The 57671-nt window shown below is 52.3% G+C and carries 51 protein-coding genes, 2 tRNA genes and 1 pseudogene (1 of these 54 running past the window's edge); 19 read left to right on the top strand and 35 right to left on the bottom strand.

All coding sequences use genetic code 11. The annotated features are described in order from the left end of the window. Window positions 1-498: 498 nt before the first annotated feature. The 12 genes and pseudogenes from B5E43_RS01305 to rfbA form a co-directional block, all read right to left on the bottom strand. Window positions 499-789, bottom strand: a pseudogene (locus B5E43_RS01305) (transposase); the annotation flags it as partial. Window positions 790-1102: 313 nt separating this feature from the next. Further along, the gene (locus B5E43_RS01310; protein WP_158098926.1) at window positions 1103-1843 is read right to left on the bottom strand and encodes a rhamnan synthesis F family protein; all 741 of its coding nucleotides are present in this window, start codon (window positions 1841-1843) and stop codon (window positions 1103-1105) included. After that, window positions 1827-3653 (bottom strand): rhamnan synthesis F family protein, encoded by a 1827-nt coding sequence (locus B5E43_RS01315; RefSeq protein WP_087392961.1) that lies wholly within the window; start codon window positions 3651-3653, stop codon window positions 1827-1829. The genes B5E43_RS01310 and B5E43_RS01315 overlap by 17 nt, the downstream gene beginning before the upstream one ends. Before the next feature lie 19 nt (window positions 3654-3672). After that, entirely contained in the window at window positions 3673-4533 is an 861-nt protein-coding gene (gene rfbD, locus B5E43_RS01320; RefSeq protein WP_087392962.1) for a dTDP-4-dehydrorhamnose reductase, read from the bottom strand. Between the two features lies 1 nt (window position 4534). Next, window positions 4535-6217, bottom strand: a complete 1683-nt coding sequence (locus B5E43_RS01325; RefSeq protein WP_158098927.1) for a class I SAM-dependent methyltransferase — start codon at window positions 6215-6217, stop codon at window positions 4535-4537. 21 nt (window positions 6218-6238) lie between these two features. After that, entirely contained in the window at window positions 6239-6976 is a 738-nt protein-coding gene (locus tag B5E43_RS01330; protein WP_087392964.1) for an ABC transporter ATP-binding protein, read from the bottom strand. A 12-nt stretch (window positions 6977-6988) separates the two neighbouring features. Continuing rightward, on the bottom strand, window positions 6989-8434 hold the full coding sequence (locus B5E43_RS01335; protein WP_087392965.1) for an ABC transporter permease: 1446 nt from the start codon (window positions 8432-8434) through the stop codon (window positions 6989-6991). Further along, a complete protein-coding gene (rfbD, locus tag B5E43_RS01340; RefSeq protein WP_087392966.1) occupies window positions 8431-9294 on the bottom strand; it encodes a dTDP-4-dehydrorhamnose reductase in 864 nt (287 codons plus the stop codon). The genes B5E43_RS01335 and rfbD (B5E43_RS01340) overlap by 4 nt, the downstream gene beginning before the upstream one ends. A 9-nt stretch (window positions 9295-9303) precedes the next feature. Next, window positions 9304-10371, bottom strand: a complete 1068-nt coding sequence (locus tag B5E43_RS01345; RefSeq protein WP_087392967.1) for a glycosyltransferase — start codon at window positions 10369-10371, stop codon at window positions 9304-9306. Then, complete coding sequence (rfbB, locus tag B5E43_RS01350) at window positions 10262-11281, bottom strand: dTDP-glucose 4,6-dehydratase (RefSeq protein WP_087392968.1); 1020 nt, start codon at window positions 11279-11281, stop codon at window positions 10262-10264. The genes B5E43_RS01345 and rfbB overlap by 110 nt, the downstream gene beginning before the upstream one ends. Before the next feature lie 13 nt (window positions 11282-11294). Next, window positions 11295-11840, bottom strand: coding sequence for a dTDP-4-dehydrorhamnose 3,5-epimerase (gene rfbC, locus B5E43_RS01355; RefSeq protein ID WP_087392969.1), 546 nt, complete (start codon window positions 11838-11840; stop codon window positions 11295-11297). A 13-nt stretch (window positions 11841-11853) separates the two neighbouring features. Beyond that, window positions 11854-12732 (bottom strand): glucose-1-phosphate thymidylyltransferase RfbA, encoded by an 879-nt coding sequence (gene rfbA, locus B5E43_RS01360; protein WP_087392970.1) that lies wholly within the window; start codon window positions 12730-12732, stop codon window positions 11854-11856. Between the two features lie 532 nt (window positions 12733-13264). Between rfbA and B5E43_RS01365 the strand changes: the two genes are divergently transcribed. From B5E43_RS01365 to B5E43_RS01380, 4 genes are all read left to right on the top strand, one after another. Next, window positions 13265-13975, top strand: coding sequence for a hypothetical protein (locus tag B5E43_RS01365; protein ID WP_087392971.1), 711 nt, complete (start codon window positions 13265-13267; stop codon window positions 13973-13975). A gap of 14 nt (window positions 13976-13989) precedes the next feature. After that, complete coding sequence (locus tag B5E43_RS01370) at window positions 13990-15102, top strand: amidoligase family protein (RefSeq protein WP_087392972.1); 1113 nt, start codon at window positions 13990-13992, stop codon at window positions 15100-15102. A 3-nt stretch (window positions 15103-15105) separates the two neighbouring features. Next, the gene (locus B5E43_RS01375; protein WP_087392973.1) at window positions 15106-16050 is read left to right on the top strand and encodes a class II glutamine amidotransferase; all 945 of its coding nucleotides are present in this window, start codon (window positions 15106-15108) and stop codon (window positions 16048-16050) included. A gap of 125 nt (window positions 16051-16175) precedes the next feature. Next, a complete protein-coding gene (locus B5E43_RS01380) occupies window positions 16176-16739 on the top strand; it encodes a recombinase family protein (RefSeq protein ID WP_087392974.1) in 564 nt (187 codons plus the stop codon). 414 nt (window positions 16740-17153) lie between these two features. Here B5E43_RS01380 and B5E43_RS01385 read toward each other — a convergent pair whose 3' ends face one another. Then, window positions 17154-19349 carry a hypothetical protein gene (locus B5E43_RS01385; protein ID WP_143382913.1) on the bottom strand — a complete coding sequence of 732 codons (2196 nt, stop codon included), beginning with the start codon at window positions 19347-19349 and terminating at the stop codon, window positions 17154-17156. On the opposite strand from B5E43_RS01385, the gene B5E43_RS01390 reads away from it, so the two are divergent. From B5E43_RS01390 to B5E43_RS01400, 3 genes are all read left to right on the top strand, one after another. Continuing rightward, window positions 19326-20810 carry a hypothetical protein gene (locus B5E43_RS01390; RefSeq protein WP_087392976.1) on the top strand — a complete coding sequence of 495 codons (1485 nt, stop codon included), beginning with the start codon at window positions 19326-19328 and terminating at the stop codon, window positions 20808-20810. The two genes, B5E43_RS01385 and B5E43_RS01390, sit on opposite strands and share 24 nt — an antisense overlap. Before the next feature lie 121 nt (window positions 20811-20931). After that, window positions 20932-23178 (top strand): hypothetical protein, encoded by a 2247-nt coding sequence (locus B5E43_RS01395; RefSeq protein ID WP_143382914.1) that lies wholly within the window; start codon window positions 20932-20934, stop codon window positions 23176-23178. 129 nt (window positions 23179-23307) lie between these two features. Then, on the top strand, window positions 23308-23562 hold the full coding sequence (locus tag B5E43_RS01400) for a hypothetical protein (protein ID WP_087392978.1): 255 nt from the start codon (window positions 23308-23310) through the stop codon (window positions 23560-23562). A 171-nt stretch (window positions 23563-23733) separates the two neighbouring features. Here B5E43_RS01400 and B5E43_RS01405 read toward each other — a convergent pair whose 3' ends face one another. From B5E43_RS01405 to B5E43_RS01415, 3 genes are all read right to left on the bottom strand, one after another. Next, complete coding sequence (locus tag B5E43_RS01405; RefSeq protein ID WP_087392979.1) at window positions 23734-24798, bottom strand: ATP-binding protein; 1065 nt, start codon at window positions 24796-24798, stop codon at window positions 23734-23736. Further along, entirely contained in the window at window positions 24795-26267 is a 1473-nt protein-coding gene (locus B5E43_RS01410) for a cache domain-containing protein (protein ID WP_087392980.1), read from the bottom strand. Before B5E43_RS01410 ends, B5E43_RS01405 begins: the two co-directional genes overlap by 4 nt. A gap of 262 nt (window positions 26268-26529) precedes the next feature. Then, window positions 26530-26973 (bottom strand): S-layer homology domain-containing protein, encoded by a 444-nt coding sequence (locus B5E43_RS01415; protein WP_087392981.1) that lies wholly within the window; start codon window positions 26971-26973, stop codon window positions 26530-26532. A gap of 267 nt (window positions 26974-27240) precedes the next feature. Here B5E43_RS01415 and B5E43_RS01420 point away from each other — a divergent pair, with 267 nt between their 5' ends. Further along, window positions 27241-29442 carry a stage V sporulation T C-terminal domain-containing protein gene (locus tag B5E43_RS01420; RefSeq protein ID WP_087392982.1) on the top strand — a complete coding sequence of 734 codons (2202 nt, stop codon included), beginning with the start codon at window positions 27241-27243 and terminating at the stop codon, window positions 29440-29442. A gap of 17 nt (window positions 29443-29459) precedes the next feature. Here B5E43_RS01420 and B5E43_RS01425 read toward each other — a convergent pair whose 3' ends face one another. The 12 genes from B5E43_RS01425 to B5E43_RS01475 form a co-directional block, all read right to left on the bottom strand. After that, on the bottom strand, window positions 29460-29969 hold the full coding sequence (locus B5E43_RS01425; protein ID WP_087392983.1) for an ATP-binding protein: 510 nt from the start codon (window positions 29967-29969) through the stop codon (window positions 29460-29462). Between the two features lie 60 nt (window positions 29970-30029). Further along, window positions 30030-30980, bottom strand: a complete 951-nt coding sequence (locus B5E43_RS01430; RefSeq protein WP_087392984.1) for a dipeptidase — start codon at window positions 30978-30980, stop codon at window positions 30030-30032. Window positions 30981-31091: 111 nt separating this feature from the next. Beyond that, the gene (locus tag B5E43_RS01435; protein WP_087392985.1) at window positions 31092-33239 is read right to left on the bottom strand and encodes a Tex family protein; all 2148 of its coding nucleotides are present in this window, start codon (window positions 33237-33239) and stop codon (window positions 31092-31094) included. A 58-nt stretch (window positions 33240-33297) separates the two neighbouring features. Further along, entirely contained in the window at window positions 33298-33966 is a 669-nt protein-coding gene (locus B5E43_RS01440; protein ID WP_242964661.1) for a YoaK family protein, read from the bottom strand. A gap of 72 nt (window positions 33967-34038) precedes the next feature. Next, window positions 34039-35646 carry a phosphoenolpyruvate carboxykinase (ATP) gene (gene pckA, locus B5E43_RS01445; RefSeq protein ID WP_087392986.1) on the bottom strand — a complete coding sequence of 536 codons (1608 nt, stop codon included), beginning with the start codon at window positions 35644-35646 and terminating at the stop codon, window positions 34039-34041. 200 nt (window positions 35647-35846) lie between these two features. Then, a complete protein-coding gene (gene rsmA, locus B5E43_RS01450; protein ID WP_087392987.1) occupies window positions 35847-36710 on the bottom strand; it encodes a 16S rRNA (adenine(1518)-N(6)/adenine(1519)-N(6))-dimethyltransferase RsmA in 864 nt (287 codons plus the stop codon). Between the two features lie 184 nt (window positions 36711-36894). Continuing rightward, window positions 36895-38925 (bottom strand): HAMP domain-containing sensor histidine kinase, encoded by a 2031-nt coding sequence (locus B5E43_RS01455; protein WP_087392988.1) that lies wholly within the window; start codon window positions 38923-38925, stop codon window positions 36895-36897. Next, on the bottom strand, window positions 38925-39620 hold the full coding sequence (locus B5E43_RS01460; protein WP_087392989.1) for a response regulator transcription factor: 696 nt from the start codon (window positions 39618-39620) through the stop codon (window positions 38925-38927). Before B5E43_RS01460 ends, B5E43_RS01455 begins: the two co-directional genes overlap by 1 nt. Window positions 39621-39799: 179 nt before the next feature. Then, complete coding sequence (locus tag B5E43_RS15600; RefSeq protein WP_275532979.1) at window positions 39800-39922, bottom strand: hypothetical protein; 123 nt, start codon at window positions 39920-39922, stop codon at window positions 39800-39802. A gap of 118 nt (window positions 39923-40040) precedes the next feature. Further along, window positions 40041-40271 (bottom strand): hypothetical protein, encoded by a 231-nt coding sequence (locus B5E43_RS01465; protein WP_087392990.1) that lies wholly within the window; start codon window positions 40269-40271, stop codon window positions 40041-40043. 155 nt (window positions 40272-40426) lie between these two features. After that, window positions 40427-40518, bottom strand: a tRNA-Ser gene (locus B5E43_RS01470). A gap of 46 nt (window positions 40519-40564) precedes the next feature. Then, a tRNA-Ser gene (locus tag B5E43_RS01475) sits at window positions 40565-40651 on the bottom strand. Between the two features lie 400 nt (window positions 40652-41051). Between B5E43_RS01475 and B5E43_RS01480 the strand changes: the two genes are divergently transcribed. The 4 genes from B5E43_RS01480 (at window position 41052) to B5E43_RS01495 (ending at window position 45001) form a co-directional block, all read left to right on the top strand. Further along, entirely contained in the window at window positions 41052-41483 is a 432-nt protein-coding gene (locus B5E43_RS01480) for a DUF3887 domain-containing protein (protein WP_143382916.1), read from the top strand. 82 nt (window positions 41484-41565) lie between these two features. Continuing rightward, window positions 41566-44238, top strand: a complete 2673-nt coding sequence (gene alaS / locus B5E43_RS01485; RefSeq protein WP_087392992.1) for an alanine--tRNA ligase — start codon at window positions 41566-41568, stop codon at window positions 44236-44238. Between the two features lie 39 nt (window positions 44239-44277). After that, window positions 44278-44451 carry a DUF4250 domain-containing protein gene (locus tag B5E43_RS01490; protein WP_087392993.1) on the top strand — a complete coding sequence of 58 codons (174 nt, stop codon included), beginning with the start codon at window positions 44278-44280 and terminating at the stop codon, window positions 44449-44451. A gap of 211 nt (window positions 44452-44662) precedes the next feature. Next, a complete protein-coding gene (locus B5E43_RS01495) occupies window positions 44663-45001 on the top strand; it encodes a histidine triad nucleotide-binding protein (protein WP_087392994.1) in 339 nt (112 codons plus the stop codon). A 52-nt stretch (window positions 45002-45053) separates the two neighbouring features. Here B5E43_RS01495 and B5E43_RS01500 read toward each other — a convergent pair whose 3' ends face one another. Both B5E43_RS01500 and B5E43_RS01505 read right to left on the bottom strand, forming a co-directional pair. After that, window positions 45054-45425: a hypothetical protein gene (locus B5E43_RS01500; protein ID WP_087392995.1), complete on the bottom strand. Its 372-nt coding sequence runs from the start codon at window positions 45423-45425 to the stop codon at window positions 45054-45056. Then, window positions 45422-46120 (bottom strand): helix-turn-helix domain-containing protein, encoded by a 699-nt coding sequence (locus B5E43_RS01505; RefSeq protein WP_087392996.1) that lies wholly within the window; start codon window positions 46118-46120, stop codon window positions 45422-45424. The genes B5E43_RS01500 and B5E43_RS01505 overlap by 4 nt, the downstream gene beginning before the upstream one ends. Window positions 46121-46575: 455 nt before the next feature. Here B5E43_RS01505 and cysE point away from each other — a divergent pair, with 455 nt between their 5' ends. From cysE to B5E43_RS01525, 4 genes are all read left to right on the top strand, one after another. After that, complete coding sequence (gene cysE / locus B5E43_RS01510) at window positions 46576-47250, top strand: serine O-acetyltransferase (protein ID WP_087392997.1); 675 nt, start codon at window positions 46576-46578, stop codon at window positions 47248-47250. Window positions 47251-47292: 42 nt separating this feature from the next. After that, a complete protein-coding gene (gene cysS / locus B5E43_RS01515) occupies window positions 47293-48744 on the top strand; it encodes a cysteine--tRNA ligase (RefSeq protein WP_087392998.1) in 1452 nt (483 codons plus the stop codon). Between the two features lie 134 nt (window positions 48745-48878). Further along, window positions 48879-49415, top strand: a complete 537-nt coding sequence (gene rbr / locus B5E43_RS01520) for a rubrerythrin (RefSeq protein ID WP_087392999.1) — start codon at window positions 48879-48881, stop codon at window positions 49413-49415. Window positions 49416-49545: 130 nt separating this feature from the next. Further along, window positions 49546-50175, top strand: a complete 630-nt coding sequence (locus tag B5E43_RS01525; RefSeq protein ID WP_242964662.1) for a YitT family protein — start codon at window positions 49546-49548, stop codon at window positions 50173-50175. Window positions 50176-50262: 87 nt separating this feature from the next. Here the strand turns inward: B5E43_RS01525 and B5E43_RS01530 are convergent, their stop codons facing one another. The 3 genes from B5E43_RS01530 to B5E43_RS01540 form a co-directional block, all read right to left on the bottom strand. After that, window positions 50263-50985, bottom strand: coding sequence for an amino acid ABC transporter ATP-binding protein (locus tag B5E43_RS01530; protein ID WP_087393000.1), 723 nt, complete (start codon window positions 50983-50985; stop codon window positions 50263-50265). After that, window positions 50972-51706, bottom strand: a complete 735-nt coding sequence (locus B5E43_RS01535) for an amino acid ABC transporter permease (RefSeq protein ID WP_087393001.1) — start codon at window positions 51704-51706, stop codon at window positions 50972-50974. Before B5E43_RS01535 ends, B5E43_RS01530 begins: the two co-directional genes overlap by 14 nt. Before the next feature lie 69 nt (window positions 51707-51775). Beyond that, complete coding sequence (locus B5E43_RS01540) at window positions 51776-52657, bottom strand: transporter substrate-binding domain-containing protein (protein ID WP_087393002.1); 882 nt, start codon at window positions 52655-52657, stop codon at window positions 51776-51778. 382 nt (window positions 52658-53039) lie between these two features. Here B5E43_RS01540 and B5E43_RS01545 point away from each other — a divergent pair, with 382 nt between their 5' ends. From B5E43_RS01545 to B5E43_RS01555, 3 genes are all read left to right on the top strand, one after another. Next, window positions 53040-54887, top strand: a complete 1848-nt coding sequence (locus tag B5E43_RS01545; RefSeq protein ID WP_158098928.1) for an LTA synthase family protein — start codon at window positions 53040-53042, stop codon at window positions 54885-54887. Window positions 54888-55029: 142 nt separating this feature from the next. Continuing rightward, the gene (locus tag B5E43_RS01550) at window positions 55030-55587 is read left to right on the top strand and encodes a sigma-70 family RNA polymerase sigma factor (protein WP_087393004.1); all 558 of its coding nucleotides are present in this window, start codon (window positions 55030-55032) and stop codon (window positions 55585-55587) included. Further along, a complete protein-coding gene (locus B5E43_RS01555; RefSeq protein ID WP_087393005.1) occupies window positions 55584-57260 on the top strand; it encodes a hypothetical protein in 1677 nt (558 codons plus the stop codon). Before B5E43_RS01550 ends, B5E43_RS01555 begins: the two co-directional genes overlap by 4 nt. A 45-nt stretch (window positions 57261-57305) precedes the next feature. On the opposite strand, the gene spoVAE is transcribed toward B5E43_RS01555, so the two are convergent. Beyond that, window positions 57306-57662, bottom strand: coding sequence for a stage V sporulation protein AE (gene spoVAE, locus B5E43_RS01560; protein ID WP_087393006.1), 357 nt, complete (start codon window positions 57660-57662; stop codon window positions 57306-57308). A gap of 6 nt (window positions 57663-57668) precedes the next feature. After that, a protein-coding gene (gene spoVAD, locus B5E43_RS01565) for a stage V sporulation protein AD (RefSeq protein WP_087393007.1) crosses the window boundary here: on the bottom strand, window positions 57669-57671 show its 3' portion. The gene runs 1017 nt beyond the window's last position; only the last 3 of its 1020 coding nucleotides appear in the window; its start codon lies beyond the right edge, outside the window — the gene reads right to left on this strand; its stop codon occupies window positions 57669-57671.

The raw sequence follows: 57671 nt of genomic DNA on the forward strand, positions 1-57671 counted from the left end.
TGTTGGCACTTTCCAGTGTACAGGATTTAAAAGAGCATCGGTAGTGGCTTTATCTTTTCCGACTAGGTGTGGCTGCGAACTCCCGACACTTGAAGGTTAGTTTCGCCCGACCCGAATAACACCTTCCTCTGCCAGGAGAAATAGGTGGATACCGCTATCCCATTTTCCTGGCACCATTGGCCTACCGACAGCCCGCTGTTCCGGCACGCCTCCACACGCCGACTCCATTCCACCAACCGCTGTTGTTGATTGGCTCTCTGTAAACTTGCCGCCTTCTCCATGCCTGCACCTCACTATCTTGGAGTCTGAGATACTCTCTGGTACTACCTTGTACTACCATAGACTCTTATAGTTTGGCAGAGACATTTTACCCTGACAAGTCGCCGACTGTTTTTACGGTTACCCTTGAACAGTAACCGTCAAACCTCCGGGCGTATAAAAAAGGCCGCCACCTCAGCGGCCAGGCTTTGAGATGGCGGTCAGGGATTCCATTAGATTTTAGCTTCTGCATTCCTTCGGTGCATTCACAGGGAGGAAAAATTCCGGCCAATCCTCATCCTTTTGGCTCTGTTCAGGTGCATTGTGGAGAAGCCAAACCAGATAGCGGTAAGGATCCAGGTCGTTCTCCTTTGCGGTCTCAATCAGACTGTAAATCACAGCGCTGGACTGGGCCCCGGCCGGGGTATTGGAGAATAGCCAATTCTTCCTGCCCATCACAAAGGGCTTTATGCTGCGCTCTGCGCGGTTGTTGGACAGCTCCAGCCTCCCGTCCTCCAGGTACCGCACCAGATAAGGCCACTATTAGCTGATTGCAATTAGTAAGTGCCCATATAATCATTTCAATTATCGCGGGCACTATCACTCTGTGTTCATTTATTTGGAATTGCAATATATCTGTAAGTCCTTTTTCTCCTTCTATGAGTCCCCTATAAAGATACAAAATTGCATAGTCATCCCAAACCGGTGCATTTGCTCCCGCATGTAGAATTAAAGACAAGATTATAATGGCTGGGAGTGCTAATGCACACCAAATCCAAGTATTATTCGAAAGCTTCAATATTTTCATTTTTTCACCTTTTATGTTTGTCTATTAATCCGATTACTATGGTTGCGATAATCCCCCTATTTGGTAACCCTGTGCAGATACCATACACCCAAACACTCGCTCTAAACAATACGGAAGCCCATTCCAATCTCGTGGAAAATAGGGTGGGAACTCCTCTACCTGAAAATTTCTTCGTTTTAATGGTTTAAGAAGTTGGGGACGAATCACAAAAACGGAACCAGCAACATATTCCCAATCCCGCATAAGCATCTTACAGTCCAACATTAAAGACTCAACACGCGCAGGATCAATATCAACAGCTATTTCTTGGAACCCTCGAATTAATACTTCTTTGGCGCAAAACATTCCTATATGAGGATGGCGTTTTGCTAACATATTAATATACTTCACACGGTTTTCATTCCCTAAAATAGCATTGAACATATAAGTTCTCCAATTACTCCCACTAAGCAGAACCCCATTCTTGCTATACTCAATAGGAATATCCTTTTTAGTATGGAGCTTGAACAATAAATCATACTGGTCCAAATCAACTTCGTTTAGGAATTTCATAAATGGATAAATATCAAAACCTATATTCTCTGTGATAATTACCTGTGCATCAGGATACTTTTTTCGCAGCGTAGGCAGAAAGGGTTTATTTTCACGTGGCATTGTAATATATAAGTCGTAGGGAACCTCTCCCATATTATCTATATACTTAGAAATTTCATCAAACATTTCTGTATAATACAGATGTAAACACACAGCAATCATATCATTAAGATCCTTTTCCACCCAATTTATAGTAAATTTTTTTTGCAAAATTCCAAAGGCTTACTGGCGTTTTTTTCTTTAAATAAATTTTCAATGCGCCCCTAACACCAATTGCTTGTGGAACATAGATAATCTCATTGGTACTCGGAATAACTACAGGTTGATGTTGTAGGATATTGTTTTTGCGATACAAATAGTATAGGTCCGTTATATATACTTCTGCATCTTCTGATGGAATAACCCAACCGACTAAATATCCTGCATCTTGGGCAAAAAAAGGAATTGCTCTTTCCACGATGTGTATAATAGCTCCATCTAGTGGCATCGGTTCTTCAGGAAAATCTTCGTATTCCCATTCCATATGAAGTAATTTTTTCAAACATTCAGGCCTAAACCAGAACATTGCTCCCATCGGTGCAATAGGCGGTACTTCCGCGGCAATGGGAACATTTACTTTCGCTTTGCGCAAAAAAGAAACCGTTTTATCATAATTCGCTCCCCACTCTTGCCCTGCAAGCGTCATATAATTTCCATGGAGCAAATTAACGGGTTCTAAAATACCAAGGCGAGGATTTTTTTCAAACTCTGCAATGATGTTTCTGACATATTCCTTAGACTTTAACAAAGAGTCCAACACATGAAAGCCAAAGTCGAGTCCAATACAACCAGGTCTTAAGAAAGAGCTTTTCTTATCATGTGCAATACACACATAGTCATAATTATCAATATATTGGCTATCATGAACCAAGAACGCACTGTCAGCTCGGCCTCTTGCCTCCACAAGCTCAAATCTGGCATTTTTTAATTCCAAATTTTTAATTCTAGTTTCAACGGGGACTCTTAAATCTGCCCTGGAGGATGTAATGTATATGTCTGCACTCTCAGGCATACTTTGTAAATAATGAAAATTGATATCTAATAAATCCTCATAAAAAACATGGAAAAATATTGCTATTCTTTTTTTCCCCCAGACCTCAGTTGTGAGTTGATTCGATGGCAAAATATAGTTTAAGTGTAGTAAATTCTTAATGTCTGCATAATGTTGTGTTGCAAGGAGATCATCCAAAATATAGTCAGTATTGTATAACTGTTTTTCCTTAATGTAATCAAATGCTTTTTTAGAAGCATGTCCTCGGTGGTAGGACAGGAACCGTATATATTCAGTACAGAAAGCTTTTCTTTTAAGAATCGGACATCTCATTTCCATTATTAATTTATCTGGTGCTTCTATAGTGAGATCAATGTAATCCCTATTGTTAGGACAGTATACATCATAAGTGTATCCTCTATTTGCAAAGTACGCTGTAAATTTTGTCTCATGTTTTTCAATACATTCTTCTCTAGAAAATACTTCTGGTAAATTAGCCCAGTAATTGTCCCAGTCATTAGATAAAAATACCTTAGGAGTGAATACAATAAAATAGGATAAAATCCAGGTCCCTTCATATCCATTGGCATTCAGGGGCCACTCTGTGATTCCCCAAAAATCCACTTGCCTTTTTTCCATTATTGAAAACATTTCGTCAAATGGATAAATAGGGCCATAAGAAGAACAATTGGTTAATATGACCTCATCAAACTGATCAATACTTTGACCTAAGCTATCAATCGCTGCCTTATATGCCCAAAAATCTACACCTATGTTTTCACGTTCAAGCAACTCCACTTTAAGTTTACGAAGAATTTCTTTACCTTCCTCATTAACGCCGCCATTTGCAACTACAATTACTTTAGACGCAATGTTCTTCAGACCTTCCAAATAAACTCGGACATAGTCTCGTACAATACCATGTTGCTCCCAAAATACATATATTGCAGCCCTATTCTTCATCCTAAATCCCTCAATACAATCATTTAATCATATTTTTTATACGCCAGATACACTCATCCAGCGCATCAGAATAATGTCGGATAGATAAATTAAAATCTGATTTTACCTTCGACTTATCCAATACTGAATAAGATGGTCTTTTGGCTTTCTGTGGAAACTCACCGGTATGGATTGGCGTCACTTTGCAATTTAAATCAAATCCTCTTACGATCTGATGTGCTAAATCATACCACGAACATGAACCCTCGTTTGAAAGATGGTATATTTCCTTTGTTCCTTGTTGAATTTGTGGTAGTATATCAAGTACATGCTTTGCTAAATCACCTGCATATGTTGGTGAACCAATTTGATCGAATATGACACTTAGATCCTGTTTGGAACCTAATTGTTTTATTGTCTTCACGAAATCCCGACCAAATTCAGAAAAAAGCCATGCTGTACGAAATATAACGACAGAATTGCAAATTGAAAGCAGGTCCTTTTCACTTCTCTCTTTTGAACAACCGTAAACACTAAGACCAGAGGTTTGATCAATTTCAATGTAAGGTATACTCTGTTTTCCATTAAAAACATAATCACTGGAAAAGTGAATCAATGTTGCACCATACTCATTGGCCACTAGTGCCAAATTATGTGGAGCCAATTCATTTATTAAATATGAGTCCTGTGGATGCTCCTCCAAATATTCTGCATTACAATTTGCAGCACAGTTAATAATATATTTAATTGGATTTACTTCCATAAATTGACGGATATCTTCTATTTTAGTAATATCTAACTGCGAATGTGAACAGAATATTGCGTTCTCCTCTGGTAAAAATCTTCTAAACTCTTGTCCCAGCAAACCACTACTGCCTGTGATAAGAATTTGTTCTCTCATGCTATTTTTTCCTCCAGAACAACAAAAATTGGCTTAATTTCCATAGTCTACTGTTCTTTATTGCATTCAACTCAGTTAACACATTAGAAAGTTCATTTTTCAATAAGCTATAGTCACTTTGTAATAAATTTAAATGCGTCTCTAATTCCTGCTGATTTCGTTTGAGTTCTTCACATTCAACTGTCCTTGATGATAATATTTTCCGTAGGCCGTCTAAAGCTTGTTCTGCTTCTAGCTTTGCCATATTTACCGCTTGTAGCTGATCCTCTTTAATAGTCAAAGCATCCTGTACAATGTGTAGGTTCTTCTCTACATCCGCCTTTGCTCCATTTACTGCTCGTAACTGATCCTCTTTGATATTCAAAGCATTCTGAACAATTTTAAGGCTCTGTTCCACATCCGCCTTTGCTCCATTTACTGCTCGTAACTGATCCTCTTTGACAGTCAAAGCATTCTGAACAATTTTAAGGCTCTGTTCCACATCCGCCTTTGCTTCATTTACAGCTTGCAGCTGTATTTCTTTATCTGTTAAAGTAGTGATCCAACGATTATTCTGAGCTTGTAAAAACTCTTCTACAGATCTCCAACTTGTTGCCGCTAACAAAATCAATTCCACGGTAAGAGTAATTGTACATGCTTCTTGGTTTTGTATTAAAAACAATATCTGTGGATCCTCATTTACAAAAAAATAACTACATTCAAAACCTATTCCATTAGTTGCTGTGATTGGTAATAAATCTTTACCACAATGAGCACTAATATTTTTTACAATGCATTTCTTTGCTTCGATGGGATCATATCGGATTTGTTTACACCCTGCTGGCAGTGAAATGTGGTAAACATAGTGTTGATCTGTTAAAATGCCTTGGATATCTATGCGATTTTCTTCATTAAATCCGCTTCCATTATCATAATACAGTCTTGATGATATTTCATTAGATAATTGATATGTTATGGCATTTTCCAACTTAGAAACTGTCTTTACGTGCTCCTGAGTTAATCTACATACGAATTGATATATATTTTTAGTTGTATGTAGATCCAGTGCGTCTTCTAACGCTTTTTTGTTTCCGCTGGGTAAATAAAGTCCTTGCTCACTGGAAAAAAGAGGAACGAGTGTGCAGTCCTCCTCAGAAATATGATAACCAGCAGCTTCCACCATATCGTGCAAATTTTTTCTTGCAAACAAGTGGATATGTGTATTATCCAGTAAACCCAAGGGGGTATAGGTAAACTGATCACATAGCAAATTCATAATAATGTCGCCATGAGCAACATTAGGGACGGATAGAAGCACACTTCCATCAGGTTTAAGGAAATGACGCATTTTCTTTAAAACGGCTTCCGGATTACGTAGGTGCTCAAGTACGTCAGCATATAAGATATAATCAAATGACTGCGCGGCAAGATCAATCATCCAAGCATCGTCTTCTATATTTACACAATATCCCCCATCGGCATAAGCACTTGCCTCCTGAAATGCCTCCTGATCCAACTCCAAGACAACTACATAGCATCCAAGTACTTCTTTCATATAGCGTGTCATAATTCCGTAGGCACAACCACATTCCAATACACGTGTCCTTGGCTTTATCCATTGAAGCAATTTAGCATGAGAGGTTTCACCGCGATTGACAGTTTCCTGATCAATGAGTTTTCTGTAGTGATACTTTTCTTCGGACACTATGTTTTGCCCCTTCCTGGTTTACGGATTACAATAGTGGTCACATACTTCGTTGACATTTCCTATCATTTTCAGCGTGCCATGCTCCAACCAAATAGCTCTATCACATAGTTCACGAATTTGGTCCACGCTGTGAGATACTAATAAAACCGTTGTACCTCCACTCATAAGTTCTTGCATTCGCTTGCCACTCTTAATTTGAAACTCTGCGTCACCTACGCTCAAAATTTCATCTACAATTAAAATATCTGGTTCCACAACTGATGCAATGGAAAATGCCAATCTTGCCACCATGCCGGAAGAATAATTCCTCAATGGTACATCAATAAATTTTCCAAGCTCTGAAAATGAAACAATTTCATCAAATTTTCGCTTCAAAAACTCCTCACTATAGCCTAATACCGCACCGTTAAGAAAAATATTTTCTCTGCCATTTAGCTCAAAATCAAAGCCACTTCCCAGTTCTAGCATGGGAACAACATTACCATTGACAAATACATTTCCGGTAGTTGGCTTTAAAATGCCGGAAATTACCTTCAGTAATGTACTTTTTCCAGCTCCGTTCTTTCCCACAATACCAACCACTTCACCATGACAAATATCAAAGTTAATGTCTTGTAGTGCCCAGAAATCTTCATATTTTACTTTTTTCTGTAGCATTTGTACCACATATTCTTTTACACTTAAAATTTTATCGTATGTCATATGGAAACATACAGATAAATTTTCAGCGTGTATCACCGAATTTTCCTGCTTCATTTTCAGCCTCTCTTATAGGTATAATACAAACTTGTCTTGTGTACGTTTAAATATCAACAACCCCAAAAGCAAAGGAATCAAAGTTGCAAGGATACACAACAGATATGCTTTTGGCTCTGGCGATACACCATCTAAAAGAATAATACGGAAGACACGGATAATATGATAAAGTGGGTTCATCTTATACAATGTCATCCATTGGGGGGGGATTATCTCGTCCATATAAAAAATGGGAGTCAAATACATCCATAACATAGATACTACTCCCCATAAAAACTGAGTATCTCTAAAAAATACCATAGCTGATGCCAAAATCATCCCTATTCCAAGAGAAAACAGGAAAAGACATGCTATTCCAAATAATAACAACAAAAACTCTACCTTAAAAGGTACTTTTGTAATAACCATTACCACAAAAAGCGGTATAAATGCAAGAAAGAAATTGATCAATGAGGAAAGTGCCCTTGAAAATGGGTATATATATTTGGGAACATATACTTTTGTGATTAAAGCCGCATTGCCTGTAATAGACTGTAGACACATAGTTGTAGCTTCAGAAAAAAAGTTCCAGCAAATAAGACCTGATAATAAATATACGGGATAATTTTCTACACCAGAAACAAAAAGCGTCGAAAACACAAAATATAACACAAGCATAGTCAATAACGGATTTAAAAAGCTCCAGAAAATGCCCAAAACGCTTCTTTTGTATTTGGTTTTGAAATCTCGTGATACCAATGTTTTAATCAAAAATCTGTATCGATTAAACGCAGAGAGAAATACATCACCAAAGTAACGCCTACTCCTTTTTTCCTGATGCAAACAATACAAAAGATAACTTGCCAATACAAGTCCGAAAATCAAAACAATTTGCCAGTAATAGGTACCAAAACTATGCCAATCTCCACTGACAACTGACATGCACAGTATTCCATCCATAGGAGTACCATTAAATGTAAGTCTATCACTGTCTGCGATTTGAATGGGCATAGTGTACTTAGCAACAGGGTAGGAATCTCCATAGCAAAAAGTAACTGCATTCCCAGGTGTTCCTTTTTGGGATGTGACAGAGAGTGTGAGTGTTTGACCTTTTACATCGTCCACCGAATTGGAAAGAGTGATCAGCCAATCGCCGCCATTTTCAAGTTCATTTGTGGCTAATTGTGAAGTAGCAAGTACTGCTCCGGTTTCGTCTTTTACCTTAAATTCTAGAACATCATCATTCACTCGATCATAAGTGGCTCCCATGATAATTAATGCTTCCAGCGAGTCATTTTCTACCGTAAAATTTTGTTTTATTTCACTACCCCGAACAATTTCGCCGCAGGTTGATTTCAATGACACCATTTCTGAGTAATAGATTGAACGATGTAAACTATCACCAGCTATAAAATAAAATAATACGGCTATGATAATGTAACTAAGTATAGTAAATGTTGAAAAACGTTTAAGACTCATTGGTTTGGCTCCATATTATTTTGATATTCTGCAATAAATCTGGAAAGGGCATCTTTCCAATGGGGTAATTTAGCAAATCCGTTGGAAATAAGAGATTCTTTGCTTAATCTGGAATTTTTAGGCCTTTGAGCTGCTGTTTCATATTCTTCTGATACAATGGGATGAACTACCACCTCTTTTTTTAGTTGTAAAAAAATTTCCTTTGCAAATTCATACCAAGAACAATATCCTTCATTGGTTGCATGATAAATACCATATGCATTAGTTTCAATCATATCACAAAGCAACGGTGCTAAATCTCGGGTATAGGTAGGACTACCAATCTGATCTGACACAACAGATAGCTCATTTCTAGTTTCTGACAGTCGAATCATTGATTTCACAAAATTATTACCATTAATACCAAATGCCCAAGAAATACGAACAATAAAGTAATGATCTAGAATATCCTGTACGGCTTGCTCTCCGGCTAACTTACTTTTTCCATACACATTGATAGGATCGGGTTTGGAATCAACTTCATAAATCTCCTCTTCTCGCCCAGAAAACACATAGTCAGTGGACACATAAATCAGTTTGGCACCAAGGTTCTTTGCAGCTATAGCCAAATTTCTGGAACCTGTCTTATTCACTAAAAAGGCTTTCTCAGCGTTTGCCTCTGCCAAATCTACTGCTGTCCACGCGGCACAGTGAATAATTGCATCAGGACTAAAAGTTTCACAAACTGTCTGTACCACTGTCGAATCAGCAATATTCATCTGTGATGAGGTTGTTCCAAGATAAGTAATTCCTCTTTTTTTCAGTTCACAACATACATCGTGTCCAAGCTGTCCACCTGCACCTGTTACAAGTACCTTCATAGTCTTTCCTCACAATAAATTTTTTCGCTTTAATCCTATAATCCACATAAAAATTGGGTTAGGAAGCCAGGTTCCTACAAGTTCAAATAAAGACACTATTGGACCAAATCTTCTGTATCGTACTATATCCGCTATGCCGCCCTGATGATGCCAATTTTTTTCTCTGGCATTGGCCCAACGTAAACCGTCCTCAAGAGTTTGGCGAAATAATTCAGAACTCTTAAAATAAGTAGCAAGCCAGTGCAATCTTTTCTGAACAATTCTTATTCTGGCCTCAAGATAACTCTGTTTGTCTACAACGCCAGCCATATCTATAGTTTGGTTATTGCCATGAATCCGGTACTGAATAAGAGGTCTTTGCAGAGAAACAATAGCTCCACGCTCACTGCAAAAGATGGCCAGATATTGGTCATGAATATAGTATGGACAAAAAGGAATCGCTTCTTTTGCCATAGAAGCCCGTACAAGCATAGTACAACCTGTGACAAAATTAGAAAAAATCAAATGGGAGGACAGGTTTTCTCCAGATATAAATTTATGGTGGTGCCTGACCTTAGTAATACTATCCGCAACAGTGGTTCCTGCTCCATCTATCACATACATATCGGAGCATACTAGTAGTGCTCCTGTATGTTCTGCGTTTGCAAATAATATATCCAACTTTTCAGGTAACCAAACATCATCCTGATCGCAGTAGGCAAAGTACTTACCCGTGCCTTCCTGAGTTAGTAGTTGGAATGTTAAATTAGAACCAAGATTTTTTTGATTTCTGCGTATAATCACTGGAAAAGCAGAGATACAGTCCTGTACACAGGCCTGTATCTCCTCAAAAGATACTGTAGGAGAAGCATCATCTCTGACATATAGGCGTAGATTGGGGTACGTCTGTCTGTTCAACGAGAGGAGTTGTTCCTTTAGCCACTTTAAATTAGGTTCATAAACGGCCATTAGTATGGAAATAAGAGGCTTATCTATTCCTATACATTCGCTCATAGTAGTTCTGATATTCTCCATTAATAATGTTTTTCCACCAACCGTGGTTTTCCAGATACCAATGAACCGTTTTTTCAATTCCATCGGCAAATTTGGTCTCCGGTAGCCAACCAAGCTCCTGATGAATGAATGTGGGGTCAATGGCATAACGCATATCATGACCTTTGCGATCAGTCACATAGGTAATCAAGCTTTCTGTTTTCCCCAAAATCGCAAGAATCTTTTTTACAATATCGATATTCCGCATTTCATTGTGGCCGCCGATGTTATAAACCTGTCCTACTTTACCATGTTCCAAAATCAGGTCAATTGCCCTGCAATGGTCCTCTACATACAACCAATCCCGGACGTTGATACCCTCTCCGTAAACAGGTAAAGGCTTATCAGCCAAAGCGTTAGCAATCATAAGGGGAATTAACTTTTCTGGGAACTGATAGGGCCCATAGTTATTGGAGCAACGGCTGATTGTGATAGGCATACCATAAGTGCGCTGATAGGCGTTACACAACAAATCGGCAGAGGCCTTAGAAGCAGAATAGGGACTGGAGGTATGAAGTGGGGTCTGTTCAGTAAAGAACAGGTCAGGCCGGTCCAGTGGCAGATCCCCATATACTTCGTCGGTGGAGACTTGATGGTAACGCTGAATCCCATAGGTCCGACAGGCATCCAGCAAAACCTGAGTACCCATGACATTGGTTTCCAAAAATACGGACGGATTTTCAATGGAGCGGTCCACATGGCTTTCGGCAGCAAAATTGACGACTACATCAGGATGATGGGCTTCGAAGATCTCATAAATCCCTTTACGGTCCGCAATATCTGCCTTAATAAAGGTGAATTTCGGGTCATTTATCACCGAAGCCAAAGTTTCCAAGTTACCTGCATAGGTAAGCTTATCCACACAGATTAAATCATAGTCCGGATGAGACTCGCGCATATGAAATATGAAATTACTGCCGATAAAGCCGGCACCTCCGGTAATTAATACCTTCATTCCGTGTCACTCCTTAAAAATCAGTAATGGCATCCTTTAATAGAGGAGCTTCCGCATCCTTTTTGGACAATACAGGTTCCGTTACCCCCCAGTCAACAGCAAGTTCCGGATCATTCCAACGGATGCCGCCGTCGGCCTCCGGCGCATAATAGTTGTCCGCTTTATAGAGAAATTCTACGTGATCAGTCAATGTCACAAATCCATGGCCAAAGCCGCGGGGAATCAGAAGCTGCCGCTTGTTTTCTTCCGATAGTTCCACTGCTACCCATTGTTTATAGGTGGCACTGCGGGGGCGAAGGTCAACGGCAACATCTAAAACCGCCCCACGGGCACATCGTACCAACTTGGCCTGAGCCTTATCGCCGCGCTGAAAATGGATTCCGCGCAATGTGCCTTTTACCGTGGAAGAGGAGTGGTTATCCTGGACAAAGTCATAATATAGGCCGGCTTTTTCAAATTCACGCTTGGACCAACTTTCCATAAAAAATCCACGGTGATCACCGAAGACCTTGGGTTCGACAATGATAACGCCATCTAATTTTGTTTTAATAAATTCCATATCAATGAGCCTCTCAATAAATAATCTTATTATTTGCAACAGCCTTTAAATGAGTGCCGTAGGGGGACTTCCCATAGCGTTCCGCTGCCACAAGAAGAGTTTGATGGTCAATCCAGCCGTTTCGATAGGCGATTTCCTCTAATGCGGAAATCTTGGTGTCAGTCCTTGTTTCAATCACCCGAACAAACTCGGTTGCTTCAGCGAGAGAATCTACTGTTCCGGTATCTAGCCATGCATATCCACGGCCAAGAGTAATCACGTTTAATGAACCTTCCTCCAAATAAATACGGTTAAGATCAGTAATTTCTAGTTCATTGCGGTGAGAAGGCTTCAATGCTTTTGCACGTTGGCAAACCTTCTCGTCATAAAAATAGAGCCCTGTCACAGCATAGTTGGACTTCGGATTTTTGGGCTTTTCCTCCAGAGAAATTGCCCTACCAGATGCATCAAATTCCACAACCCCAAAACGCTCGGGATCATCCACGTAATACCCAAATACAGTGGCACCATGTTCTTGGCTGGCAGCTTGTTTTAAATGAGCAGTGAGGCCTGCGCCATAAAAAACATTGTCCCCCAATATCATTGCACATCGATCGCCGTCAATAAATTCTTCGCCTAGAATAAATGCTTGGGCTAAGCCGTCTGGGGAGGGTTGCACCTTATAAGAAAGATGAATTCCAAACTGGCTTCCGTCACCCAATAAACGCTCAAAATTGGGAAGATCATGAGGGGTGGAAATAATTAAAATATCCCGAATCCCTGCAAGCATTAGGGTGGAGATGGGATAATACACCATCGGCTTATCATAAATGGGAAGCAGCTGCTTTGAGGTGACCATCGTGAGGGGGTAAAGCCGAGTGCCGCTTCCACCGGCCAGAACGATTCCTTTCATTGAGATGTTTCCTCCCTTGTAAGTAAGTGGTATGTGGTAATAGTCTCTCATGAAGTCTTAGAATAGAAAAAGCAAAGTTTTAGAGGAATAAGACAAATAAAAGTTACCCAGCTACAACAAAAAACAAACTTCTCTAAAATTGAAGTATACCATAGAAAAAGTATAGGTGCAACACGAATTCTAGGCTATTATGGGAAAAGAAGTAAAAGTCAGGTGCAGTTTGCAATATACTTTATTAACATAATCAATGGTTGCTTTTTCTAAGAGAAATTGAAATGGAAAGCTGTTAAGAATAAGCCATCTGATTTGCTCCCCCTTCCAGCTATATATTATAACCATGAAGCTCATAGGAACGTTAAGTTCTCATGAGCTATTTCTATTTTAGGGAGGAATTCTCATGAATATATGTGGTTGGCTGGTTAATCTAGATGCGCGATCACTTTATAAAACTAAGAGTCTAATCTGTCATGGGGATCACAAAATACCGGGTTCGTTTTCTTGACCGCTGGTTGTATGTATTCGGAGGAAATTTATGACCCACAATTTTGCACACCTGCAAGCAGGTATTCGAGGGCTGGAAGTCTGCCCATCTCAAATTCTATTCCCTTGCCCGGTGCTGGATTACGGCCTCTGTTGGATGCGATCCCCCTGCGTCTGGGAGGAGAGTTTTCCAAGCCAAAGGGCCGCTGCCCAAAATGCGGAGGAGATCTTTCTGCCCATATACCAACAGGCGGAGGAATGGGTTCGGTGTTATACCGATGCAGACAATCTTGACAGCTGGTTTGACACTTTTCACCGTAGCCTGAACCGACATCTGGGAGAACTGCGGGATGCACTGACCCCTATGCGGACTCAGCAGACCGTCCCCGTTCTAAACCGTATAACCGCACTGCTTCTGCCGGATAAAGTGCTGGCAGAATTGGAAGCCGACCCATCGTTTCTGTACATGGCCCATACACTCAGCCACCCCAGCCATTATCTCAGACACGCAGAGTATTCCACCTACGACTCATCGGAAGGGGAGACTGGTATCATATGGCTTCTAGGAAAACTTCTGATTCGTCATGGCTATGACCTGCTGCCCGCCATCATCGCTTTGGAGGCAGATCTGCAGCAGAAGGCAAAGAACTATCAACGGATATGCGCTGGTCGGGCCGAGAATGCGATCCACAAACACATTATTGTGCCGCTGAACCTGCTGCTGCCCATGCTGTACCAAACACTGTCTACACAAGGAACTTGAAAGGAGATTTTAAGATGGAAAACACCTTTACCTGCCACATCTGTTGTCAGAAGTTCCCGGACGCCCAACGCCGGGAGTTTGACGGACAGGCCCTCTGTCCCAACTGTCTGGACCTGCTTACCGTACACTGTCATGAGTGCGGGAGACGCATCTGGACAGATGACAATGCTGGGAGTGACCAAATGCCTCTGTGTCAATCCTGCTATGAAAATTACTACACCAACTGCTGCCAGTGCGGAAACCTGATCCGGGAAAGCGAGACCTACTATGATGCTTCTGACGAATTTGATGAGCGCCCCTACTGCTCCAGCTGTTTTCACTCCCTGGGGCGGGATGGGCGTATCCATGACTATTACTTCAAGCCGGACCCCATCTTCTACGGAGAAGGGCCCAGGTACTTCGGAGTGGAGCTTGAAATTGACGGTGGAGGTGAGTCCACTGCCAATGCCAGGGCTCTTCTAAGTATAGCCAATCGGGATGGACGGTACGCTTACATCAAGCATGACGGTTCCTTGGAGGAAGGGCTGGAGATCGTTACCCATCCAATGAGTCTGGAATATCAGCAAAATCATATGCCGTGGGCAGAGCTGTGCCGGAAGGCGGTTGCCCTGAACTACCTCAGCCACAGAGCCGGCACCTGCGGCCTCCACGTTCATGTTAGCCGGGCGGCCTTTGGAAAAACAGAACGGGACCAGGATGGGCCTATTGCCCGGGTGCTGTACTTCTTCGAAAAGCACTGGGAAGAGCTGCTAAAATTCAGCCGTCGAACGCCCCGCCAGTTAGAACGCTGGGCGGCCCGATACGGCTATCGGGAACAGCCTCGGGAGATCCTGGACCATGTAAAGAAAGGAGATCACGCTGGTCGCTATACCTGCGTTAATTTGACGAACTGCGACACTGTGGAGTTTCGCATGTTCCGGGGGACCCTGAAAGTCAATACGATCTTTGCCACGTTGCAGCTGCTGGACCGCATCTGTGATGTGGCTCTTTCTTTGTCCGACGAGGATCTGAAGGGCCTGTCCTGGACTACCTTTGTGACCGGCTGTACCCAGCCAGAGCTCATTCAGTATTTGAAAGAACGCCGGCTTTACATCAATGAGCCGATATCGCAAGAGGAGGAGGTCTAATTTATGTGTTGTTTGTTCGGACTGATAGACTACAAGGGCACACTTACTGCCAGGCAAAGGAGCGAAGCCATTCATTCCCTGGCTACCGCCGCTGAGGCGAGAGGAACAGATGCCACCGGCATTGCCTATCGCTCCAGAGGGCGTATGCACGTGTACAAGCGTCCTCTGCCCGGGCACTGCCTACGCTTCCGTATCCCCCATGACACCCAAGTTATCATGGGGCACACCCGAATGGCGACTCAGGGCAGTGCCAAGAAAAACTATAACAACCATCCCTTCCAATCCAGGGCCGGAGGGAGGTCCTTTGCCCTGGCCCACAACGGGATGATCTACAACGACCTGGCCCTTCGCAAACAAGAGAGACTGCCTCGGACCAACATCCAGACGGACAGCTTCGTGGCCGTCCAACTGCTGGAGCGGGGCGGGGCTGTCACCAGCCGCGCGCTGAGGGACATGGCGGAGAAGCTGGAGGGGTCCTTTTCCTTCACCGTCCTGGATCATCAAGACAGCCTCTATTTTGTCCGGGGCAACAACCCCCTGAGCCTATGCCACTTTCCCGACCAGGGGCTGTATCTCTATGCCTCTACCCAGGAGATCCTGGACAAAGCCATTGAGGAGCTGCCCTTCCCGGTAAAAGACAGGGAGCCGGTGGGGCTGGTATGCGGCGAGATTTTGAAGGTGGACGCCCGGGGGACGCAGTCCCGCTGCTGGTTTGACGACAGCCGCCTGTGGTATGGGGGTGGTGCGCCCTACTCGTTCTCCTTTGAATACGGCTGGGGAAAACAAAAACGATTTCCGGAACCGAGGGAAGCCTATACCAGCCACACCCAGGCTCTCAAATCCGTAGCTGGCGCTTTCGGCTTTTCTCCCTGGGAGATCGATCAGCTGCTTCAAGATGGCTTTACCGAGGAGGAGATCGAGGACTACCTCTACTGCGGAGAGCTGTAACAAAAAACGTTCCATTGGGGTATGCCCAAATGGAACGGTAAAAAATAGTCCCAATAGGGTCGGTTTCCGATTTTTGAGACGTGCCAGGGAAGAAACCGGCCCTATTGGGACAAGGGGGGATGAGCATGAGAATCGGATATATTCGAGTGAGTACCCAGGAGCAGAACATAGCCCGTCAGGAGGCATTGATGGAGTTACTGGGCGTAGACGAAGTTTACATTGACAGAATGAGCGGCAAGAACACGGACCGGCCGGCATTAAAGAAAATGCTGGACTATGTGCGAAAGGGCGATATTGTGGTAGTGGAGTCCATCAGCCGGTTTGCCCGCAATACCAGGGATCTGCTGGAGTTGATTGAGCAGCTGGAGAGGAAAGAGGTAACCTTTCTCTCCCAAAAGGAGGCCATCGACACCAGCACGCCAACCGGAAAATTCATGCTCACGGTATTTGGAGCCGTAGCCCAGCTGGAGCGGGAATACCTCCTGCAGCGCCAGAGAGAGGGAATTGAGATTGCCAAGCGACAAGGCAAATATGCCGGACGAAAACCGATGAAGCGGGATAATTTCAACGTAGTGGTGTCCCAGTGGAAAGAAGGTCAGATGACTGCAGTCCAGGCGATGGATCGATTGAAGATGAGTAAGTCTACCTTTTATCGCCGGATCAAAGAAGATCACACTTCGCGGTTATAATGAATTTATCCCGATGATTACTGTAATTTAACTCTCATACTATAGAAAATATCTTTATAACATATCAACACGAAATAAGTTTGATGAAAACAACGGATAAAAGCCAGAAGGGGAAATATCTTCCCCTTCTTTTTTGTTCCCTCGCATCGCAAGAAAAGCGCTGTACCCCATGAAGTTCGTATCGCAAGGAATGCGGGAGTGTCCTCCCTGTGAAGAGCTCTCCGAGTCTTCACGGAGTCCATCCCTTTTCTTGCGATACTCGTGAACCGGAGCTTTGTCCGGCCAGCCGAATAAAGTTGGCATCCCTGAAATCGGGACTCACAGTTCCCGGCTGGCCGGACATGACCCATGAAAGGGGGGATTCTCTATATAAAAAACAACAAGAAACAATTTCCCCCCTTTGCAGGAAATACTCTACATCCTGAGATCGGTGGAGCGGTATTTTTCCAAAGGGACATGGTGGTACAACGCACTGATAAGAGAAAAACCGCCAGGGAATGCGCGCAACAATTGTTTTCGGGCTTCTCTGCGCAGGTAAATCTGAAACACAGTTTCCTTAATCAGCCAGTTTAGTTCTTCAAGGTCAGAGATACCGGAACTGTCTTTTTGACAATTCAATCCATACTGCTCCAATACTGTTGAATCGGCAAGCTGATGTGTTGGGAAAGGAAGTCTTAAAATGTAGGCGATTCGATCCGGAAAAGATAAAGATGGATTGGACCAAATACGTTTATATTGACTGCCAGCGGATTTGTCCACTTGGAAGGAGAGTGAATGGAGTGCATGCCTGTTCTGCTGAAAGAATTGATGATAGATTCTGCGGGATAGGGGGGAGGCACTGCGGTAAGACAGGTTCTCATAGTGTGGAGAAATACATTGGGCGCAGCAATTGATATAAAAAAGTTGATAACCGATGGAGGGGAGGTCATCATATCGTCCTTTCAGAATCCTGCACCACAAACAGTATTCTTCGTAACTCAGAATTTGATTGCCGCGTAAAGCAACATATTGGGACCAGACCTTAGAAAGCTGTTCCGAAGGGATGGAAAGGATGTTGCAAATCTGATTCACAAACAGCAACTCCGCATAGCGCTGTTCAGCCGAGCGGATCCCCTTAAAGGATGAACGTCTCCAGAAGTTCTCCCTAGTTGAGGGAGGAGTCTCCAGATTATGCGCTATGTATTTTCCCCAGTAAAGTATCATGTATAGAAGCGCACAGGGAACTTCCAGTCCCAGGTCCTTCGTAGAAGTGCATAGGATACCCTCTACACGAGACTTGACGGTTTGATAAGCCTCCGTGTTGTTGAGCAGCGGACGGCCGATGTGGGAAAAAAACGTAAATATAGCGTTCCGGATTGCCTCTGCCTGTTGGAGATGATCTTCTGGAATTTTAGCTTGATACGCATATAAAGCGAGGCGGCAGGAGTCACGAAAAGGAGGAGGTTGCCTGATACGGCAAGGTTGAGAGTTTGAATATGCTTGGAGTAGTGTTTCGAGATAGTCATATCGCTTTTTGTATTGCTGGATGGCATGGGGACGGATCCGGCGGTATTCCATCGCAGGGACACTACATCCGGCCTGTTTCCATGAGACAAGGTACTCACGGAGCGTAAAGAAAATAAAATGCTCGAAGAAGTTCCTGTTTCCTTTAAAGCTGGAAAATTGCTGCTGTTCTTCCGGGGAAAGCAACGCCCAGCAATCGTGGGTCACGGCCTCTACATTCAAAAGTTGAACATTGTTCGGATTTTTTTCTTTGATACAAAGTTGCAAAAGTGCATTACAAAATGGACGATGTTCCAGCCAGCGGTCCAGACTGTCCTCTGTTACGAATGGATAAGAGCGGAGAAGATTGTCTTGATGGACAAAAAATTTGCCTCTCAGCCCCTCATAGTTGTCCTGTGACAAACACATGTGCTGTTTAGTAAACAACCAGCGATATAGATTTTTCCAACCCATCTGTTTGTAAGTCAGATGGTGCAGGAGCAGGCTTGAGAGTCGAATGTCATCGGAATGCTCCTGTTCCGGCATGGTTCCATAGGAAGTGTGAAGGGCAAAGGCGATGCGCTCCTCTACTTGGGCAGGTAGCCGGATTTCCCGCGCAGTCTTGCGCAAGAAGGACAGATGGCCAGCGTTTTGCTGTAAACTGACGTATCCTCCGTTCCCCTCATGAAACAGGATATCTTGGTCTGCTGCCAGAGTATGAAGGATAAAACCGGGTTGGGTCGTTTGACGTAACCGGGAAAATCGGGGATAGGCATTCAGAATAAACGCTGCTTTGTGAAAAAGGAGCCGTTCTACGGAGGTGTGGTTGAGGGTTTTGTATCTGCACTTCCGCAGCAATTGAGACCCAAGATCATAGGAAGCTTGAGAGGAGTACGGGGAAGAGTCAATGGCGCAGTTCTGCGATGAAAAGCCCTGACCAATAGGGGTTAGATGGAAAAGAGAAGGGTTTGAATTTGGACTGGACAATTTTTCCATTTTTTCGCTTCCTTTTTCAAAAAACGAGAAATATACAATTTTCTTGCCAACATTCTTTCGAATAAATGGGAAATACGGCAAAATACCCCCATGAAAGGAGGAAGTAAGATGATGCTGAAAATTAAAACGCAAGGGACTGCCCGCTATTATTTAGAGGCAGGTCATAAGCTTTGCCGACCGTTAACGGAGGCTGAACTGGGCAAAATCATTCCGGGATTCAAGGAGTTAAATGAAAAATCCAGGGAAAAACGCTTCCGAAAGTATGTGGAGAAGGCCCAGATCGTCGACTGCGGCCACATACCGGAGGACCTGCCCAACACCTGGCCCTTCCGAGGTGCAGACGGCAGGAGGCGGGTACCCACCCGGGAGGAGCTCAAAGCAGGGGCTGAGGCCCTGTTGGCACTGGGTACCCTGTTCCCAAAGGCGGCCCCAGGGTGGGATCTGCTGGCCGATCTGCTTACCGGCCTGTGGTGTGCCGAGCTGAGAGAAGCGGAGCCGGGGTTCCGGCCGGTGACCACGGTCCCGCTGGATACTCCGGCACTACGGGAGGTATTCAGCTGCCTAATCAAAACCGCTGTGCCGCGAAAGAAGTGGAAAAAGAGGGGGTTTCGGATCAGGCGAAGTGCAGTCTTGAATTATGAGGTAAAGCCCGGTGCCATGCCAAAACATATTCAGGACTTCACTGAGCTAAAGCGGAAAATCCCCGGCGGTAAGCCGCTGCGTATCCCAGCTCCCTATCGAAACACATTGGTGCTGATCATTGGTGCTAGCGGGGAGCAGCTGCGGGAGGCGGGGCCTCTCATGGAACAAGCCGGTGTGTTTCTGATAGACTGCGCGAGCAATGACTGGGGCGGGCGGCGGATGTCCAAGAGCGACCTGCAGATCTTGGATCCCTCGGTGCTGGAGCGCCTTCAGAAAGAGGGTACTCTGGCAGCGGCAGTGCTGGCCGGCTGGTGGGCGGAGAGAAGCCGGGGCGAGGCCAGGGCCATTGTCCAGACGGCTCAGGGTACATTGGGAAAACCGGATAGCCGCTTCATCGCTGTGGTCTACGATCCGAAAGAATTGGGGAAGGCGATCCGCTATCAAATCCTGCTGACCTTCCTCAACAAGTTGGAGGATGGAGACGTTCTGGCTGCGAAGGAAGCAGACGCCTACCGGGCGTCGATCAAAGGAGCCTATGATCCGGAGCCGGAGCCTGAGGGCCCGGTCCGCCGCGCGGAGGACCCAGAGGTATTTTTGGAGCTCATGAGGGACTTGGCCGCCGGAGGGCACATAGCGGGACGTGGCGAGAGGTTTACCCGGGCGGACAAGCATCTGGGTGCCTGGCGTGAGATCTCTGGCGTATGCTACTTGGTCCTGCTGGAACATGATTGGAAGAAGGCCTATGCCAAAGCGGCGCGAGCCCGGGAGGATTTGGATGTATCCATCTTACGGCAAGATGGTTGGGAACGGAAGCTGCTGAAGAGCTTGGCAGAGGCCGGATATGTCAAGGCCCCCAACGCCGGCTACCGGTACCGCTATGACCTGATGGAGAACGGGACCCGGGATAAGACCTATGTGGTGGCTGTTCCCAGGACCCTGCTGGAGGCCTGAAAAAGGCAAATTTCCAGGCAAAGACAGCTGACCTCCGGCAAGGGTACTTGCTGAGAGATTTGCCAAGGTTAAAATGAAAAAATGTTGCAATATAGAAAAATTAGAAGGGAAATGATACAAAATGAAGGCATACAAGAAAGAACTTCAAACGTTAGAACTCCATCAAGATCAGGCAAGAGAAATGGAGGCGGTTGGAAGCAACGAATCGGGCTGGCCTGTAAACCCCACAGAGAAGGCAGTTGAGAAAACAGTTGAGGAAGCACAGCTCTGGGCACTCCATCCCACTTGCCCAGACCCTGGAGACTGCTTTCAACCTCTCACAGACTTCCTGACCCTGGCACTCACCAAGTTGGTGGAGCGCTACCTCAAAGTCCTGGGGCGGGGTGTGGATGTTCGCTATTGGCGAAACATTACGCAGCGGATCCTGTCCGCTCCCCAATCCGGGATCCAGGTGATCCCCGCTCAGGCAGGGGCGGGCAAGTCGACTTGGATTCAGGCCTTCCTGATGGCGCTGTGCAAGTTTCAAGAGAAGTACCCCGAAGAGGCCCAGGCTCTGGGCGGGGTCCTGCTGGTGATCCAGAAGGTGGAGACCTTAAATGAGTTCCAGACCAAAATCCGTCAGGAGCTGGGGAAGGAGGCAGCGGCTCAGATGGTCCCGCTCCAGAGCCTGACCCCGTCGGGAAAAGCGCTGGGTCTGTGCCCCAACCCTGCGGTCACAGATTACACGCAGTGCACAGACCGCTGCGCCTATGCCGGGGAATGCCCCCTGAAAGCGCTGGAGGGAACAAGCCGAGGAGCGTACATTCTGGGGGTGACCCAGGCGCGCTTCTACGCTCTGCGGCAAAATGGGCTGCTGGACCAACTGCTGATGCGGGAGCGGGAGGAAGACCCGCCGGTGCCGCGGCGCTGGATCATCTTCGATGAAAAACCAGAACTCTTTCAGATCGATGCCCTGAGCACTGGCATTTTGAACGGCCTGTCCAACCGGTTTGAGAGCCTGGTAACCCAAAAACGGCTGTCTGACCAGAAGGCGTGCCGCATACAGAGCAGCCTGGGAGTCCATATTGGCAAGCCCCTGCAGGAGCTGCGCCGCTCTACGGTGATTCCGATCCCGGGCCAGCCGCCGAAGGATGAGCTGGCCGGTCTGTGTACGCTCTCCCCACAAGGGGGAGAGCGGAAGGATTACATAAAGTTCCGTGTGGGGCTCCAGTCCAGGCAAGACCTGATGAACGGGGAGCTGCGCTCCTGCTTCCAGGTGATGGATCGGCTGTATGGGGGAGAGGAGTGCTTGTTCTGTAAGGCGTGCGGCTTTCATGTGATCACCGTTCAGGACGGAATACAGGAGCTTCGGGGCAGGCAGACGCTGATCTTCGACGCCACGGCACCGGTGGATGGAGATTACCAGCGGCAGACCTCCATGCAAATGCTCCCAAGCCAGGCTCTGCGCAACACACAGCAGGTTACCTTCCATATTTACCTGAGTAAGCAGCTCAACGTGTCCAAAAACGGGATGAAGCGGCACGGGATGATCCACGGGCTGTGTGCGCTGATTGAAGAGATGTTGGAGGAGTACCCCCAGCCGACCTTCCTGTGCGTCTACAAGGAATACAGCGGCTTCTTTGCTCAGCACCTCTCCGCCACGGCCCGGCAGTATATCCAGTTCATGCCCGGCCAGGACCCACCGAAGACCCCATATTTCGGCGGGACCAACGGCAGCAGTGACTTTCGGCAGTGCCGCAATGTGATCCTGCTGGGCTATCCGAGACTGAATCCAGAGGTCTATCTGGAGCGAACGTATGCAGCCTGGGGAGAAAGCGGGTTCCGGGAGGAACTACAGCAGGTCCAGGAGAGAATGAGGCACCAGAGGAAGCCATGGGCCGACGGCCTGCGCAGCTTGCCGTCGGTGGCGGAGTATGAAGCCCGCCACCTGGCAGCTCGGATGGAGCAGGAGATCTACCGGTGTGCGCTGCGAAATGCCCAGGTGTCCGGGCCCATTCATGTCTTCCTGCTTCATCCACCAGAGCCGATGTGGAAGCTGCTAAACGATCGGTTCCCGGGCTGCCAGGTGGAATACATCGAAGAAGTTCCCCTGTGTATGCTGTCTCACCTGGGCAGCGACCGCACCTACAAAGGGAAAAAGACCGCCTTATCCTCCATGCAGGAGTTTTTGGCGAATTGGGATGGTACATCGGTGAAGATTTCTCAGCTCCGCCAACAATTGAACATCAGCTCTTCGGCTTGGAAGGAACTGCAGGCCCAGGAGCGGTTCCGCGGCATGCTGCTGCACTGCCGGGCGGAATTGGTTGGCCGGGGGAAAAACGCCATGCTCAGACGTCGCGCCGACGATCAGAAGCAGATTCCGGCTTAGCCCGTCGGATACATATAAATTATAAAAGAGAAAGGGGTGTCTACCAATCAAAAACCGGGGAACACTAGAGGAAACAATAAGCCGCCGGTATGATACACACGGAAACATCGGCGGGAGGGAGGTTATCCGTTGGAAATCCACGTGCGGGAGAATGAGAAGCTCATCGAGGTTTGGCTCACCAATCAGGAGAGGGAGAAGCCGGAAATCAAAGAGCAGATGGCAGAGATCTACCGTCAGGGGAAAGAAAGACGCTTTCTGGTGGCTGTATTCCTGTCCGGTCGGGAGGAGCTGGATGAGCTGACCAGCGCCCTGCTGCGGCACAACCGGGACAAGCTGGCCCGCCAGGAGGTGCAGCGACAGAGGAAAGAGAAAAAAGGAGCGTGAGCCCATATCCCCCTCCCCGATGAGCGACGCGGAGTTGTTCAAAGGGGAGAGGGATGATCGGGAGGCACATCGAGGGGAGGGACAATGAGCGGTCCGCACAGGTCAAAGTATTAAGAAGAGAACGGCCGCGGCAAGGGGAAGGTAACCATTGCTCCCCTGGAGCCGACGCGGTTACAGCGAGGCGTCATCCGAATGGCGCTGCTGGATCAGGGCCTGCAGGGTTTGGCACAGAGCCTGGAAGTCGATGGGCTTGGAGATGTGCCCGTTCATACCGGCGTCCGTGGTTTTCGCAATATCTTCCGCAAAGGCGTTGGCGGTTACGGCGATAATGGGTACATCAGCGGCATCGGGGCGGTCCAGGCGCCGGATGGCCTGGGTCGCTTCGCACCCGTCCATCTCCGGCATCTGCATGTCCATTAAAATGGCGTCAAAGGTATAGGGGGCGGCCTCCTCGAACAGGCGCAGCGCTTCGGCGCCATTGACCGCCTGTGTCACCGTGATTCCGTTCATGGTGAGGATCTCGGTGGCAATTTCCATATTCAGCTCATTGTCCTCAGCCAGTAGAATGTGAAGACCGGATAGGTCCACGGCGGAGCGCTGGACAGGGGCGGATTCGGGAGCGGGCGGTTGATCGAAGACAACGGGCATGGGAAGGATAACGGTGAATTTGCTCCCCTTCCCCAGCTCGCTCTCCACCCTAATCTCGCCGCTCATCTGTTGGACCAGGCTCTTCACAATGGGCATACCCAGACCGGTACCGGTGGTGGTATGGCTGGAGAAGTGGGTTTCCCGGGAATAGGGTTCGAAGAGGTGCTCCAGGAATGCCTGAGACATGCCGATTCCGGTGTCCTCCACGACAATTTGATATTTGTTGTACTGCTGGAAATCAAATTCCCGTACGCTGACCCGAATCTCCGCTCCCGGCTCGCTGTATTTCAAGGAGTTGGAGATCAGATTGTTTAAAATCTGGGTCAGCTTCTGCGGATCGCCCAGAACCACGCGATGCTGGATATCAAAGGAGACCTCAAATTCTTTTTGTTCGCTCTGGGCCTGACTGCGGAAGATACCGGCCGCTTCTTCCACACAGGTTTGAAGGTTGAATTGGCTGTTTTGCAGTTTATTGCCCTGATTCTCCAGGCGGGACAGCTCCAGAATATCGTTGATGAGGGATAAGAGCTGTTTCCCGGAAAAGGTAATTTTCCGCATATAATCCCCCATCTTCTCCGGGTCATTCAAATGCTGCTCCGCCAGCTCAGACAGGCCGATGATGGCGTTGAGGGGGGGCGCATGTCGTGGGACATGTGGCTGAAGAAGGCCGACTTTGCCTTGGTGCTCTTCCGGGCGGTATCCAGGGCTTCCTGCAGGATAATGGTGTGCTGCAGCTGCTGACGTTTTTCAATGTCCACCTCCCGGAAGCAGAGGATGACCTCATCCGGAGCCAGTTTTTCATCGTACAGGGTGCGCACGTTGACCCATTTATAAGTATCTCCAAACCGGCGCTGGTAGTCCCCTCCGTAGTCGGCAATGTGCTCCGCCACCCGCTGGCGGATGCTTCCCAGGGAGAAGCACAGCTCAAACTGCTCATAGGTACTGGGCTCCACCAGGTCCCGGATGGTTTGGAGCAGGGTGGAGTAGCTGCCCCTGGAGGAAAGAATTTGGTCCAGATCCTGGGAGTTTTTGATGGCCTCGTAGTTCCCGGTTTGGTAGTTGATGCGGTAGATCGCATAGAAGGACTCGCCTAAAATGTGGATGGTCTGATCCGCCTGCCGGATTTTTCGGTTTTGGACCAGGTCGCGGATCACCATGGCGGCCAGAATCAGGAAGAGGACAATGCTCACGCCGGCGATAAAATAGATGGTCAAATTCCGGTCGCCCATCAGGATGCTGTTGAGAGGGACCGTGATAATCACCGTCCAACCGTTGGTCATGGAGGCGTAGTAGGCCCCTCGTTTGATTCCGTTCAGGTCCTCGAAAAAGGCGTCGTATTGGGAGAGAGAGCCGTCCTGAATGCCGTTGAGCAGGTAGTCGGTGTAAGACTGGAGCTTACTGGGGTCGACCTTGGAGGTGTTGGTGGAAAAGACCAGGGTCCCAACGGAGTCACATACGTAGAGGGAACAGTCGGCCGGCAGAATCCGGGAACTGCTGTGCTGGTGCATATTTTTGGGGAAGATATCCATGGCCAATACGTCGCCGCTGTGCTCCAGCTGCTTGGCCGCCGTGATGACCGGATCTCCGGTAATGACATCAAAGTATACGTTGGTGAAAATCAGTTCACCCTGGGCCTGAGTGGCCTGCTGATACCAGTCAGTGTTCTGATAATCATAGGAGCTGTCTCCGGTCCAGGGATTGGCGGCCACGATCTCCCCGGAAATGACGGCGTATGGGTCGATGACGTTATTGCCCACGATGTGGGTGAGATTGACGAAGTATCCGCTCAGCCACTGCTGGAGATTATCGGACGTGCCGCCGTTTTCGGAGATCTGGTCCAGGTATTGAGCGCCCAGTTCCAAAAATGTGCGGAAGGTGACCAGGCTGCTCTCCTCCTCGGCGGCAATGCTTTCCGCCAGGGACATGCCCAGGTCCTGTGTGTTTTGCAGCAGCTTGGTCCGAACCAAGACAACACTCATGAGCAGCAAAACCACAAACACGGCCAACAGCAAAATGCTTAAACCGGTATTGGTGGATAATCTCAGATTCTTTCTCACAGAAAGCCTCTCCTTATCGACTTATGTTATATACGAATATCCGGCCCGGCACGAGTCCTACGGGACCGGGGCATTCCTGATTTTACCACGGAAGCGGTTCATTTTCCACTGACTTTCCGCTGCGGCCCTGATATTCTTTGCGCCGGAGAAGGTCTGTGGCGAGACGAGATGTGGATCGGCAGACTGAGCGGTGTTTTTTGCGTTGGACAAATAAAACGCACAGACCGGAGGACATCCGGTCTGTGCGTTGGGAAGAATGTGCTTATACCCAATCCCGGTACAGGAAGGTGACGATCTGTGCCCGGGTGCAGGGGCTGTTGGGGGAGAAGGTATCAGTGCCGGCGCCAGAGGTGATCCCGCGGCCGGCGGCCCAAGCCACCGCGTCGGCGTAGTAGGCGCTCGCCGGCACATCCCCAAAGCTGCTGCCGGAGACACTGGGGGATCCGGCGGCCCGATACAGGAAGGTCATGGCCTGACCGCGGGTCACCGTATCATCCGGACCGAACATGGTCGGAGAGGTGCCGGCCGTGATGCCGTTTTCCGCCGCCCACAGCACCGCCTCATAGTAGTAGTCGCTGCTGGTCACATCCTGGAAGGGATTGACCGTCGTGACAGGAGTGGGTCTCCCTCTGCCGCTAAAGCTCCCATGGGAAACGTTCCGGCTAAGAAACAGGCAGCCAAAGCGGCAGCCATCCCTTTCTTCCATTGCATGGTAATGGAATCCTCCTTTTTTCTAATCTGTGGATGAAATAGGCCAGTTAAAAGTTACAAACTAAACAATTTTTTGCGGTATAAATGTTACTTATTACAAATCAAATAAATTATATTGCTGTACCAGATAGATAGCAAATAATTTTTGATCTGGAACGCAGATTAGGCAGAATGGACATATGAAATCCAACTTTTTGCACTTGCTTTTTTTCATTTTTTATGTACAATATTATCTATAAAGAAAATAAAAAGGTGATTTATATTGATAGAGCGTTTTACTATCGCGGGCTATACCCGTATTTCAGTGGACGACGAGCTGGACCGGGACAACGTGTCCATCGAGAACCAGAAGGCCATCATCGAGGATTTTGTGAAGCAGAAGTTTCCCGGCAGCACCCTCACCTTCTACGAAGACCGGGACCGGTCCGGGTACACTTTCGAGCAGCGGGAGGGCTACCAGGCCATGCGGAAGGGCCTGATGAGCCACAAATATGAAATCCTAATCGTCAAGGATTTCTCCCGCTTCTCCCGCCGGAACAGCCGGGGCCTGGTGGAGCTGGAGGACCTGCGGGACGCAGGGGTGCGGATCATCTCCATCGGGGACGGCATCGACTTCCCCAACGACGATGACTGGCTGAAGATCCAGTTCCAGTTTCTCCTCAACGAGATGCCCGTCACCGACACCAGCAAGAAGGTGCGTTCGGTAGTCCGTCGCCGTCAGCAGGACGGGGAATGGCTGTGCGCCGCCCCTTACGGGTACATCCTCAACAAGCAGAAGCAGTTTGAGGTGGTGCCCACCGAGGCGGAGGTGGTGCGGCAGATTTTCCGCCTCTACAACGACCAGGGCTGGGGCTACAAGAAGATCGCCAATTACCTCACCGCCCAGGGGATTCCCACTCCCCGCATGTCGGAGCAGCTGCGGAAGGAGGCGGCAGGGGAGGAGTGCAAGCGCCTGGTGAAGAGCGCCTGGGCCATTGTCACCATCCAGGGTATTCTGGACAACGACTTCTACATCGGCACGCTGCGCCAGGGCAAGTACACCCGGGCCAAGATCAACGGCAAGGACATCAAGCGAGACGAGGTGGAGCAGATCGTCATCGAAAACCACCACCAGCCCATCATCGACTACCGCACCTTTGCCACCACCCGGGCCCTGCGGCAGCAGCGGACCCGCTCCAACTACCGGGGGCAGAAGAAGAACGACAATGTCTACTCCGGCTTTCTGGAGTGCGGGGACTGCGGTGCGCCCATGTTTGCCATGAGCCGCTCCGACCTGCGCCCCGCCTACACCTGTGGCACCTATCACCGCCGGGGGCTATCCGGCTGTACCAGTCACCACATCCGGGTGGACAAGCTGGATGAATTGCTGAAAACCTATGTCCGCAAGGTGAGAGACAACTCCAAGGCCATGCTGGAGCGACTTAATGAGGACTTAGCCCGGGAGCGGGAGGACGTGGCGGAGACGGAGCGCAGCGCCGCCAACCTGGAGGACATCCTGGCCGACCTCCAGGAGGAGCTGAAGGCCACCAAGCGCCAGCGGGTGCGGGACCTGATGAAGCACCCGGAGCGGGAGGAGATTTTGGAGGAGACCTACGACGAGCTGGAGGCCGACCTGCTCAGCCGCATCGAGGGGATCCAGAACCAGCTCCGCATGGCCACCGACAAGCGCAACACTATTCTCCAGGTCAACCGGGTGGCCAAAACGGCCCTGGAGGTTTTTGACGACATTTTAAACAAGGAGCACCTGGACCGGCAGGATTTACAGCTCATCATCGAGAAGATCAAGGTCTACGAGGACCACTTGGAGATCCAGCTGAAGGCCGACATCGATTCCATCCTCCACGCCGGTACCCTTCCCGAGGAGGAGCCGGAGACGGTGGCCGCCATGGCAGCCGCCCAGGGGGACACCGTAAATTTTAAGGAGGGCATGGGACATATCGAGCCCGTCACCCTAGTCCAGACGTCCAGCAAGCGTCCGGACAAGGTGTTCCATGCCAATGTTATCAGAGATGGCGACCCGCTGGAGATTTATACGGATAAAGACGGCGGCGTGATTTTTAAGAAATACTCTCTGATGGGAGGATTAGTGGATTTTGCCGGACAACTGTGTGAGACGTTGAACCGAACCACTGGACAGGTGACAGTTATTACAGACCGGGACAACTGCATTGCGGTGGCAGGGGTTCCACGCCGGGAACTGATGGACCATTCCATCTCCCATGAACTGGAACGCCTGATGGAGGGAAGACAGATTTACCAACGCAAGTCGGGCGAGGCAGGGATTCCCCTGTGCGATGGAGAGGGGGAATTTACCCTGAATACAGCGGCACCTATCCTGTCGGAAGGAGACGTGCTGGGCTGTGTGGTATTTGCGGGCCGGGATGGAGACGCAGTGGGCGGCGAGGTGGAATACAAGCTGGCGCAATCGATTGCTGCATTCCTGGGACGGCATATGGAGAGTTAAAAAAGGACCTGGACAGATTAGCTGTCCAGGTCCTTTTCTGTTTGGAGAAAGTGAGTGCCGGGTAGGGGGGAGGGGTCATCCCGGTCGCGGAGCATAGCTTCTACCTCGTGTCGGGGGCAGCGGTAATCTCCGTCCCCTCGCCTGTAATAAGTTCCGGTGTAGGGGTCGGAGCCCAGGTAGACAGGGCGGTGGCGAAAATCGGCCCGGGGAACGAAAATGGCTATGATAGGGTTGCCGTCGCTGCGTAGGATCTGCACATCCTCCGGCTGGAGCAAATTGGCGCTGACTACGGCTGGGTCACGAACCATAGACCAAAACTCATCCACCAACTCCTGGGGATCAAAGAGAGGGACCGAATAGAGGGACTTATCCTCCGCCTCGGCAACGCCCAGAAGAATCACCCCGCCCAAGGTGTTGGCGAAGGCGGAATAGGTTTCCCACAGGCTGCGGGGCAGACCGCCCTGGGAGCGCTTTGCCTCAATTCGGTTTCCCTCCTGGTATTCTTCCAGAAAATCCAGCTCCTCCATGGCGTGAACTCCCCCTTTCTTCTGGCTTTAATGCCAGTATACTGAGAAAGGGGGAGTTTTTCAACTTGCTGGAAGATTTTTTTGAAAGAAGGCCAGAGCGTTGCCCCACATCAGCTGATCGCAGAAGGAGGCGGAGAAGCCATGATGGATGAGTTCGTCATAGAGTCCCGCCGCTTGCTTTGGGCTCTGCAGCCAGGATGGCAGATCGGCTCCGTCAAAATCCGAGCCGAGAGCCAGACAATGTTCTGCCCCCAGGTATAGAAAATGGGATACGTGACGATACAGGTCCTCCGGCTGAGGCAGACCCTCCTGGCGGAGAAAGTGGGTATAGTAGTTGATACCAATCAGCCCGCCCCGCTCCACAATGGCCCGGATTTGGTCATCGGTGAGATTGCGCCGGTGAGGGCAGACCGCCCGTGCATTGGAGTGGGAGGCCACCAGAGGGGCATGAGTGGCCTCCATGACGTCCCAAAAGCTATCGTCGTTCAGGTGTGAGACGTCAATGATGATATTGGCCTGCTCCAAAAGAGGGAGGAGGGAACGTCCAAAGGGAGTCAGCCCACCCGGTGCAGAGACGCCGGAGGCAATTTCATTGCGTGCGTTCCAGGTCAGTGTGAGCAGCCGAACTCCATCCCGGGCCAGCTCCTCCACTTGGTTCAGGTCACCTCCCAGAGCTGCTCCGTTTTCCACCGTGAGGAAGGCGGCGGTTTTCTTGGCGGACCAGGCGGCTTGTATATCCCCGGCCGTGCGGCAAGGGGAGACCCGGGAGGAAAAACAGCCCATTTGTCGCTGAAAGCTGCTTGCGTGGCGGCGGTAGTAGGCCAAAGCCTCTGGCTGGGAGAGGCCATCTGGCACAAAAATGGCAAAGCATTGGCACCAGTGGATGCCGTCGGGCAGGTTGGACAGGGAAAAAGCGGCCAGGGGATTGTCCAAGGTGTCCGGGCAGCGGTGGGGGGCCATGAAAGCGGTGAGGGTGTCACAGTGCAGGTCGATCAGAGCGGAAGGGTACATAGAGCGCCTCCTTTGCTTTTGGTTTCCGGCATCAGTTTAACGCTTCTAGGGGAGGAGAGCAAGGGGAAGAAAGGAAATGCGCGCGGCTAATATAGCCGCGCGCTGGAAAAGTTAGGGCTTTTGCATGGTTAGGCTGATGCGTTTTTTCGCTTCATCTACCTCCAGAACCCATACCGTAACAATATCTCCCACGGTAAGTAATTCCGAAGGATGACGGACCCGGCGGGGGAGTTTGCTGATGTGGACCAACCCATCCTGGTGTACTCCGATGTCCACAAAGACGCCGAAGTCAATGACGTTGCGCACCGTGCCCTGCAGCTCCATTCCGGGCTTGAGGTCCTTGGCCTCCATGACGTCGGTGCGGAGAATGGGGGGAGGGAGTTCATCCCGGGGGTCTCGGCCGGGCTTGAGCAGTTCCTTGATGATGTCCTCCAGAGTGGGGACACCCACTCCGCAGATCTCAGCCAGCTGTTCCATACCGGCAGCCTGAGCCCGGTCCCGCAGCTGGTCCAGTTTCCCCGCCTGCACGTCCGCCAGAGTATAGCCGCACTGCTGCAGAAGGGCTTCCGCTGCGGCGTAGCTCTCCGGGTGCACGCCAGTGTGGTCCAACACCTGCTTGCTCTCCGGGACCCGGATAAAGCCGGCACATTGCTCAAAGGCCTTGGGGCCCAGTTTAGGGACCTTCAGCAGCTGCTTGCGGGTGGTAAAGGTACCGTTCTCCTCCCGGTATTTCACCAGGTTTTTCGCTGTTGTGGCGGTCAGGCCGGATACCCGCTGGAGCAGGGAGGGGGAGGCGGTGTTGGCATCCACGCCGACAGCATTGACGCAGTCCTCCACCACGCCGTCCAGGGCCTCACCCAAACGGGCCTGGGGCATATCGTGCTGATACTGTCCCACCCCGATGGCTTTGGGGTCAATCTTCACCAACTCAGCCAAGGGGTCCTGGAGACGGCGGGCAATGGATACGGCACTGCGCAGGTTTACGTCGTACTGAGGGAACTCCTCGGCGGCCAGCTTGGAGGCGGAGTAGACGGAGGCCCCTGCCTCGCTGACGATCATGTAGGAGACCCCGCCGCCCACCTGGCGAATCAGCTCCACTGTCATCTGTTCTGTTTCCCGGCTGGCGGTGCCATTGCCGATGGCAATGTGCTCCACGTGGTGTTTCTGAATGAGGGCGGAGAGCTTGGCAATGCACTCCTGCTTCTGCCGCTCTCCGTAAGTGGGATAGACCACGGCGGTGTCCAGCACCTTGCCGGTGGGGTCCACCACTGCCACCTTACACCCCATGCGGTAGCCCGGGTCCAGGCCCATGGTCACCTTCCCTTTTACCGGAGGCTGCATCAGCAGGGGCTTGAGGTTCAAAGCGAACATATGGATGGCCCCCTCGTCGGCCTGTTCGGTGAGGGAGGAGCGCAGCTCCCGCTCCAGGGAGGGATAAATCAGCCGGTCATAGGCGTCCTCAGCGGCCACCTTCACAAACTCCATGGCGGGGGAGCCGGGACGCACCACGGCCCGGCGCAGCACAGGCAGAGCCAGTTCCCGGTCGGTGACAATGCTCACCTTGAGAAAGCCCTCCCGTTCCCCACGGTTGATGGCCAAAATCTGATACCCCTGGAGCCGGCTGATGGGGGACTTGAACTGGTAATAGAGGCGGTAGACACTGTCCTCCTCCTGAGCGGTGGCGGAAACCAGGAAGGAGCGGCGGAGCATCAGCTCCCGCAGTGTTTTCCGGATGGCGGCGTCATCGGAAATCAACTCAGCCACAATGGCGTTGGCACCTTGAAGGGCATCTTCTGGGGAATCTACCCCAACCTCGGGATTGACATAGTCCGCGGCTGCATCCAAGGGAGCGGGGCAGTCCCGTTCCTGGGCAAAGAGAAGGGTGGCCAAGGGCTCCAGGCCCTTTTCCCGGGCAATGGTGGCTCGGGTGCGCCGTTTTTGCTTGTAGGGACGGTAGAGGTCCTCCACCTCTGCCAGGGTGGCAGCGGAAGCAATGGCTTCAGCCAGCTCAGGGGTCAGCTTTCCCTGCCCCTCAATGGAGGAACGAACCTCCTCTTTACGGGCCTCCAGGTTGCGCAGGTACTGCAGCCGGTCCGCCAGCTGGCGCAGCAGCTGGTCGTCCATGGAGCCGTGGAGCTCCTTCCGGTAACGGGCAATAAAGGGAATGGTGGCCCCCTCGTCAATGAGCTTGACCACATTTTCCACTTGTTGAGCGGGGCGGCCCAGTTCCTGGGCCAGGGTTTGGATCATAGTATCCATGGGTGATCTCCTTGCTAAATTTGGTCTCAGAGAAGAAAGACCGGGATAAAGGGGCGGATCATTCTTCGTGGGCCTCCCGGAACATGAGCAGGAAGGCGCCCAGAAGGGGAATACAGGCGCACAGCACCGTCCGTCCGCCCCAGAAGGGAGTGACCAGACCGCTGGTTACCGCCCCGCAGACAAAGGCCAGAATCAGGCCGTAATAGAGGATGGATTTCTGGCCCGACTGGCTGCCGGGAGAGGTGAGGTGACGGAACAAATGCTCGGTGCCGCTGCGCAGGTTTCCAGTGCACATGGTGGTGGCACAGCCACAGCCTTGAAATTGGCGGAAGGACTCAATTTGAATGGCGCTGGTAAAGGAAATAAGCATGTTCGCCAAGGGGTCTAAGGTGCCCAGGGGAAGCAGAGAGACCAGCACCAGGACCGCACATTCCGTGAGGAGGATAGGCTGCCGCCAGTGCAGCCGTCCGGCGTTTGGCCCCATAGCGCGGCGGAGCAGCTCCGTGACCAGCACGCCGGCGGCAAAGGAGAGGATGGGCAGCAGGTAGTAGACCACCCGGTCCAGCCGCCCCTGGGAGAGATTCACGCCCAGCAGAACCAGGTTACCGGTCTCTGCCGTGGCAAAGACCTGCCCACGGTTGAGGTAGGTATACGCGTCCAAAATTCCGCCGGCCATGGCCAGAAGCAGACCGACGGGAAGAGATTCAGACATTTGATAGCGTTTCACGGTGTCACATCCTCTCGGAGAAAAAGCAGGGCGCCGCGGCGCGGCGCCCTGAAAGCGTATTAGAAAGAGAGATTACTCCGCCTTGGGGCCAGCAGCCACCAGGGCCTTGCCGGCCTCGTTGGTGGTGTACTTGGCGAAGTTCTTCACGAAGCGGGAGGCCAGATCCTTAGCCTTGGTATCCCACTCCTCGGGGTTGGCGTAAGTATTGCGGGGATCCAGGATGTTGGTGTCCACGCCGGGCAGCTCGGTGGGAACGGCAAAGTTGAAGTAGGGGATGGTCTTGGTCTCAGCCTTCAGGATGGAGCCGTCCAGGATCGCGTCGATGATGCCGCGGGTGTCCTTGATGGAGATGCGCTTGCCGGTGCCGTTCCAGCCGGTGTTGACCAGGTAGGCCTTGGCGCCGCTCTTGTTCATCTTCTTCACCAGCTCCTCACCGTACTTGGTGGGGTGCAGCTCCAGGAAGGCCTGGCCGAAGCAGGCGGAGAAGGTGGGGGTGGGCTCGGTGATGCCGCGCTCGGTGCCGGCCAGCTTGGAGGTGAAGCCGGACAGGAAGTAGTACTGGGTCTGCTCCGGGGTCAGGATGGACACAGGGGGCAGCACGCCGAAGGCGTCGGCAGACAGGAAGATGACGTTCTGAGCGTCGGGGCCGGAGGAGACGGGACGAACGATCTTCTCAATGTGGTCGATGGGGTAGGAGACACGGGTGTTCTCGGTGACGGAGCCGTCGTTGAAGTCGCAGTGACCCTCGGCGTCCACGGTGACGTTCTCCAGCAGGGCGTTGCGCTTGATGGCGTTGTAGATGTCGGGCTCAGAGTCCTTGTCCAGGTTGATGACCTTGGCGTAGCAGCCGCCCTCAAAGTTGAAGATGCCGTTGTCGTCCCAGCCGTGCTCGTCATCACCGATGAGCAGACGCTTGGGATCGGTGGACAGGGTGGTCTTGCCGGTGCCGGACAGGCCGAAGAACAAAGCGGTGTTCTCGCCGTTCATATCGGTGTTGGCGGAGCAGTGCATGGAGGCCATGCCCTTCAGGGGCAGGTAGTAGTTCATCATGGAGAACATGCCCTTCTTCATCTCGCCGCCGTACCAGGTGTTCAGGATGACCTGCTCACGGGAGGTGAGGTTGAAGACAACAGCGGTCTCAGAGTTGAGGCCCAGCTCCTTGTAGTTCTCCACCTTGGCCTTGGAGGCGTTGTAGGAGATAAAGTCAGGCTGGAAGTTCTTCAGCTCCTCCTCGGTGGGCTGGATAAACATGTTCTTGACAAAGTGAGCCTGCCAAGCCACCTCCATGATGAAGCGGATGGCCATGCGGGTGTCCTTGTTGGCGCCGCAGAAGACGTCCATCACGTACAGCTTCTTGTTGGACAGCTCCTGGATGGCCAGATCCTTGCAGGCCTTCCAAGCCTCCTGGGAAGCGGGCTTGTTGTCGTTTTTAAACTCATCAGAGGTCCACCACACGGTGTCCTTAGAGACCTCGTCCATAACGATGAACTTGTCCTTGGGGGAACGGCCGGTGTAGATACCGGTCATAACATTGACGGCCCCCAGATCGGTAACCTGCCCCTTGTCATAGCCTTCCAGACCGGGCTTGGTCTCCTCCTCAAACAGAGTCTCGTAAGAGGGATTGTAGACGATCTCGGTGGTACCGGTGATACCGTACTTGCTCAAATCAATGTTTGCCATGATGTACGACCTCTTTCCTGTAATAGTCTTTTAAGAATGATCTTCCAACGGCCGCATGCAGCACGGCCGGCGAAGGGAAGTCCCAAACATCATTTATAATACACGGTGTGGGAAATAAAGTCAATTCCCCAAGTACCTGCAATTTGCTTATAAACATTATTGCATTTTTGCTATCATTTAGCATCCAACACAAAGGGAGATTACCTGCCCTCCGCCTGACGCAGCGCCTTAGACAAAAGGGCGAATTGGGAGATGGAAAGCCGCTCTCCGCGGATGGTCTCGGGGAAGCCACAGCTGGTGACGACCTGGGTCAGAGCTTCTTTGGAAAGGGGAGTATGCAGGGCGGCGCTCAAGCTGTTGACCAAGGTTTTGCGCCGCTGGGCGAAGGCAGCCTTCACCACCTGGAAAAAGTGGTCCGGGTCGTCCACCTCCTGGGGGGCGGGCCGGGGTGTGAGGCGGAGCACCGAGGAAGTCACCTTGGGGGCGGGAATGAAGCAGTCCGGGGGAACGTCGAAGAGAAGCTCGGTCTGGGCGTGGTACTGGCAGTAGAGAGAAAAGGCTCCGTAGTCTCCCTCACCGGGGGCGGCGCAGATGCGGCGGGCCACCTCCCGCTGGATCATCACCGTAATGCGGGCAAAGCATCCCGCCTCCAGAAAGGCGGTGAGAACGGGGGTAGTAATGTTGTAGGGGAGGTTGGCGCAGGCGATGGGGGTCAGGCCGGGGAATTTTTCCTGGACCAGAGTGGGCAGGTCCAGCTTTAAAATGTCCCCGGGTAGAATTTCCACGTTGTCCCGTCCCTCCAGGGTTTCCGCCAATATGGGCAGCAGGGAACGGTCCAGCTCCACACTTACCACCCGTCCAGCCCGGTCAGAAAGCTCCCGAGTGAGGGGACCGATGCCGGGCCCAACCTCCAGCACACCGGTATCAGGACCGGCACCCGAGGCCTGGGCGATGTCCCGGGGGACCCAGTCCTGGATAAGAAAATTCTGTCCCATGGACTTGGAAAAACGAAAGCCGTGCCGGGCCAGCAGAGCCTTTATCTGGTTGATATCACATACATCCATGGCGGATCCTCCATTTTATCATCCTATCCCATACACTATAAAGGAAAGAAAAAGGAACGTCAAGAAGGGGACAGGGAGAAAACTCCCTGCGGCGATCCAACCGTTCCTCCAGGCGATCTGAATAGCTGGAAAAATGCGGCGCCGCTCCTTACGAGCGGCGCCGCCATGATGCATGGATGAACGGTCAGTTGGCCTGGGGAAGTGTGACAGAGGCTTTGAACAGGTCGCCATCCACGGTCAGCTCAAAGGTACCTCCCTGCAGCTCGGTCAGGCTGCGGGCAATGGACAGTCCCAGACCGGAGCCCTCAGTGGTCCGGGATTCGTCGCCCCGGACAAAGCGCTCCATCAGCCGCTCCGGCGGGATATTCAGGGCTTCTCGGGAGATATTTTTCACCGACAAGGTCACCTGACCGCGCCCGCGCACCAGGTCCAAATACACCCGGGTGCCCTCCATGGCGTATTTGGCGCAGTTGGACAGCAGATTGTCAATGACCCGCCAGAGGTGACGGCCATCTGCATAGACCCAGGTTTCCCCTTCGGGAATGGTGGATACGACGGAGAGATGCCGTTCCTCCAGCTTTTCCGTCCACTCGCCCAAGGCCTGGTCAATAAGTTGGGCCATGCCAATCTTCTCCCGGTTGACACTCAGTACGCCGGTGGACGCTTTGCTGGCTTCCACCAGATCCTCCGTCAGCTTTTTCAGCCGCTGGGACTTGCGGTCCAGCACTTCAATGTATTCCTGGGCCTTTGGGTCGGTCTGCTGAGTGGTTTTCAGAAGGTTGACATAATTTATAATGGAGGTGAGAGGTGTCTTCAGGTCATGGGATACGTTGGTGATCAGCTCAGCCTTAAAGCGCTCGCTCTTCATTTTTTCATTCACCGCTCCCGCCAGGCCGTCAGAGATGTTATTGATGTCTTCCCCCAGGGCCCGGAGATCATGGGGCATGCGGGAGGTGTCGATCTGGTGGTTGAGGTTCCCTGCGGCAATGGCCTGGCTGCCCTGACGCAGGCGGCTTAAGCACACGGTCCAGCGGCACAGGGCCAGCAGGACCAAAATGTTGAGAATCGCATGGGGAATGGGATTATAAAAGCCGAAGAGGGAGGGAAACAGAGCCTTAATGAGCAGATAACCCAAAAAGGCCACAGCTGTGCGCCAGGACAAAGGCAGGTAGAGGAAAAAATCTCGCAAAGCCCGCCAAATCCAGCTGAATATCACACACAGCAAGGTAGTTTTTGCCAGAGAATGAGCTTTCAGGCGAACGGTGATGGTGCGCAGGAACAAGACCAGTATCAAGGATAACAGGCATACCAAGACGGCAGCGGCGGCGAAGAACAGCCACAGGTCTGAATTTTGCATGGGGTAGAAGTTATAAAGATAGATCGAGAAATAGTCGGCCAACAACGTAGCACCATAAAGGAGCAGGGCTACTAGACAGGCAATGATGAGAAAATAGGCCTCCGAAATGATGCGGTCCTGCCAGGACAAAATAACCCCATCATGCCCGGCCTTGTGACCGGAGCTCCACAGGAAAAACAGCAAGGCGATGATCCATACGCCCAAAGAAACAGCGGATAAAGTGATGTAGATGGGGAAGTTTTTCTCAGCGCTGGTGTATTCATTGGCAAGCAGGGAAAATTCATCTAATATGGACAAATCCACATTCCGGTCGATCCCACATTCAATGACCACTGGCGGAAGAGAGGAAACGTCAGTTATATCCTCGGGGTAAACAGAAATGGTAGTGTCGGTGCTGTAGTCCTCATACACCATAACACTGTGGGAGAGGGTGGATTCGCCGGGGGTAAAGGAGGCGTAATAGACGGTAGGGACCACCTGGTTTAGTTCCGTACCATCCGGGAGATTAGAGGCAAGGACAGCAGAGCCGTCAGAGGAACGTACCTGATAGCGGAACCAAGTGGACTGGCTGTCCAAAGTCTGTTTCAGCTGGTCCAAACTGTCCTGTAATTGGCGGCGGTCCATGTAGCTCAGATCAGGGTCTTCCAAATCTTGGGTCAGGGAAAAGTAGGATACCACCTGATACTGCCGCTGCTCCAAAAAAGTTTGAAAATAGGTGGTATATTGCCAGGCGCTGCTGTTAACCATGGGCAGCAGGATGAAGGTCCTGCAGGCGAACAGACCGCTGCAAAAGGCAGAAATGAGCAAAAGCAGGACAGCCACAGACTTGCCAACCAGGCTCTCTTGCAGCTTTCCCATCAGTTGGCCCCCTTTTCGATTTTATAGCCCAGTCCCCAGACTACCTTGAGGTAGCGGGGGTCGGCGGGGTTGATCTCAATTTTCTCCCGGAGGTGACGGATGTGGACGGCCACCGTGTTTTCTGAGCCGTAGGCCGGGTCATTCCAGACCTGTTCGTAGATCTGCGAAGAGGAAAAGACCTGGCCGGGATGGGAGAGAAGCAGTTTAAGGATGTTGTATTCAATGGGGGTGAGTGCCACCGGCTCACCGTCTACCGTTACCTGTTTGGCTCCGTCGTCCATAGAAATGGGCCCCACAGAAATGAGACCGGGACCCTTGTCCGCTCCTCCCAGCGTGGTGTAGCGGCGCAGCTGGGACTTGACGCGGGCAATCACCTCCAGGGGGTTGAAGGGCTTGGTAATATAGTCGTCCGCGCCGATGTTCAGACCGAGGATTTTATCCGCGTCCTCACTTTTGGCGGTGAGCAGAATAATGGGCACATTGCTTCCTTCCCGGAGCTTGGCTGTGGTGCGGATGCCATCCAGCTCCGGCATCATAATATCCATCAGAATCAGGTGAATGTTGTTTTGCTCCACGGCTTTCAGAGCTTCTTTGCCGTTATACGCTTTTACCGTCTGGTAGCCCTCGCTGGACAAATAGATATCCAATGCAGAGACGATATCCCGATCGTCATCGCAGATCAAAATATTGTACATGGTGTTCCGACCTCCCTTGTTCAGTCACAACACTAGGATAGCATAGACTGATTAAGTTGCAAGAGAGAAATTTTTAAAATATATTTAAGGATTTCAAGGCAGAGGAACAAATAAGCCTCCAGTCCGCGGCAAGCCGCGAGCCGGAGGCAAAGGAAGGGAAGAGACGAGAGGAGATCGGGTCAGCGGGCCTCGGGAGACTGACTGCTCTTCTGGCCCTTCTGGCGGTTGGGAGACTGAGGCTTTTGGATCTGGCTGTCCTGGGCGGACGGCTTGCTCTGAGGATTACGATGATTGGGCTGCATGGTCAATGACCTCCTTTTATCATTGGGATACGATGGTAGTTTGAGAAAAAAACGGGAAACTATGCATCACAAAATAAAAAAATAAAACAGCCTGCTTTTTGAGCAGGCTGTTTTTTCGTCAGCAGCAGCCGATGCGCCAAATGCGGCTGGCAGAAACCTGGGGCGGGAGACTCATAGTCATGGCTCCGCTGTATTCGATGCAGACAAGCTCCCCTGCAGAGAAGCAGCAGGCCTGATCGGTATGCACCATAACCTGCTGGCAGGTGGAGCAGTCGCAGACGAGCATCCGGTCACCGCATTCCTGGCAAATGACACGGGCTTTCATCTGTTCCATTCTGGCAGTTTCCAAGGGTTGAACCTCCTTTACAAGATACTGCAAGCCATAGTATGCCCCATGGAAATCTAAGGTGCATGGGGCAAGAGCTTCCTGGGGAGGTGGTATCCAAGAGCCAATTTCCGTTGGAAAATAAAAAACGTGGCCGCAAAGTTCACTTTGCGGCCACGTGGCGCAGAAGGGGGGATTCGAACCCCCGCACGGTTTTACCCGCCTACTCCCTTAGCAGGGGAGCCCCTTATAGCCACTTGGGTACTTCTGCATGGCGATAAGCATTTCGGGTGGATTCTATTGTTTGGGATGAAAAGTGGCGGAGAGAGTGGGATTCGAACCCACGGCTCTTGCGAGTCACCGGTTTTCAAGACCGGCTCCTTAAACCACTCGGACATCTCTCCTCATCTTTTCCAATCAGAGGCGAAAACTATCCTAGCACATTTTTTCATTCTTGTCAATAGAAGGTTTTCGGGAAAGAGAAAATTGTGTCCACTCTTGACAAGTCAAAAAAAGATGATAAAATATCAGAGCAAACTGTGTTGATGGAGTTAAGTATAGTCACCCGCAGCAAGCGAGAGGGGATGGTGGAAGCCCTCAGCGGACACTGGCTATGCGTGCCACTTCGGAGCGGACCGCGAGGAGCGGGACGGCCCATCCCCGTTACCGGATGGTTTGAGAGGACAAGGTAGTCTGCCGAATGGTGGAAGGCACTTGTCAATCAGGGTGGTACCGTGGATTCTGTCCGCCCCTGACGTGAGTCAGGGGCGGTTTTTGTTTAGAAATGGTGGTGAAAAGAGAACGATGAAACGAAAAGCGTGCCAAATCACGGCCTTGATGCTGGTCCTCCTTTGTGCGCTGATGCTGACTGGCTGCAAAAGCGAGCCTTTGCCGGAGGGAATGGATGAAAACACCCTTCTTCAGCAGGCGGAGCAGATTCGGGAGGATCTGACAGCGGGAGAGTATCAGCAGGTTGTGGATGCGTTCCGAACTGATATGAAGGAACAGTTCGGGGTAACCGTCCAAATGGTGGAAGAGGTCATGGCCACGGTGTCGGAAGCTGGGTCCTATGTGCGTACCACAGATACTGCTACTGCCGGAGGGAAAGATGAGAATTTTGATGAACCTTACGGTTTAGCGATTCTCTACTGTAAGCACGAGAAGAAGGATGTAATTTACGAATTTTCCTTTGACACCAGTTTCGAGCTGATTGGGTTGTCCGTCCGTCTGCGTTGATGTACTTGTCCAAATGGAAGATGCAAACGTCCAAATTCCTCAAAAAACATATAATTTTTAAAGATAAATGGAGGTAGTACCCATGCGTGATCCCAAGCCCTTTGGCTTAAATGAACTGCGTGAGATGTTCCTGTCCTTTTTTGAGACGAAGGAGCATCTGCGCCTGCCCAGCTTTTCCCTGATTCCCCAGAATGACGCCTCCCTGCTGCTCATCAACAGCGGTATGGCGCCCATGAAGCCCTGGTTCACCGGGGAGCAGGAGCCTCCCCGCCACCGGGTGTGCACCTGCCAGAAGTGCATCCGTACCGGTGACATTGAGAACATCGGCAAGACCGCCCGCCACGGCACCTATTTTGAGATGCTGGGCAACTTCTCCTTTGGCGATTACTTTAAGAAGGACGCCATCCACTGGGCCTGGGAGTTTTTGACCAGCCCGGAGTGGGTGGGCCTGGATCCAGACCGCTTATATCCCTCCGTGTTCGCCGGCAACGAGACCACTCCCGCCGACGACGAGGCCTTCCGCATCTGGAATGAGGAAATCGGTATTCCTGCCGACCGGATCTTTAAGTTCGGTAAGGAGGACAACTTCTGGGAGCACGGCTCCGGTCCCTGCGGCCCCTGTTCTGAGATCTACTACGACCGGGGTGAGCAGTGGGGCTGCGGCAAGCCCGGGTGCACGGTAGGCTGCGACTGCGACCGGTATATCGAGGTTTGGAACGTGGTGTTCTCCCAGTTTGACAACGACGGTGAGGGCCATTATACCGAGCTGAAGCAGAAGAACATTGACACCGGTATGGGCCTGGAGCGTCTGGCTTGTGTGTGCCAGGGTGTCCCCTCCCTCTTTGACGTGGACACCGTGATGAACATCACCCATAAAGTCTCTGAGATCACCGGCGCCCATTACGGCGAGAGCCATGCCAAGGATGTCTCCCTCCGTGTGATCACCGACCATATCCGTTCCGCAACCTTTATGATCTGCGACGGTGTGCTTCCCTCCAATGAGGGACGGGGCTATGTTCTGCGCCGTCTGCTCCGCCGGGCTGCCCGCCACGGCAAGCTCCTGGGCGTGAACGATCCCTTCCTCTATCAGGTGTGTGACACTGTGGTCCACGAGAATGAGGGCCATTACCCCGAGCTGCGGGAGCGCCAGGACTATATTACCAAGGTCATCCGGGTGGAGGAGGAAAACTTCGCCAAGACCATCGACGGCGGCCTGAAGATTTTCAACGACATGCTCCAGGAGCACAAGGCCAAGGGGGAGAAGACCTTCTCCGGTGCCGATGCCTTTAAGCTCTATGACACCTACGGCTTCCCTGTGGACCTGACCATCGAGATGGTAGAGGAGCAGGGAATGAAGCTGGACGAGGAGGCCTTCCACCAGCAGATGGAGGAGCAGCGCCAGCGTGCCCGGAAGGCCCGGGAGGCCCTGGGTGATCTGGGCTGGGCCGGCGTGGAGTTCGGCAAGGACGTGCCCGAGACCGAGTTCGTGGGCTACGAGAACACTTCCATCGCTGACGCCAAGGTTGTTGCCCTGGTGGTGGAGAATGAGCAGGCCGAGGAGCTGATGCCCGGCGTGGAGGGTATCGTGGTGCTGGATAAGACCCCCTTCTATGCCGAGATGGGCGGTCAGGTGGCCGACCATGGAACGATCTCCGGAAATGGCGTTACCTTCCAGGTCACCGATGTGCAGAAAAATAAGGGCGGCAAGTATATGCACTACGGCAAGGTGACCCAGGGTGTTCTCAAGTTGGGTGACAGCGTCTCCGCCCAGATCGACGTGTCCCGCCGCAAGGCTATCATGCGCGCCCACTCCGCCACCCACCTGCTGGATAAGGCCCTGCGCACCGTGTTGGGAGACCATGTCCACCAGGCTGGTTCCCTGGTGGAGCCTGACCGGCTTCGCTTTGACTTCACTCACTTCTCTGCCATGACTACAGAGGAGCTGTCCAAGGTGTCTGCCTTGGTCAATGAGGCGGTGCTGGAGGGTTATGACATCCACACCGATGTGCTGCCCATTGAGGAGGCCAAGAAGCGGGGTGCCATCGCCCTGTTTGGCGAGAAGTACGGCGACACCGTCCGGGTGGTGGACATGGGGGAGGGTTACTCCGTAGAGTTCTGCGGCGGCACTCACCTGGACAACACCGCGAAAGTGGGCGTGTTCCATATCTCCAGCGAGTTCTCTGTGGCCAGCGGCGTGCGCCGTATTGAGGCTACCACTGGCAAGGCCTCTCTGGATGTGATGAACCGCAACCAGGAACTGCTGTTCCAGGCGGCTGCTGCCCTGAAGGCCAAGCCCGGCGAGCTGCGGGAGAAGGCGGAGCAGACCATGGCTGAGATGAAGGGCCTGCATCAGCTGGTGGAGAAGTTCAAGGCGAAGGAGTCTGCCGGCCAGGCCGACCGCTTCCTGGTAGGCGCCCGTCAGGTGGGCGAGCTGAGGGTACTCACCGCCACGGTGCCCGATGCCGATGGAAACAAGCTGCGCCAGATGGGTGATGTGCTCCGGGACAAGGCCCCCAATGTGGTGGCTGTGCTGGCCAATGTGAACGGGGAAAAGATCACCTTCCTGGCCGTATGCGGCAAGGAGGCAGTGGCCAAGGGAATCAAGGCCGGTGAGATCATCAAAAAGGTCACCGCCATCTGCGGAGGCAAGGGCGGAGGCAAGCCCGACAGCGCTATGGGCGGCGGCACTGATGTGCTGAAGCTGGACGACGCTCTGGCCTGTATCGATGATTTTGTGGCGGAGAATATCAAGTAAGCCACTGGGTGAAGAATGTCTATAGAAGGAGGACTTTCTATGCTTCCTCAGGATCCGGTGATTCTGCTCAGCTATGTCAATACCAAGCTGCGGGATTGCTATTCCAGTCTTGAAGACCTTTGTGGCGATCTCCGGGCCGATCAGGAGCAACTGGTTGAGAAGCTGGCCGGAATAGACTACCGGTATGATCCGGCCCGAAACCAATTTGTGTAATCCACAGGCTCCGTATTCGGATCGATCATTCCACTCTTGTAAGGGACGGCCCCAATTTCGGGGCCGTCCCTTTTTAAGCTTGGAGCAGAGCCAACTGCTTTTGGATGTGCAGTCATCTATGGTGCACCAACCCGGCAGAAGCGATTGCCCATTGCAATTTTTTAGAAATGGGGTACAATGGTCTTACTCGACAAACAAAGGAGGTTTCCAAATGTCCGATTGTCTGTTCTGTAAGATCGCGGCGGGGGAGATTCCCTCCAACAAGGTCTATGAGGATGAGACGGTGTACGCCTTTTACGACATCGATCCCCAGGCTCCTACCCATTTCCTGGTGATTCCCAAGGCTCACATCGCCTCGGTGGCTGAGATCACTCCGGAGAACGCTACCGTGGTGGCCCATATCTTTGCGGTCATCTCCAAGGTGACTAAGGAGCTGGGTCTGGAGAGTTACCGGGTGGTGTCCAACATCGGGGAGCAGGCGGGGCAGAGCGTGCCCCATCTCCACTTCCATGTGCTCTCCGGACGGGATATGACCTGGCCTCCGGGCTGATGAAGCGCGTAAATCATATATGCGCCCTCATCCAAAGGGAAGAGGGCGCATTTTATTGCCATCTGGGGAAAGGACGGGAGAGGAGCAGCCATAACCCGCCCCCAATTTGGTAAGCCAGGAAGTCCCAGGGATCCAAGATTGCCCCCGGCTTCCACAGGGGAGCCAGCACCTCCCATACCAGACCGCAGGCCAGCAGCAGGGGGACCGTCTGCTTCCAGGAGCGGATGGGAGGAAAACGCCCCAGTCCAAGCAGAAAATCGGCCCAGGCGACGATGGCCAGACCGGCAAACAGGTCGTTGGCGTAGCAGGTGAGAAACCATCCGCACCAGCCGCCTGCCGCCGGGCGCAGCCACTGAGTATTGACCCAATAAAAGAGACCGGCAGACAGGCAAGTGCCCAGGGCCAGATAACGGCGGGCGCTCATAGGATGGAGAGAAGGAACACAGCGGCAATAATCCCTAAAATCACAGCCAACACGGTGGCGCCGAAAGACATAGGCTCCTTGGCGGGGGTGGGAAGGGATTCCTTGGGGACCGGCTGGGAGGCCATCAGGTCCTCTACACTGCTGCCATCGCTGTCCCGGTAGACGGCGGCAGAGCTGGGGTCAGAAAAGTAGTTTAGAGCTTCTGATGCCCGGCTGGCGGACAACCCCCACATGAGAGTGACAGGAGCTTTTTTGGCCAGAGCCTCCCGCTGCTCCCGGTTTAAGCGGTAGATGGGAAACTCCGGGTTGCACCAGGACAGTTTGGACAGTTCTTCCAACGGATCGTCATGGAAAAGAGAGCCAGGGAGGAGCACCAGCGAGTAGGTGTCCGAGTCCCCGGAACGCAGGGAACGGCCGCAGCTGGGGCAGAAGTTGTCCAGCCCCGTGACGATGGTGTGGCAGCCGGGGCAGCGGACCGGATTTTGGGCCTGCTCAGTCTCCTGACCCAGCAGCAGCCAGTCGGAGGATACCCCGAACAGCCGGCACATCTCAGCCACATAGGCCACATCGGGATTGGTTTGTCCGCTCTCCCATTTGCTCACCGCCTGGCGGGAGACCCCCAGCTTTTCCCCCAGCTGTTCCTGGGACAGTCCAGCCTGCTTTCGTGCCAGGGCGATGCGTTCACTCAGTTCCATATGATCTCTCCTTTGCCCCAGTTGGGGCCTGTTTCTCTGCTTTCAGGATAGCAAACTGTGGGGGAAATGACAAGAAAAAGAAGCTGGAAACCTGTCAACCTCAGGTTGCGTGGGGAAAAATAGGGCAAAAAGAGGGGAGTAGACTTGACACATCTTTAGTTGGATGATAATATAATGGCCTGAAAGCGCAAGGAACGGAAAGAGTACCATCCGCGGCAAAGAACAGAGAGGGCCCTTCACCGGCTGAAAGGGGGCCTGCGGCGTCGGGATGGGAAGTGCATCCGGGAGCGTGGGGCGTAATGGCCCCCGGCTCGGCCCCGATAGCGGCCGGACAAGTGAGAAATGAGAGTGGAACCGCGAGTGATCGCCTCTTATGCCCAAGGTGGGCGTGGGAGGTGTTTTTTGTTGCCTCCGACGCCTGCTGTACAACCATCTGCACGGGAAAAGGAGGAACTATGTTTCAATCCCTAAATGAGACGCTGGAGGCCTACCAGCGTCGGGACCCGGCCGCCCGGTCCAAACTGGAGATTCTCCTGCTGTATCAGGGGGTCCATGCCACCTTGTATCATCGCCTCGCTCATTGGCTATACTGTCACAACCGAAAATTTTTGGCCCGCTGGGTGTCCCAGTGGAGCCGGTTCTGGACCGGAATTGAGATCCACCCCGGAGCCAAGATTGGCCGCCGCCTGGTCATTGACCACGGTATGGGCATTGTCATCGGAGAGACCGCCGAGGTGGGAGATGACTGCCTGCTGTACCACGGAGTCACCCTTGGCGGCACCGGCAAGGACCATGGCAAGCGCCACCCCACCATTGGCAACAATGTGCTCATCGGCTGCGGGGCCAAGATTCTGGGCCCCTTCAAAGTAGGCGATGGGGCCCGGATCGCAGCAAACTCTGTGGTGCTCAGCGAGGTGCCCCAGGATGCCACCGCTGTGGGCATCCCAGCCCAGATCGTCCGCATTGCCGGCCGGAGCACCCACTACGCCGACGAGGTGGACCAGACCAGCGTGGAGAACCCCACTCTGGAACGGCTGGAGGCCCTCTCTGCCCGGCTGGAATTTGTGGAACAGCTGTTGGACCGCCAGTTTGCCCCTCAGATCGTTGGGCAGGGCAAGGGAAAGAACTAAAGAATCACCAGAAAGAGAATAACATTGCAAGGAGAGATTGCTATGCTGCTGTATAATTCCGCAACCCATAAGAAGGAAGAATTTCGCACCCACACACCTGGCCATGTGGAGATGTATACCTGTGGTCCTACCGTGTATCACTTTGCCCACATCGGCAACCTGCGTTCCTATATCATGGAGGATGTGCTGGAAAAATTCCTACGCTATACCGGCTATGATGTCAACCGGGTCATGAACATTACCGACGTGGGCCATCTGGCCTCGGACGCGGACACCGGGGAGGATAAGATGCTCAAGGGTGCCAAGCGGGAGCACAAGACGGTGATGGAGATCGCCCAGTTCTATACCGACGCCTTCTTTGAGGACTGCCGGAAGCTGAATATCCGCCGCCCCGATACCGTACAGCCCGCCACCGGCTGCATCGACGAGTATATCAAGATCGTCACCGGCCTGCTGGATAAGGGCTATGCCTATGTGGCGGGGGGAAATGTGTACTTTGACTCCTCCAAGCTGGAGCGGTACTATATTTTCAACGACCACGACGAGGAGGACTTGGCGGTGGGCGTCCGGGAGGGCGTGGAGGAGGACACCAACAAGCGGAACAAAAATGACTTTGTCCTCTGGTTCACCAAGTCCAAGTTTGAGGATCAGGCTCTGAAGTGGGATTCCCCCTGGGGCGTGGGCTATCCCGGATGGCATATCGAGTGCTCGGGCATTTCCCTGAAGTACAATGGAGAATATCTGGACCTCCACTGCGGCGGCATTGACAACGCCTTCCCCCACCACACCAATGAGATTGCCCAGTCGGAGTCCTATCTGGGCCACCCCTGGTGCAGCCAGTGGTTCCACGTCCACCACCTGAACACCTCCAGCGGCAAGATGTCCAAGTCCAAGGGAGAATTTTTGACTGTTTCCCTGCTGGAGGAAAAGGGTTATGACCCCCTGGCCTACCGCTTCTTCTGCCTACAGTCCCACTACCGCAAGGGGCTGGTGTTTACCTGGGAGAACCTGGACAACGCTGCCCAGGCCTACGGTAAGCTGATTGCCCGGGTGGCTGCCCTCAATCCCCAGGACGGGGCGGTGGACGAGGCCGTTTTGGCAGAGTACCGGGAGAAATTTGACCGCCAGGTGGGCAATGACCTGAATACCTCGATGGGAATCACCGCTCTCTATGATGCCCTGAAGGCCAAAACCAACGATGCCACCAAGCTGGCCATTTTGGATAATTTTGACCAGGTGCTCTCCCTGTCTCTGCTGGAAAAGGGGGCGGCCAAGCGGAAGGAGCAGGAGAACGCCAAGCAGAATACTGCATCTCAGGGGGGATATACGGTTACTGGTGAAGGGGATCCCGCCATTGATGCTCTGGTACTGGAGCGTGGGCAGGCCAAGAATGCAAAGAATTTTGCCCGTGCCGACGCCATCCGGGAGGAACTGAAGGGAAAAGGAATTGAAGTGACCGACGTTCCCGGTGGCGCAATCTGGAAACGGGTATAAAAAAACTGGGATGGGAAAAATATTCCCGTCCGCCCCATTGACACATAAGCTGATTTCTGCTATACTGAATCCAGATTAATAAGAATCGTTATCGTTTTAACACAACTGAACACAAAGAAAGTGAGGAACAAACGATGCCTGAATTAAAGGGAAGCAAGACTGAGCAGAATCTGTGGACCGCCTTTGCCGGGGAGTCCCAGGCCCGCAACAAGTATACCTATTATGCCTCCAAGGCCAAGTCTGACGGCTATGTCCAGATCGCGAATATCTTTGAGGAGACGGCTGCCAACGAGAAGGAGCACGCCAAGATCTGGTTTAAGCTGCTGGAGGGGATCGGCTCCACCGCTGAGAACCTGAAGGCCGCTGCCGAGGGTGAGAACTACGAGTGGACCGATATGTACGCCACCATGGCCAAGGAGGCCAAGGAGGAGGGCTTCGATCACATTGCCTATCTCTTTGAGGAAGTGGGCAAGATCGAGAAGGAGCACGAGGAGCGCTACCGCAAGCTGCTGGCCAATGTGGAGGGTGGCCTGGTCTTCTCCCGCGACGGCGACATGATCTGGCAGTGCGGCAACTGCGGCCACATCCATGTGGGCAAGCAGGCTCCCGAGGTTTGCCCGGTGTGTGCCCATCCCAAGTCCTTCTTCCAGCTGAAGGCGGAGAACTATTGATTGCTCAATAAAAAACGGGGAGCGGAGACAGAAGTCTCCGCTCCCTTTTTGCTTGGGAGGAGGGGGGGTTGCAAAGAAGTCCGAAATCGGATATAATAAAAGTGCGTGGAAGAAAAAAGGAGTTGTTATTTTGTTTTCCCGGTTAAAGCCAAGGCAGTATATGGTCGCCCTGTTGGGCAGCGGAATATTGGCCTTTGGCCTGTACAATGTGCATGCGATGTCCGGCGTGACAGAGGGTGGGGTACTGGGTATGACCCTGTTTCTCCACCACTGGTTTGGTCTGTCTCCGGCAATCTCCGGCCTGGTGATGAACGCAGCTTGCTATCTGCTGGGTTGGCGGGCGCTGGGGCGTGGATTTATTGGATGCTCTCTGGTGGCAGGGGGAGGGTTTTCCCTCTTTTATGCCCTGTTTGAACGGTTTGAGCCCCTCTGGCCACAGCTGGCGGATGTCCCTGTTTTGGCCGCGGTGCTGGGCGCCGTATTCGTAGGGGTGGGGGCTGGCCTGAGTGTACGGGCTGGCGGGGCTCCATCCGGAGATGACGCGTTAGCTATGAGCATATCCAAGCTCACAAAGGTAAATATACAGTGGGCCTATCTGGTCAGCGACCTGGTGGTGCTGGCTCTGTCTGCCACCTATATTTCCCTGGACCGGCTGGCCTGTTCTCTGCTGACGGTGCTGCTCTCTGGACAGATTATCGGTGTGGTTCAGCGCGCGGGTCAGAAACCAGACCCGGTACGAAAGGAAGAAGCGGAAGGCTAACAAAAACCAATGGGATTCGATGAAGTTCCACGCATCATCATTTGAAAAAGAAAAGCCCCCGGCCGTTGGCCGGGGGCTTGCTGTTTGTCACAGAACTTTGGAGAGAAATTCTTGGGTTCGGGCTTCCTTGGGATTGGCGAAGAAGGCGTGGGGCTCATTCTGCTCCAGAATATGGCCCCCGTCCATAAAGAGAACCCGGGTACCCACCTCGCGGGCAAAGCCCATCTCGTGAGTGACCACCACCATGGTCATTCCCTCGTTGGCCAACTCCTTCATGACCTCCAGCACCTCGCCCACCATCTCAGGGTCCAGGGCGGAGGTGGGCTCGTCAAAGAGCATCAGCTTGGGCTTCATGGCCAGAGCCCGGACAATGGCGATGCGCTGCTTCTGGCCGCCGGAGAGCTGGGCGGGGTAGGCATCGGCCTTATCCTCCAAACCGACCCGCTTGAGCAGGGCAGAGGCAGTATCGTTGGCCTCTGCCTGGCTCATGAGCTTGGTGCGCACCGGAGCCAGGGTGATGTTTTTCCGGATGGTCATGTTGGGGAAAAGGTTGAAGTGCTGGAACACCATTCCCATCTGCTGGCGGATCTTGTCAATGTCAGCCTTGGGATCGGTGACCTCCTGGCCGTTGAACGTGATGGTGCCGGAGGTTGGAGTCTCCAACAGATTGAGGCAGCGCAGGAAGGTGGATTTGCCCGAGCCAGAGGGCCCGATCACCACTACCTTCTCTCCCGGGTAAATGTGCTCGGAGATATTGTCCAGGACCAGGTGGTCCCCAAAGGACTTGCTCAGGTTTTTAACGTCGATCACTTTCCCGCAGCCTCCTTTCCAGCTTGCCCTGGAGCCAGGTGAGAACAACCACGATGGTTAAGTACATGATGGCGATGCCGATGTAGGGGGGCATATAGTCAAAATTGTTCCCAGCAATTCGGGAGGCACGGTAGGTCAAATCTGCCAGACCGATGGTGTTGACCAGGGAGGTATCCTTGAACAGGGTGATACACTCGTTGCCCAGAGAGGGCAGGATGTTCTTGAAGGCCTGGGGAATGATGATAAAGCGCATGGTATCCAAGTAGCCAAGCCCCAGGGAGCGCCCGGCCTCGCTCTGGCCGATGTCCACGCTCATCAAGCCGCCACGGACGATCTCGGCCACATAGGCTCCGGAGTTAATGCCCAGAGCCACGACACCAATCATAAATTTGTTGCGGCTAGAAGAGAAGATGACGAAATTCCAGATAAGGATCTGGACCATCATGGGGGTGCCACGGATGATGGTGGTGTAAATCTGGCAGATCACATTGAGAATGCCCAGGAAAATATTCTTTCGGCGGCCCGGGCGCTGCTGTGCGTGGGCGGTACGGATGATAGCCACCATCACGCCCAGAATGGTGCCCGCAATCAGAGCCACAATAGTCAGTTCCAAGGTGGTGAGCAAGCCCTGCAAATAGAGCTGCCAGACATCATCTCTGATAAAAGCGGCGTAAAAGCGTGGTCCCAGTCGGTCCAACCAGTCGATAAGCCCTTGGATCATGGAATCCCTCCCTCTTCCGGATGACAGGAAAAGAGCGGCCACGCAGGCCGCCCTTTCCCGTTAAATTTGTTACTCGGCGGTGATGTATTTATCCACGATAGCCTGGAAGGTACCGTCGGCCTTCAGCTCAGCCACAGCAGTGTTCACAGCCTCCAGCAGGGCGGTGTTGCCCTTGGCAAAGCCGATGGCGTAGTCCTCCTCCACCCAGGGGGTGTCCAGGATCTTCAGACCCTCGTTGGCAGCCACAAAGGCCTTGGCGGGCTCGTTGTCAATGATGACCGCGTCGATCTGGCCGTTGACCAGGGCCATGACAGCCAGGGCGCCATTGTCGTAAGCGGTGACGTGGTCCTCACCGTAGCCATCCTCCTCCACGGGAGCGGAGGCGTAAATGTAGCCGGTGGTGGCAGCCTGGCAGCCAATCATCTCGGCGTTGGCCAGGTCATCCAGAGTCTGGATGGGGGAGTCCTCCTTGACGATGACCACCTGAACGCCAGTGGCGTAGCTGTCAGAGAAGTCCATGAGCTCCAGACGGTCGGGGGTGACAGAGATGCCAGCCATGGCGATGTCGCTCTGTCCGTTCTGCACGGCGGTGAGAGCGGCGTCAAAGCCCATGTCCATGATCTCGAGCTCCAGGCCCAGCTTCTGGGCGATGGCACCGGCGACCTCCACATCGATGCCCTCAAACTGGCCGTCAGCAGTGGTCATCTCATAGGGAGGGAAGGCGGCGTTGGTGCTCATGATGAGCTTGCCCTCTTCCACGGTGGTGAACTCGCCGTAGTTACCGGCAGAAGAGGAATCTCCGGCGGAGGAGGCATCTCCAGCGGAGGAAGCAGAACCGGTGGAAGAGGTGCTGCCGGCAGAGGAAGCGGAGCTGGAGCTGCCGCTGCTGCCGCAGGCGGCCAGGCTCAGAGCCATGGCCAGAGCCAGGGTCAAAGCAAGAAACTTTTTCATATTAAAACTCCTTTTCAATGAGCGTCGGGCCAAAGCCCGGACATTGAAAAGAGTATACCCCAAGAGATATGCACAGTCAATATATAAATATTCAAAAAAGAGAAAAAAACACTCTGTTTTTTGGTAAAAAGCGGCAAGGTAAAGCGAATGACACTATAATTAAGGCAAAAGAAGAAAGAGGACAGCTGTAAGGGCAATGAATATTCATAAAAAAATGAATAAAAAGAGAAAACCAGGGAACGTTTTCCGCTGAATTACGTCTAGAATAGAAAGGCGAATGGAAACATTTTCGAAAGTTTTTACAATTCCTCTTGCAACGAAAGAGGGACGGGTATACCATAAGAAGAACCGGCAATCGCCGTTTGGTTTTTGGAGGATCGAAATGAAAGCGCTGTTATACAAAGACACCTTTCCCCGTCTGGTGTCTGATTGGAAGGCCCAGCCGGGCAAGTGGATGTCCCGGCTGGTGTTTTTGCTGGGGCCCTGGGTCTGCCTGTGGGTGGTGGAGACCCTGAACGAAAACAATGTCTTTGAGGACCTGTACGCCTGGCAGGTAGCTATGAACCTGGTGTGGTACTATATGCTGTTTGTGGCGTGCCGTCTGATTTTGGGACGCAATCGCCGCTCGGCGGCGGTGGCGGTAAGCCTTGCCTTTGCGGTAGGACTGCTGAACCACTACATCCTGCGCTTCCGGGGACGGATTTTGTTCCCGGCTGATGTGGCTGCCTGGCGCACGGCGGCCAATGTGGCCGACGGCTTTGACTACTCCATGGACTGGTATATGGTCCAGGGGGCCATTCTGCTGGTGTCCTATCTGTTTTTGGTGTGGATGTGTCCCGGACAGAAAAAGCGCTCCAAGGTAAAGCTGTGGCAGGGGGCCGTTTTATGGGGGATTATGGCGGCGTATTGCTATGCCTTCTTCTGTACCTCCATGCTGCCCAATCTGGGAATTTTCACCCAGCAGTGGGTCACCCAGCGCAACGGCTTCCTGCTCAACTTTACGGTAGCTATGCGGTATAGCTCGGTGGAGGAGCCAGAGGATTACTCGGAAGAAGCGGTGCTGGAGCTGATGGAGGAATACCCCGGCAAAGCAGGGACGATGGATGGAGATCGGCCAGTCAATATTATCGCGATCATGAACGAGTCCTTTGCCGACTTCTCCGTCTTTGACACCTTTGAGTCCTCCGAGGACCCCACGCCCTTCCTCCATTCCCTGGAGGAGAATACCATAAAGGGCTGGATGTACTCTCCCGTCACCGGAGGAGGGACAGCCAGTGTGGAGTTTGAATACCTCACTGGATTTTCTACTGTGTTCCAGCCGCCCCACACGGTGGCCTACCAGCTGTATGTGGAGGAGGGCATGCCATCCCTGGCTGCCCTGGCGGGCAGCGAAGGGTATTCCACCACTGCCTTCCACCCCTATCTGTCCTCAGGGTGGAACCGGGTACTGGCCTATGAATATCTCTCCTTTGACAAACAGATGTATCAGGAGGATGTGATCAATCCCTGGTATATCCGCCACTATATCTCCGACCTGTCCGACTACGACATGATCTTCCGCTCTACCCAGGAGGAGGACAGCAGCTTCTTCTTCAACGTCACCATGCAGAACCACAGCGGGTACGCCCAGGGCTGGAACAACCTGGAGCGCACCATTGACCTGCCGGACAATTTGAAGAAGGCCGACTCCTCTGCCCAGCAATATTTTGCCCTGGCCAAGGAGAGCGACCTGGCGCTGGAGCAGCTGATTACCTATTATCAAAACCTGGATGAGCCCACCCTGATCGTGTTCTTCGGAGACCACCAGCCGCCTTTGACCAACGCCTTTTATGAGCAGCTCTACGGCAAGAAGCTGTCCCAGCGCACCACCCAGGAGGTGATGCAGCAGTATGCGGTGCCCTTCTTTATCTGGGCCAACTACGATATTGAGGAGCAGCAGGACGTGGTTATCAGCCCCAACTATCTGGGGGTGCTCACCGCCCAGGTGGCGGGTCTGCCTCTGACCGGCTTCATGGAATTTTTGGGGGAGATGTACGAGGAACTGCCTGCTATCACCCCAGTGGGCTTCGTGACCGGGGACGAAGAATTTTTAGAGGAGGAGCAGCTCAGCGACAGCCAGAAGGAGTGGCTGCGGAAGTATGAAATTCTCAATTATTGCGGCATGATCGACCTGTTTGAGGAGGCCAGACCCATGTTTTGTGTAGACCTGACAACGGAGGAAAACTCGTAAGGTCCACGTTACCACCCGGCGAGAGGATTCGCCGGGTGGTTTTTTTCTTGGTTCCGTGCTACACTGAAAGAAATATAGATTTCTGTGTCAGATGTTTCCCCCATATCCGTCCAGATGGATGAAGGGAAAGGAGGGGAGAGAAATGGAAGATACCGCCATTGTGGCACTGTACTGGCAGCGGGACGAGGGGGCCATAACCGCCTCCGAGGAGAAGTACGGCTCCACCTGCCGTAAGCTTTCCTATAACATACTCCAAAGCCTGCAGGACGCGGAGGAGTGTGTCAATGATACCTGGCACCGGGCCTGGGACACCATGCCCCCGCAAAAGCCCCATTCGCTGGGGGCTTACCTGTGCCGGATCGCCCGAAATCTGTCCATCGACCGCTGGCGGGCCAGACGGAGCAAAAAGCGGGGAGAAGGACTGGAGGAGCTGGTGCTGGAGCTGGAGGAGTGCGTGTCCTCTGTTCCCAGCGCCGAGGAGGAGTGGGAGGCCCAGGCGGCGGCGGAGATCATTGACCGGTGGCTGGACACTCTCCAGGAGCGGGACCGAACAGCCTTTCTTCTGCGCTACTGGTATGGACAGCCGGTAGGGGAGTTGGCCCGCCAGCTGGGAGGTTCGCCCAACCGAATGTCCCAGCGGCTGCACCGCCTGCGTGAGGGTCTGCGGAAGACGTTAGAGAGGGAGGGTGTGAAGCTATGAGCGAGCAGAGTGAACGGCTGTTTTCCATTCTCAGTCACATCCAGGACCGACATATTGACCGGGCGGGACGCTATATGGGGAAAAAGCACCGCCCCTGGCGGCGGTGGACCGCACTGGCCGCTTGCCTAGTCCTTCTTCTGGGACTGGGGGTGGTGCTTCCTCGGCTGGGTGGAAGTGTGGGTAGCTCAGGGAGTGGGAGCAATGGAGCCTCTACCTTCATGTCCTACGCCGGACCGGTAATGCCCCTGACCTTAAAGGAGGAGACATCGGCCATTACCGCCCAGCGGGCCATCACCTTGAACTTTGAACCCTGGGTGCCAGTGTGGGAAACCAATGAGGAACGGCTGGAGGGAAGAACCGATCTGGATGAAGAGCAGCGGCAGAAGGTGCTGGAAGACTATCAGGAGATATACCCAGAGGGAGGGCGCTACCAGTATTCCAGCGACATTCTGGTCACCGACTCCTACACCCTGAACAATTCTACCCAAGAGGATCAGACCGTAACTTTACTCTACCCCTTTACCGGACAGCTGCGGTACCTGGGTGCCCAGCAGCCGGTGCTGACCGTGGAGGGGCAGGAGCTGGAGACGGCCCTCCGAGTGGGAGCCTACGCCGGGTCCTTTGAAGGGGCTTGGTCGGGCGCGCTGGAGGGTGATGAGGAAGGAAGTGTCAATTTAAACTACGCGGAGAGCTGGGAGGACTACCGGGACACCCTGGCCGACGGGAGCTACGCCGCCAACGCGTTGGGAGAGGCTCCCGACGTCAGGGATTGGAAGGTCACCGTCTATCGGTTCACCGACCCCTACGGCCCCGAGGCAAATGAGGAGGCGGGGATCCCCAACCCCTCTATCCGGGTGGGCTTTGACCTGGACTACGACAGGACCACCATTTTGGGCTATGGGTTCCATTTTGGAAGCTATGATCAGGAAAACGGGACCATGATCCAGGGGTTCTCCATTCCGGAGGAGGGGGAGCCACGGTACGGTCAGCCCTTCTACCTGCTGGTAGTGGGAGAGGACATTCAAAATATGACCATAGAGGGCTATGTCACCGGGGGAAGTGACGGAGATACCCCTGTCCTAGAGGACTGCGGAGTAACGGTGGAGCGGTATGAGAGCGACCTGGACACCATGCTTCGCCAGCTTCTCACCCAGAGCATGGAGGAGCAGATTCGTTGGGAAGAGCTGGCCCCGGGCCTGGACTTTGAGGTCTATTACCGGGCCTTTCTGGAACACCTGCTGGCCTACGGAGTGCTTTCACCCCAGGGGATGGAGCGGTACGGTGCGGGCTGGATCGAGGAGATGACCACCGACGTGCAGACAGTGGACCGGGTGTGCTGGCTGGAGGCGCAGGTGACGGTCCCCGCCTCGGGCAGTCTGACCGTGGTTGCCTCCATGACCAAGGCGGGCAGCTTTGACTATGCTTGTGCTGATACGGAGAACCGTGGAGTGTACGGCTACGATTTTGTCACCAGCCTGGGCTCCAACCTGGCCTGTACCCGGCAGACAGCCACCTTGGAGGACCGGGGACAGATCACCATTGTGCGTCAGAACTTCGGCTTTGACCTGGAGCGGGGCATTCAAACGGTGGAGCTGGACCCGGGGACGGAGCACTATTACCTGGAGGTCAAACGCCTGGCAGGTACTCTGCCCCAAAATGCACCGGAAAACTGACCATGAAAATACACAGCGGGCCATGATGGATGGTCCGCTGTGTGTTTAGCTTTTTGGTTTGGGTTTGCACACCAGAGCCACCAGAAAACCGAAGAAAATAGCGGCGGTGATGCCCCCCGCGGCGGCAGTGACTCCTCCGGTGAGGGCGCCCAGCACCCCCTGTTCCGCCACCGCCTTCTTTACCCCCTTGGCCAGAAGATGACCAAAGCCGGTGAGGGGGACGGTGGCCCCGGCGCCACCCCAGTCGGCCAGTGGCTGATAAATTCCCAGGGCGCTGAGAATGACCCCTGAGGTGACGTAGCAGACCAGAATCTTGGCGGGAGTGAGCGCAGTTTTATCAATGAGGATCTGACCAATGACACATAGCAGTCCTCCGCACAGGAAGGCTTTGAGATATTCCATGGAGTGTTA

The sequence above is a fragment of the Flavonifractor sp. An100 genome, from assembly GCF_002161175.1.
Classification (GTDB): domain Bacteria; phylum Bacillota; class Clostridia; order Oscillospirales; family Oscillospiraceae; genus Lawsonibacter.

Coding starts and splice junctions, on each gene's coding strand:
- B5E43_RS01535 (WP_087393001.1), bottom strand. CDS start 51,706: ATGATCCAAGGGCTTATCGACTGGTTGGACCGACTGGGACCACGCTTT.
- rfbA (WP_087392970.1), bottom strand. CDS start 12,732: ATGAAAGGAATCGTTCTGGCCGGTGGAAGCGGCACTCGGCTTTACCCC.
- B5E43_RS01555 (WP_087393005.1), top strand. CDS start 55,584: ATGAGCGAGCAGAGTGAACGGCTGTTTTCCATTCTCAGTCACATCCAG.
- B5E43_RS01545 (WP_158098928.1), top strand. CDS start 53,040: ATGAAAGCGCTGTTATACAAAGACACCTTTCCCCGTCTGGTGTCTGAT.
- cysE (WP_087392997.1), top strand. CDS start 46,576: ATGTTTCAATCCCTAAATGAGACGCTGGAGGCCTACCAGCGTCGGGAC.
- B5E43_RS01435 (WP_087392985.1), bottom strand. CDS start 33,239: ATGGATACTATGATCCAAACCCTGGCCCAGGAACTGGGCCGCCCCGCT.
- B5E43_RS01330 (WP_087392964.1), bottom strand. CDS start 6,976: ATGAAGCAGGAAAATTCGGTGATACACGCTGAAAATTTATCTGTATGT.
- rsmA (WP_087392987.1), bottom strand. CDS start 36,710: ATGGATGTATGTGATATCAACCAGATAAAGGCTCTGCTGGCCCGGCAC.
- B5E43_RS01315 (WP_087392961.1), bottom strand. CDS start 3,653: ATGAAGAATAGGGCTGCAATATATGTATTTTGGGAGCAACATGGTATT.
- B5E43_RS01365 (WP_087392971.1), top strand. CDS start 13,265: ATGACCCACAATTTTGCACACCTGCAAGCAGGTATTCGAGGGCTGGAA.
- pckA (WP_087392986.1), bottom strand. CDS start 35,646: ATGGCAAACATTGATTTGAGCAAGTACGGTATCACCGGTACCACCGAG.
- rfbD (WP_087392966.1), bottom strand. CDS start 9,294: ATGAAGGTACTTGTAACAGGTGCAGGTGGACAGCTTGGACACGATGTA.
- rfbC (WP_087392969.1), bottom strand. CDS start 11,840: ATGGAATTTATTAAAACAAAATTAGATGGCGTTATCATTGTCGAACCC.
- B5E43_RS01480 (WP_143382916.1), top strand. CDS start 41,052: ATGAAACGAAAAGCGTGCCAAATCACGGCCTTGATGCTGGTCCTCCTT.
- B5E43_RS01415 (WP_087392981.1), bottom strand. CDS start 26,973: ATGGAAGAAAGGGATGGCTGCCGCTTTGGCTGCCTGTTTCTTAGCCGG.
- B5E43_RS01370 (WP_087392972.1), top strand. CDS start 13,990: ATGGAAAACACCTTTACCTGCCACATCTGTTGTCAGAAGTTCCCGGAC.
- alaS (WP_087392992.1), top strand. CDS start 41,566: ATGCGTGATCCCAAGCCCTTTGGCTTAAATGAACTGCGTGAGATGTTC.
- rfbD (WP_087392962.1), bottom strand. CDS start 4,533: ATGAGAGAACAAATTCTTATCACAGGCAGTAGTGGTTTGCTGGGACAA.
- B5E43_RS01345 (WP_087392967.1), bottom strand. CDS start 10,371: ATGGAATTGAAAAAACGGTTCATTGGTATCTGGAAAACCACGGTTGGT.
- B5E43_RS01455 (WP_087392988.1), bottom strand. CDS start 38,925: ATGGGAAAGCTGCAAGAGAGCCTGGTTGGCAAGTCTGTGGCTGTCCTG.
- rbr (WP_087392999.1), top strand. CDS start 48,879: ATGCCTGAATTAAAGGGAAGCAAGACTGAGCAGAATCTGTGGACCGCC.
- spoVAE (WP_087393006.1), bottom strand. CDS start 57,662: ATGGAATATCTCAAAGCCTTCCTGTGCGGAGGACTGCTATGTGTCATT.
- B5E43_RS01335 (WP_087392965.1), bottom strand. CDS start 8,434: ATGAGTCTTAAACGTTTTTCAACATTTACTATACTTAGTTACATTATC.
- B5E43_RS01500 (WP_087392995.1), bottom strand. CDS start 45,425: ATGAGCGCCCGCCGTTATCTGGCCCTGGGCACTTGCCTGTCTGCCGGT.
- rfbB (WP_087392968.1), bottom strand. CDS start 11,281: ATGAAGGTATTAATTACCGGAGGTGCCGGCTTTATCGGCAGTAATTTC.
- B5E43_RS01380 (WP_087392974.1), top strand. CDS start 16,176: ATGAGAATCGGATATATTCGAGTGAGTACCCAGGAGCAGAACATAGCC.
- B5E43_RS01550 (WP_087393004.1), top strand. CDS start 55,030: ATGGAAGATACCGCCATTGTGGCACTGTACTGGCAGCGGGACGAGGGG.
- B5E43_RS01390 (WP_087392976.1), top strand. CDS start 19,326: ATGATGCTGAAAATTAAAACGCAAGGGACTGCCCGCTATTATTTAGAG.
- B5E43_RS01505 (WP_087392996.1), bottom strand. CDS start 46,120: ATGGAACTGAGTGAACGCATCGCCCTGGCACGAAAGCAGGCTGGACTG.
- cysS (WP_087392998.1), top strand. CDS start 47,293: ATGCTGCTGTATAATTCCGCAACCCATAAGAAGGAAGAATTTCGCACC.
- B5E43_RS01495 (WP_087392994.1), top strand. CDS start 44,663: ATGTCCGATTGTCTGTTCTGTAAGATCGCGGCGGGGGAGATTCCCTCC.
- B5E43_RS01425 (WP_087392983.1), bottom strand. CDS start 29,969: ATGGAGGAGCTGGATTTTCTGGAAGAATACCAGGAGGGAAACCGAATT.
- B5E43_RS01460 (WP_087392989.1), bottom strand. CDS start 39,620: ATGTACAATATTTTGATCTGCGATGACGATCGGGATATCGTCTCTGCA.
- B5E43_RS01395 (WP_143382914.1), top strand. CDS start 20,932: ATGAAGGCATACAAGAAAGAACTTCAAACGTTAGAACTCCATCAAGAT.
- B5E43_RS01490 (WP_087392993.1), top strand. CDS start 44,278: ATGCTTCCTCAGGATCCGGTGATTCTGCTCAGCTATGTCAATACCAAG.
- B5E43_RS15600 (WP_275532979.1), bottom strand. CDS start 39,922: ATGCAGCCCAATCATCGTAATCCTCAGAGCAAGCCGTCCGCCCAGGAC.
- B5E43_RS01540 (WP_087393002.1), bottom strand. CDS start 52,657: ATGAAAAAGTTTCTTGCTTTGACCCTGGCTCTGGCCATGGCTCTGAGC.
- B5E43_RS01375 (WP_087392973.1), top strand. CDS start 15,106: ATGTGTTGTTTGTTCGGACTGATAGACTACAAGGGCACACTTACTGCC.
- B5E43_RS01430 (WP_087392984.1), bottom strand. CDS start 30,980: ATGTACCCTTCCGCTCTGATCGACCTGCACTGTGACACCCTCACCGCT.